Raw genomic sequence first — 57,671 nt, forward strand, 5'->3', positions numbered from 1 at the left:
CCGTCTGTTAACGGCCCGTGGTACCGGTTCGGGATTTCGAGCTCCTGCTCAGAAATTGCGATCCCGGCTGCCAGCAGTTGGGCCGAATTCAGCCCTTTGATGCCCTGTTCGATCGGCGTCAGCACCTCGGCGTCCGAATTGTTCAATAATTTTTTTAGCGCATCTGCGTTCATATACGGCAGCGCCGGTGCGCCGCCGGTCAGCGGATAAAGCATCCAGCGCATATCCAAGGATGAACCGTCTGCAAGCGGCCATTCGTTATTCGGCACGCCTTCGGCTTCGAAATCGACGGTGATGACCTTGCCGTCCTTGATCACATAATCGTAGCCCTCGTGAAACCCTTGTTCGAAACGAGGATCAAAGTATGGATCCTCCGGGCCAAAATTTTTAGCAAGCAGCTTATTATAATAGGCAAACCAGGCTTCAATATGATTAAAGTCTTTGCTGAAAACCGTGTAGATGCCGTACAATGGCTTCTGCGCCTTGCCCTTTAGTCCGTCCGGTCCGGCAGGAAGGGGATACGCCTGCCAATTTGCTTTTGGATCAACCTTCACCGTGTCGCCGAGCGGCCAGGCCCCCATCCAGAACGGACCGAACATGACGCCTGCCATTCCTTTGACCGCTAGCTCGGACGCTTGGCTCGAGTCCTTCATGCCTGCATTTTTGTCCATGTAGCCCTTTGCCATCCAGGACGCCATCGTCTCCAAATATTTCTTGGCATCTGGGTGAACGGCGCCATAGATCAGGCTGCCATTTTTGTCCTCATTCCAGAACATATTGATGTTGGAGGTGCTAAGCATCTGTTTGGAGAAAGCCCCAGCTATTGCGTCAGTCTGCCCCATCCAGTTCCATGGGCCTTCCTTCAGCGGAACTGCCAGGCCGACTTCGTCGTCATTGCCATTCCCGTTAGGGTCTTGCTCGGAAAATGCCTGCAGTACGTTCTCCAACTCGGTGATCGTCGTCGGCGGTTTCAACGAAAGCTTCTCGAGCCAATCCTCACGGATCCACATGACCGTTCCTTCATCCCCCACGTTGAAGCGAGGAAGTCCGTAAATCTTGCCGTCTTTGGTTACCTCCGTCATCGTATAAGCGTACTTCTCCAGCGCTTCCTTTAGCTTAGGATGCGCGAACTTCTCAATGGCATCGTTCAACGGAAGCAGTTTACCCGCTTTAAGCAGATCCTTCAGGATGTCTCCATCTGCACCGAAGGTGTCCGGCAGCTTGCCGTTCACGGCCAGCGCCAGCCGGATTTTTGTATCTATGTCCTCGAACTTGCTGACGATCCAGTCAAATTTCGTGATCATACCCAGGTTTTCTTCCATCCAGCGGGTATGCACATTGTTCGTAAGGCTCTCGCCTGGCTTGAAGGCGTTAGGCCGATTCTCATCCACGATTGCCGTCGTAATTGTAATCGGCGGAGCATATTGAAAGTCCCATATCGGCTTCATTTCATCACTCACGGGACTGGTCTTGGTCGACTCCCCACCGCTATTCAAACAGTCGGCAACGGCAAGCAGCAGACTCCCTATCAGAACTGCCAATAGAAAGCTTCTCCACCTCCTTTGCCTCTTCACCAGCCCGACTCTCCCCGCTCCATTCCTGATCGGTATCTGTCCCTGAATTCCTGCGGTGTCACCTGATAATAGTCACGGAATTTACGAATAAACCAGTTCGTATTCGGGTAACCGATGCTTTCTCCAATATGGTAAATTTTATAATCCGTATGCTTCAGCAGCTCGCAGGCCTTGAGCATGCGCTGCTCGTAAATATATTGGGAAACGGTCGTATCCGTACATTGCTTAAAGAGTTTAGAGAGATGGTTAGGATGTACGAAGACGCGTCTAGCCAACATCGTAAGCGACAAGTCCTTGTCAATTTCCTGCCGGATGTAAGACTGCGTCTTGCGGACGATCGCCTGGCTATGGTCCTCGGATTCCTCCCCCAGCTTATCGCGAAGCGTGCGCAGCGAGTCCAGTGCCCAGCCTTCCAGCTGCGACGCGTGCAGCATCGCTTTCCCCTTTACATAAGCGGACTGTCCGGGAGTGAGCATCTGCGCCAGCGTCCTGCCGCTGCGATTCGCAATATACTGGAATGCATTGGATAGAAAGAAAAAAACGTCGCGCATGAGATCCGGCGAACCCGTGTGCAGCAATGGCGACACGAACGCGCGGATTTTAAGCTCCGCCTCTTCCCACTTCTCAGACTCTAAAAGATGCGTCAGAAGCGGCGTCTCGTAGAGCTTTCGCATGAGGCGCGCTTCCTCCTCGTTGCGCTCAGTCACCTGCCCGGGCGAACGCCCAGCACTGTCCAGGCGCGTTATGACCGCCATGTAACTGGCTTGCAGCCCTTCCGGGAAGAGACAGTCAGCCTCACCCACGGATATTTCACCTTTGAGCAAGTTCTGTACTTCCCGCTTTAACTGGTCTATCCGCTCGTGCACCCAATCCTGATCCGGCGGAGCACCCGATAGATCGTACACGAGGACTAGCAGGGTCCCTTCATCGTCCGCAGCCGACCAGCAATCATACCGCTCCATCAGCAGTTCTTCCAGCATGTTCGTTACCGCGAACCGGATCAGAGACTGCGAGTAAAGATCCTGTCCGTCGAAAGGGGGACCTAACCGAACGAGGCACAGTGAGACGTGACCTGATATCAGCAGCGGGAGGTCGAACAGCTTCAACTTTTCCGCAAGCGCCTCGCCGTTTAGGCTGCCGCTGAGCGCCTTGAGCAGCAAGCCTGCCTTCAGCTCGGCGCTGTTGTCCTGATATATACGGAAGCCCTGTTCGATCGCTCGCTCCTGCTCAAGCTGCTTAACGATTCGGCCCATTGCCTCCAATAGCTGCTCGTCCTTAGCCGGCTTCATCAAGTAATCGAGCGCTTGAAGCTCAATCGCTTTGCGAGCATAATCGAAGTCCGCATAACCTGTGTGCAGCAAGCATTTCAATTGGGGAATGCGCCTCCTGGCCTGCTCGATCAGTTCTAGGCCATTCATGCGCGGCATACGGATATCCGTCATGAGGATGTCGACAGGAAAAGCTTCCATCAGTGCAAGCGCCTCGCTTGCGCTGTAAGCTTTCAAAACCGGGGAGATGCCGAGCTTCGTCCATGGAATCGTATCTGCCAGACTGTCTGCATAGTGTTTCTCGTCATCAACCACAAGCAGGCTATTCATGGCTTTTCCTCCTTATCGTTACGTCTCCAATCTGCATTCTTCATTCTTCAGTCTCCAGACTAAGCTGACGGCTAGCCCGCCCAGCCTGGATGGAATAAATGTAATTTTGGCGTCTGCGCCATAGTTGCCCTGCAGTCGCTGATACACATTCCATAGGCCGCAGCCGGCATATTCACCAGCCGGGACACGAAGCTCCTTGTGCAGCTGGTTGATCTGCTCCATATTCAATCCTTTGCCGTTATCCTCCACTTCCAAGTGCACCCAGCTATCCTTGACGTAGACCCTGATTTCCACCCGGCCCGGGTATTCGACGTTCTCAAGTCCATGCACCAGCGCATTCTCCACGATCGGCTGGATGAGAAGCCGGGGGACGCGGAGCTGTGCAAGCTCCTCCGGCAGCTCGATGCTGTAGGTCAGCGTCTCATTGCGAAGCCTGAGAATTTCCAAGTGAATGCGTACGAACGCAAGCTCTTCGCCCATGCTGACTCCCTGATTGTCCATACGTGTTGTATACCGGTAATAGTCGGCCAAGTGATAGGCCATGTCGATGACTGCCCGATCCTTCCCCATCTTGGTCATGTTAATGATGAAACCCAGGCAGTTGTACAAAAAATGAGGATGAATCTGCGCCTGTAATTGCTTCAGCGTTGCATCGCGAGCAAGGATACGCGATTGCAAGTCATGCTCGATTAGATCTTGGATCTGCGTCGCCATCTCATTGAAGTTTTGCATGAGGAACGCGAATTCATTGTTTGATTTTTTCGGCAGACGGTAGGCGTAATCGCCTCGCTTGATCTGCTGCACCGCGTGCACGAGCCGTAAGATCGGCCTCTGTACGTTCCAGTACAAGGCAGTCGCGGCGGCGATACCGGATAGAAGCAAAATGAAAGATGACGCTCCAAACAGCACCCTCTGCTGCTTAATTGGCCCGATTATTTGGTCGAGCGGAACGGAATCGATGAGCTGCCAGTCAAGAAGGTTAGAATAATGATAGGTGATCAGATAAGGCCTGCCATCGAACGAATGAATCAAGAAACCGGAAGTACGGCTATTGACCCTGTCTCCCAGCTCTGCGACGATTCCATCCATCTTAAGTCCTTCTGCGGACCGGCTGGCGATGATGGCATGTCCCTCTTTGTAAAAAAACGGATTGTTGGAGTGGCCAGCCTTGTAGGTGTCGAGCAGATTCTCGAAGCTCCACTTGTACAGATTAATGCGAACGGCAACATCTAGCTCGTTCGGACGAGCCGGTTTGTAACCCGTAGTGACATAGGTTCGAGTAAAACCGGAGCCTATCCCCAAATCTTCACTGTAGCTCCACCCCAGCGAGAATCGGCCCTCAAACTCTTCAAGATCATATTCATAGGAGGGAGAAGAAGATATGCTATCGCCTTTTTGCGGAAAAAAGATCGTCATATCATTGCGCCAGTTGCCCGACGCGCTGGCCAGCGACAGCTTCTCCTGAATCAGCAGCCGGGTTTTCATGAGGGAATAATCGCTCATGTTGAGGCTGTACCGGTATTCCAGTACATTCGTGTCAACGAGCATGGGGGCGGAGACCAGATCGAATTTCTCTATGCTGGCATCCAGCTGTGCCATGAAAAGCTCCATCTGGTTTAGACTCGCCTTGATGAGCTCCTCCTGTATGACATTGATGCTCTTGTACGTTGAATAATAGTAAAGCGCCACGACAGGCGTCAGCAAAATCAGCAGCAACACAAGCAATTTCTGAAAGATGTTGAATTTGAATCGCATGTCATTTCCATCCTTGCTTCGAAATTGCACTTCACCCGATATATTACAATATATTGAAAGCGTTTACTATATCAATTCTTTGCTTAGAATACCTCAATCATGATAGACGCTATCTTTATAATTACACTCGCTAATTTTAAAGCTGCCGCCCTCCTATGACACCTAAGCAAAAAAAAGCCTGCCAAATGGTTCTGGCAGACCTACTATTAGTATTTCCCAAATCCATCTTCACACGTAATATCCAATTCAAGAATATCGTATAGATCTTGTTTGGAATTTTCTAATTTATTTTGAGCTTCTTCAATTTCCGAAATTTTCCCTTTAATGATGCGTATTTGTTCCTCTTTTGATATTCCTTTTTTCGAAATCATGGATTTTATATCGTGAATCGAAAATCCAACAGCCAAACAATTTTTAACAGTGTTTAGATGATTAACAATTTCTAAAGCGTAATTCCGATAGTTATTCTGTTCTCTCAATATATATTCATCCGTAATAATGCCTATTTTCTCATAGTAACGGATCGTTGATATCGGAAGATCAACCATTTTTGCTACTTCACTAATTTTCAACTTAAACACCCCGTTTTTGCTCTTGCTATAAAGTATACTTCATAGTTTACAATCCTCATAGTGCAGATAAGTTGCAGTACAATTTTGAAAACAATAGATAAAGGAGAGAAATTCACATGAGCAAAATCACCAGCAAATTCCACAAAACAAACGATTTTAATCAAATCGTCTTGGAGCGCCAATCCGTTAAAGTTTACGATCCTGAAGTGAAAATCAGCCGGGAGGAAATGACCGAAATGTTGGCGAAAGCTTCCCGCGCCCCTTCTGCCATTAACATGCAGCCATGGCGTTTCCTTGTCATCGACAGTGCTGAAGGCAAAGAAAAGCTTGCACCGCTGGCCTCCTTCAACCAGACGCAAGCTCTAACCTCCTCGGCTGTCATTGCGGTATTTTACGATGCAAGCAATATTGAATATATGGACGAAATTTTCGGCAAAGCCGTGGAGCTTGGATACATGCCTCAGGATATTATGGATATGCAATTGCAACAAGCGAAGCCTTATTATGCGAGTATGGCTGCATCCGATCTGCGTGACATGAACCTGATTGACTCGGGCCTCATTTCGATGCAGCTGATGCTTGTAGCCCGTGCTCACGGATATGACACCAACCCGATGGCCGGTTATGATAAGGAGCAGATCGCTGAAGCCTTTGGCCTGGACAAGGATCGGTTCCAACCGGTCATGTTGATTTCTATAGGAAAAGCAGCCAAGGAGGGCTATCCCTCCTACCGCCTCCCGGTTGAAACGATTACGACCTGGGCCTAATCAACCGTTACACTTGGAGACTAACCTAACGATGGATGTTGTTATTCATCAATATCATTCGAGAGTAAAGCTCGGTTTCGGGTCACGTCCAAGTGATCCAAAACCGAGCTTTTTTTGTTTTAAGCGATAGATATGTGAAGCAGCGGACATCCGTTGATCAAAACTAAGGAAATGCCACTTTGATAGCGGGGCGCACGCCGTCACGAGCTAAGTTAACACGGCCATAACTGCGTATACTGCTGCGTGGGCCAATAAAATAAGCACGTGAACAACTAACCGGCTGGGTTCTCAGCCACCACCAAGAGCAGCCTAATTCCTCACCCTTCTCGATGATATAGTCAGCTTTGACGGTTTTATCATACACATACAGGTGACAGCCATCTTCCTTTTTTAGTTTGGAAAATTCCGTTCCTATTGTCCGACGTTTCACGCTTAAAGCGACTTCATCATGTTTAGAGGTCAGTTCTTTCACCTCCGAAACACTGAGCAGAAAAACCTTGTCATCCGTGTCAGCGCTCGCCTCTCCGTTGTCCGTGCAATGTGCAGTCTTGATGAACCGCTTCTCGGAATCATTGAATGCAGTGATATAAAATTCATCGTTCAGCCATTTTCGCATATCAGAATCACGCCATGAGATATCGACAAATTCACCATGATACCGCCTGCAGTCCAAAATGTATTCGCTCAACAGGAACAGCTCGCTGCCTGAATTTTGCAGCACCCGCCACCTGATCGGCGTTCTGTCTGCGCCGCCCGCAGTCTGAGGATAAATGCCGAAAGTAATGATTGCGCCGGGCTCTGCGCTTCGAAACGGCGTGCAGGCAAAATTAACATTTTCCAAAAAAATCTCCAACTTTCGTTTTTAATTCAATTGTACAACATTGATGCAATAACTAAGCTGGCTTCCTCAAACCCTTGATTTACCGCACTATCTATTTCAAAAAACTTAACATACGTACTTTAATGTTTTACTTTAAGTAAAGACGGCAGTTCGAGAAAGTCGGCAAGCTATTCATAGCCAAAACCGGCTCACTGCACGAAGTTAGGAGTGGGCTGGCTTTTACACATAAAGAAGACCCGATGATCTAGAAAGGCATCATCGGGTTATCGCTTCCTTATTCCATTAACGTGTCCATTAGCGGAATGGAGTATAGTTGGGCAGCCATTCCTTGCAATTATCAGCACGTAATTGCAGCTCATTATACAGCATCCCGGCATGGTAACCGTCGCATATAGCATGGTGGAATTGCCCGGATAGTGGCAGCAGTATTTTGTCTTCCTGCTGAAAGTATTTCCCCATTGTAAGGATGGGGAGCAAAAAGGTCCCCTCGTTATATATGTTCAAATTAAAGCCTGTGAAGCTAACCCAAGGAATGCTGGAAATAGGGAAAGTATTGGGCGGTTCGTTTGGTTTAGAGGCAAATTGTTTAACCTTTCCGTAATTTTTCATATCATCAAGATAACGACTGTAGAAATCATTAAAATCTTCGCCGTACAAAGTCCACATGCTTGAAAAAGTCTTATCATCATCATGGAAAATGGTAAAGCTAGGAGACAAACGATCCCAATAGCCTAATGTCCCCTCCGAATTAAAGCATGTGCGAAATTCATGATGGCGGTTTACCACAGTAGCTATCATATGGATGAGTGCGGGATAAAGCTTTATTTCCTGACTCTTGAGTTCTTTCAGCAGCCGGGTAATATCCATATTTGCCGTCATGCTAAAGGTGCATCTGACCTTGTTTAAATAATGCTCAAAGTATGGTTTCCTACTCCAGTTATCCATAATAATCGGATTGAAGTTCATTTATAATAACCTCCTAAAATGATTGTTTTTTCGTTTTAGGAGGTTTGATCCACTGCTTTAACCATATCCTCTTCACAATCCCTTTTATTATTTTAATGCGGAGAAAAAAAAGCCGCTCTCTTTGCGACTTTTTTCATTTATGTTATCCGAAATCTTATGTCTATTCACCTAAAATCCCGACCGAGAGGGATTGCCATTATAACAAAGGAGCACCCAAGGAGTAGCCGACGATCATTAGCAGCAGCACCGTGATGTGGTTCAGCGAAAAAATGAACATCGAACGCGCCCACTTTTCCTCCGGCTTCCGACGATATCCGTCGACGCTCAGAATTAACCAGGCCAAGCTCAGGAGCGCATTCGCCACAGCGATGTACGGATTAAAGGACCAGAACATGAAGCTGCTCAGGAACAATGCAACCAGATATACATTCATCTGCACGTACGTTCTCCGAATGCCCTTGACGACCGGCAGCATCGGGATGTTAGCCGCCCGGTATTCCTCCATACGACGAATCCCGATGGCATAAAAATGTGGCATCTGCCAAATCACCATTAACAGGAACAACGCCATTGCACCAGGGTGAAAAATGTCAGGCGAGATTGCGGCCCAACCGATCAGCGGAGGCATTGCACCTGACAAGCTGCCCACCTCCGTATTATAGATGGTTCTGCGCTTCGTCCACATGGTATAAGGCACGACATAGAGGAACAGCCCCAGAAAGCCGCAGTAAGCGGCAAGCGGAGATGAAATATACAATGCGACAAGGCCGCCTGCCGCGATCCAGATCCCCATGATCAGCCCGCTCCCGACGTCAACGATTCCGGATACAGTCGGCCTATTTTTCGTCCGTTCCATAATGGCATCGATATCGCGATCGTATAAATTATTGAAGATGCCGGCCGCTCCGATCACCAAGGCAGATCCGATCAAAGCCAACACGATGTTGCCGATCTTATCGAAGAACGATAAGTTATGAACGTACAGCGCCATGCTAAGCCCTGCGATCATCGCAATGAGATTCGACTTGATAATACCAAACTTTATCGTTTCAAAGAGCACCTTCGTAATGGAGATCGGCATTCGTTCGATACTATTTGTATTGCTTTGCATCAGCATGAGAATAACACTCCCTGTATGTGTTTTCATTTCTATAGGTTATTTCTTTAGGTTACATCTATAGGTTACCATAAAGCTTCATTAAGATGTGTCATTATTCAATCAACCCTCAAGATTCTGTCAAAAACCCTTGTCGCTTTCGTGAACAACCCGTTTGCGGGTCCAAGACGGCACTGTAATCAAGCTTTAGACTGACTCTTGAAATTTATGAACTAATTTCAGTTCACTCCTATAAATTGGATTTATTCACAAATAAAAAATGAGTTGAGGAAGCTAATAAGCATAGAAAAAGAGGATCGTTCAACTGGTTATAGAGGAGGTAAGAGAAAAGGGGGCAGGCTGCAAGCCAATAGAAAAAAATCGAAAAATTTCATTAACTTTACCGCAGAAATGTTGGGATGAAATAGATCAAATAAGGGAAGCCCTATAAATAACTTAGGGCTACCCTTGATGAATCAACAATCATTGTAGTGACCAAATTTTAAGGTCTAATCAATACTTTGAGCGCTTTACGGTTGTCAATGGCTTGATACCCCTCCGGTACGCCATCCAAATCAACCGTTACGTCAAACACGCGTCCTGGTTCGAGGGTTCCGTCCAGAATGTCCGGCAATAATTCTTCCATGTATGCACGTGTTGGTTGATAGAAGAATCCTTAAAACCCAGGAAGCCTTAAAAACAGCCGTTATTGAACTTATGTCTGAGAAAAGTTTTGACGATATTACCATTCAGGATCTTTCGGATCAAGCAAACGTCAGCCGTGGAACGATATATCTTCACTATATGGATAAATACGATTTGCTGGATAAGCTCATCGAGAAGCATATTGACGAGCTCCGGGAAAGATGCGAAGCATCAGCAGATTTGGATTTTGTAACGGGGTCCGTAATATGGACGGAGTATTTTGAAACTAATTACGCATTTTTCTCCACATACTGGCTAGCAAAGGAGCCTCCTTCTTCCGCAGCCGTTTTCTCGAATTTCTTATTGAAGAGTTCCAAGACGAAGTGGATAACAACCATGGCAAGAATGAAGGGTTGAATAAAGAGCTTGTCGTGCAATTCGTGGCATCTTCCTATGTAGGCGTAATCGAATGGTGGTTTATGAACGAGAGACCGGTAACTTATATCGTATTAGCAGAGCAATTAGGGGCTTTATTGGAAAGAATTTGTGAGTAGGAAGCTATACATTCGTCATTAATCAAATCGGTAATAAGACCAGGTTTATTTATACAGCCCACACAAGGCGATTCCTAAAGGGTCAATTTCCCTTACTGTCCATAATGAATTATGATTCTATAAAAAGGGAAGTGACTCCTCTGCCCATGAAATTAACGAGGTCTCAGCAATTAGCTCAAGATCATATAACAAATTACGCAAGAAGCCGCAAAAATGAGGTGGAGCAAACCATTAGGGAAATTCTTCGAATGTCCAACATCGAGCCGAAGACATTTGAAGAGGCTATCACTAAACTAAAATCTCACGCAAATGTCGCGCTACACTTTCACCCAGATAGATTAGACCCGACCATGAAAAGCGTTGCTGAAGCACTACTTGAGCAGGGAATTTATAAAAGCCAGTTTGAGACTTTCCTATCGAATGGAAGTGTATCAGCATTTTCAGGTGGTGAACGTGACGTTTGGGAGAAGAAAATGTTTGGCGGAGCGTACCAAATAAATGGCTCAACCAATAGCGAACGGCCCAAGTATGGGGCACTCAATGTCATGTTACATCCCGATGGACCTGCTCCACGTTTTGGATCATGCTATTTCCTTTTATCCACTGAGGTCTCTCATCGTTGCACTTATACTTATTTGGATTCTCACCAAGACCCCAAGGAAAAAGGGACGTATGAGGAATTTGACCTCATTTTGGCCGCTCTCATGAGGGATGCGTTCTATAGTGATTTTGCCATTGGTGAAAAAAACCTGACGGTTCAAAAGTTAATCGACCATATGCTCGTTAATCTTGAGAAACCATTCCAAAATCCATCAAATAAAGAGCCAAACCGAAATCTTAACCACTATATCGAAGCTCAGGTTCATGGTGACATTTTTCTTAAAGAAGACGTAAAGATGCTTGTTGCCGATCCATCATTTAAGGGCACCCATATAGGACGAATCTTAGAACAGATAGGTTTAAAGTATTCAATTGATCTTTACTGGCACATGGGCTTTACACTTTTGGTTGATGAGGTTCCTATGAATTTTAGAGGTCCTTCGATGCCTTCACTAGCCAAAAGAATTGCGCAAAGTCATTTTATTGATGCAAATATGATTGGCTCTGCAGCTATGGACTTGAAACGAAATCCAAGCAATTGGAGCGATAGAGGAACCTATAATGAAGTTCTGCAACAATTAAAATTACTCTGGCATGTTTTAGTGAGATATGGAAAGCCAATGGAAAAGTGAAGATGGAGCAATTCTGTACCCTTCTCCTTCAGTCACAAGGAGTTTGAATTGTTGGCAAGTTTCTGGAGGATCCTCTAGTTTGGAGTCTTGGCCAACCCAATTTACATTAGACACTTATATAAGTTCATGATATAGTTTTATACATGAAACCTAAAAATAACCTGACTGAGTTGAACGTTAGCGACTTCGCTATGGTGTTCGAAGATTTAACGAGGATTTTCATTCGGATGCCGTCCATTGAAAAACTAAGCTTCACTACCCTTTCCGTCCTGCACACGTTGTCCCTCAAGAGTCCCATGCGGCTTACTGAGCTGACCGTTAATGAGCAAGTTACGCAGTCGGGAATCACACAATTGGTGACCCGACTTGAACGAGACGGGCTCGTCGAGCGCCGGCCAGATCCAAATGATGGCCGAGTCGTTCAAGTGCACATTACCGCGCTGGGGGCAAATGTTATTGATTCTCGTCGTTTGAATCGCATAACGAAGCTCTCGAAATTCAGTGAAGGACTCACTGAGGAGGAAAAACAGGCAATTGCCTCCGCCATTCCCGCATTGAAGCGTCTGGTCGAACTGGGAACCGATTCGTAGTCGCGGTTGCATTTCCGTTGTTCATACCCGAGTGACGGACGAAACAAACGAATACAAGGAGGAACACTTATGACAACAGCTCCTTTCGTGCTTGAACCGAGTCCGATCCACGTATCAGATGATTTACTTGCTGATCTTCAAAATCGTTTAAAGGCCACCAGATGGCCTCTCGATGCCGGTAATGATGACTGGTTTTACGGTGTTAGTCGGAACTACCTTGAGAAACTCGTCGACTACTGGATTAACGAGTTTGACTGGCGCAAATCCGAGAAGGCGATCAACGCCTACGAACACTATAAAGTAAATGTTGACGGAGTTCCTGTGCACTTTATGCGTAAACCTGGCGTGGGGCCTAACCCTATACCCTTGATCCTGTCCCATGGCTGGCCTTGGACGTTCTGGCATTGGTCCAAGGTCATTGATCCACTAGCGGACCCTGGCGCATTCGGGGGCGATCCGGCTGAAGCATTCGACGTAATCGTGCCCTCCCTTCCTGGCTTTGGATTCTCGACGCCACTGCCGAGCCATCCAGACATGAACTTTTGGAAAATTGCCGATCTCTGGCATACGCTCATGACCGATACTCTCGGCTATGCGAAATACGCGGCAGGGGGATGCGATGTAGGTGCTCTCGTGACCGGTCAACTGGGACACAAATATAGTGACGAGCTCTACGCCATACACATCGGGTCTGCTCTAAAACTGAACTTCTTTAACGGAGATCGCGGTTGGGATTTCGCCGGAGGCCGTCCCATTCCCGACAACATCCCTGAGAAAATCAAATCGCAAATTTTGGAGTTTGATCGCCGTTTCGCATCGCATCTCGCCGTACACGTTCTTGATCCCAGCACACTCGCCTACAGTCTGAGCGACTCGCCAGTTGGAATGCTCGCATGGATTTTGGAACGATGGACCAAATGGAGTGACAATAACGGCAATGTCGAGAATGTCTTTACTAAGGACGACATCCTTACACACGCAACCATCTTCTGGGTCAACAACGCCATTGAAACCTCAATGCGCATCTATGCAAACAATAACCGCTATCCATGGACACCCGATCATAGTCGCTCGCCTGTCATTGAGGCACCAACCGGTATTACCTTTGTGGGCTACGAAAATCCGCCGGGTATCACGACCGAAAATCGCGTACCGAATTTTCTCGAAAGCGATCGGGCTCCTTGGTATAAACATGTCAACATCACAGCCCACGAGCATGGTGGACACTTCATCCCCTGGGAAGTTCCGGACAAGTGGGTTGAGGATTTGCGCCGCACCTTCCGAGGACGTCGATAAAGGATTCAACCGAATCGAGCTTTCAATAAAGGTTCGCGGTTCTTTGGTCGTTTAGGATAATTAAACAAAAAGGGAACCTCCTATTAGTCATGCATAATAGGTAGAACCCTTTTTGTTATTTGATTTTATTAAGTTTAGATCTTGATAAATCTTAGTCTAATTCTTTTGTGGCTTCTTAATCATTTCTACGCCGTCAAAGGTAAGGCTTTCAATTTCCGTTTCCTTTTTCAACATATATCTATCAAAAAACGCCTTTGTATAAGAGGTAATAATATTGCGCTGTTCCATGGCATCTCGGGTTCCTCTGGAGGCTTCATTTGTAGTAGTAAACAAGGAATCGGAGAAGTCACCATGAGTCACATTATGAATAATGGCAAAGTAGGTTTCCTGGCTGTTGGATTCAAGAAGAAATGCATTCGTATTATACGCAAGCACGGTGCCGAGCTGCATGAAGGGTTTCTTAAGGTCGCTATCCAGGGCACCTAACATATTACCGTCAAGATTTACAGCGCCGACAAATCGGTCATCGTCACGGCTAACAATTGCCGCTGTCGTTCCTCCAAAAGAATGTCCAAACACACCCATACCGATTTCAAGCTGCAATTTGCCTTTAAACATGGATTCAATGTCACCTGTATTCATTTTGTACAGACTATCTGCGACATATCTAATATCCTCGCTCTGTAAAACGGCATATTTTGCAAACTTCACTGCTTCAGGCGCCGAAGTCAATTTGCGAGCAATCTCAATCGCTTCTTCTTCCTCGAGCTTCTCTGTCACAATTTCAGGGGGAGTTAGGGCGGCCGCTTCCATTCCGTATTTCGTTAATTCGTCCATAAATTCCTCTGTCATACCAACAGTTCGTCCATCCTTGAGTTTGTACACACCACTTTCGGCATGGCCGATTGATACCACAATATAGCCGGAGCTTGCCAGGTCTTGAGAGAACAAAGTGCCTTGCTGCGGGTAAGCGCCTGCGCCATGAACAAAGAATAAAACCGGATATTGCTTTTCCTTTTCAGACAAGGCCAGATCTTCGTAAGACCATGTCTTAAAATTGGAGTCAAAAAGCTGCTCACCACCCGCTGTAGCCCCTAATCTAACCAGAAGCTCATCCCTCAATGAATGAAACTCCGGAAATGCATATTCTGCCGTTGGCTTGCCTTCACTGCTGTCGGACGGATAGAAAAATAACGCCGTCAGTTCCCTTTCTGAATTGTCTGATGCTTTGTACTTGAAGTCCATCTGTGTACGCCCGACCGTATAACTTCCGACCGGTTTTGGAAATTCATCCTGTGCAGAAGTGCCGCTATTTTCCGGTTTCGGAGATTCCTCATGTGCGGAAGTACCGCTATTTTCCGGTTTCGGAAATTCCTCATGTGCGGAAGTGCCGCTATTTTTGCCGCAGGCGGAGAGCATGGTCAGTGCGAGAACAATTGCCAGTGTCGCTGTCAGTATTTTTTTCATAATTTCTCCTCCAATTTAAGTTATTGAATCGTGTTGACTTGTCCTGTGAAGAAGCATTCACCGAAGAGCATTCGACTCACTACTCTTCATATTCAGAGTCTTTTATTAATCCATGAAGGAAAAATTTATCAAAATATTTGCGAACCTTGAGTTGCATATCTTCTTCCTCAATGCCGGCCTCTCTGTAAAATAAAATCAGATTAAACTGTACAGTCGCATATATAAAGGAAATCAGGTCGTCGTCAATGTCGGGCCGGAGCTTGCCGTCGTACCTCAACCGGCGCAAACTGTCCTTGAATATGGCGATGGATTCGTCTTTGAACAGATCCAGGTATAAGTGAAGCAAGACATCCACGGGAAGATTTATTACTGTTTTAACAAACTTGACTTCCAATTCATTCAATGGCTCAGCCGTGTTGTCACGAACCATAAGTTCGTAAACGTACTCTTGACCATCGTTTTTTAAAAAATCCTTTTTTTTCTGCGAAACATTACATAACATTACATAATAAAGATCATCCTTATCCTTAAAATACCTGTAAAATGTTGCCGGATGCAGAGACAATGTTTCAAGAATCAGCTTTATCGTGACGTCTTCGTACTTGTGATCGATAAAAAGTTGCATGGCCTTATTCAGCAGCTCATCCTGCTTCTCTTTATCCAAATTAAGAAATGCCTTTTGGAACATGTGAATCACCTCTCAAATAGTTGTGAATTAATTCATATTATATTGATAAAACATTATTAAGTCAAATCAAGTCTATTTTCACTAATTGAATGCCTACTGAATAAATGCCGATTTTCTACTGGGCAGTGCCCATGGCAGCAAGACCATGAGAATTTGGTAAAGAGCGTACTGAATTTCATCGGTGTCTTTTAGGAAGCTCTTTAACACGTCGGTAGAAAGTTGATTTTGATAGTCCACTCCGATGCAAGGCCGCTGTAGCCGTAAACGCTTTTTCACTTCTTTTGAAGCGGTAGAAATGGGCAAAAAAATACGTCTCAAAAAGCATGCTTCTTGAGACACTTTAGTACATAAAACTTGTTCATTGTATCAATTAAAACTGTCTCTCGAAATCACATTCCCCCAGCCTAGTGTCTCGGATATTTCTTCATACTCTTGTACTTATTTAGAATTTTGTAGTTGCTCCCTTAATTCTTCCTCTAGAAATCCAGTAATCACTCCATTTTCAATCATGAAATAATCAAGAAATTTTTTCTTCTGAAAACTAGCTATGTGTCTTTGAAATCCCAAGCATTGTCTACATTACCTTCTAAATAAAAAAGTCCCGATGACCTAACTAAGCATCATCGGGACTTTTCTAGCGGTTCCACACTACCCCTTAGGAGGATGATATCCCTTAATCGTTTTACCCATAAAACAAAGATGAACAGATTCAAAACATTAAATCACTAGCTCACGTACGTTCACGATTTCCGGTAAGCTCTCAAGCGAGAGTAAAACCTCTTTCGAAGTCTGTTTATCGATGGTCAGCACCAAGATCGCAGAGCCGCCAACGACCTTCCGGCCTACCTGCATCGTTGCAATATTGACATCATTGTCGCCGAGCAAGGTCCCCACTCTGCCGATAATGCCCGGTTTATCGTTATGCGATACCAGCAGCAGATTGCCGGAAGGCGAGACATCTACCGGATATTGATCAATCAGGACTATACGCTCCCCTATCCCGGTCAGGAGCGTTCCTGCCAGCGTCTTTTCCTCCTGCTTTGTTTTTATAGTGACAGTTAAAAGGTTGGTGAAACTGCTCGAGGTATTTGATTTCTGAACTACGATGTTCACATCACGGATTTTGGCTAAGTGCATCGCATTAACAATATTAATGGATTCCAACTGATGCATAAATATACCCTTTACAATGTGACGCGTGAGCGGACTCGTATCTACATCAACCAGATCTCCCGCATAGTTAACCACAATCTCATGCACAGCGCCTAGGGCAATTTGTCCGAGAATCGCACCAATTTTTTCCGCAAGGTTGAAATAAGGCTGTAGCTTGCTCAGCACGTTGGCCGGTATCGTAGGCATGTTGACTGCGTTCTTGAACGGCTGACCTCTTTAGATATGCAGTACTTCCTCAGATACATCAAAAGCTACATTTTCCTGGGCTTCAATTGTAGAAGCGCCAAGATGTGGCGTGACGATAATGCGCGGATTGTTCAAGAAAGGATGATCCGCCTGCGGAGGCTCCACTTCAAATACGTCGAACGCAGCTCCTGCGACGATGCCTTCGTTAACGGCATCGACCAGTGCAAGCTCATCAATAATTCCGCCGCTTTCTTGATTCTCTTCTTTACTGACAGCCATGCTTCGTGCAAATTTTTCATTTGGTATACTTTATCAATCAAGGAATAGTATCATCTTTTCAATTTCATTGGTGTTTCACCACCTTCCCCCTACTCTTGATGCGCTCATACTCTTCGATTAATCGTTCTAAATCTAGCTTTGCCCGCTGCCGATTATGCTTCTTATACCCTTAGCAGATATTCGTATTGTTAGCGTTACAGCGGTTGAAAAAGAAGTACCATCAAACGATGGTTGATCGCCATTTTGGGTACTACTCTGTTTACAAAATCATCTGGATTCTTTAGATGAATCATTAATGAATGCTGTTTAATGAAACGCTTCGACATACAGAAAAGGTGCTTAACATTAACAGCTCAAGTTAACGTTAAGCACCAGTATTTTTGTTACAACAATCTTATTGCTGTTACTATCCCTTACAGGCTGCTTTTGGACTAAGCTTATTTTCTTCGCATCAACACAAAATTTTGAATCATTTCCTCAATCAGCTGATCCGGTGAACGATCGATTAGCCAGTTTTGACCGAACATTTGAAACACTTTAATCGTCGGAAAGTCACTCCAGAAACCGACAAACTCATCCGTCAACTCTACTTTGTCGAACACATGCTGGTTCATCTCCGTAAGATTGTCCAAGAGAATCGATTTCGCGGTCGAATCGCTGAGCCAATCGCTGAGCAAGCTAAATTTATGCAGCGTCATTTCCTCGCTTTTGAACTGGCAGTGTATTCTTTCCCTGATTCGAATGTCTCGGGATGAACTGCCAATAACAAGCTGGAAATAACCTGTTTCAGCGACCCATTTATTATACTTGGTGTTATAATACGCGAAATCCCGTTCTTCCAGGACGAAGTGAATATCCTTGCTTTCCCCTGGCAGCAGTTCCACCTTCGCGAAAGCTTTCAATTCCTTGTCGGGACGTACCCACTTGCAATCCTCATCGTGCACATATAGTTGGACAACTTCTTTGCCTGGTACACTCCCCGTATTCTTCAATCGGAAGGTAACGGACACCTGGTCTCCCTGCTGCACGGCTTTTAAATCCGTGTAAACAAAGCTCGTGTATGACAAGCCATGTCCAAATGGGAATTGCGGTGCAATCTCCTTACTATCATAATACCGATACCCTACGAAAAGACCCTCGCGATAATACAGCTTGCCGTTCTCTCCGCGAATCCGCTTATGGGATGGATTGTCGGAAAGCTTGACAGGGAAGCTCTCTGAAAGCTTGCCCGAGGGATTCACCTTACCAAACAAAATTTCAGCTATCGCTCTGCCTCCACCCTGGCCTGTGAGCCATGCATGGAGAATGCCAGGAACGTGCTGCGCCCAAGGTCGCATCGCAAGCGCTGTACCGCTGCTCGTCACAACGATGCATCTCGGTTGAGCTGCGCATACTTGTTCAATCAACTTCACTTGATGCGGCGGCAGATTGATTCCCTCTAGATCACGCATTTCTGATTCGGCATATTCTGGCTGTCCTACGAACAAAATCGCGATATCGCTACGCGCCGCTAGTTGAACGCTCTCTTGAATCAGCGCATCGTCCACTTGATCATCCTGTGGATATCCGTCAGCATAGGAAAGCGTAATCGATTCCCCCGCAAGCTCACGAATCTCTTCCCACGGCACATCAACCCGAGATGCGGTAACCTTGGCACTCCCTGCACCTTGCATTCTCGGCCGTTTGGCAAAGCTGCCGATCACAGCGATCGATGAGGTCTTCTCCGGAAGGATCGGTAAAATTTGATTATCGTTTTTCAGTAGCACGATACTTTCTGCCGCGGCTTTTCTTGCAAGTTGATGGAAGTCCAATTCTGATTTCTCCACCAGGTCTACAGGATCCATTGTTTTACGAACCAGCTCCAGAATACGGTAAACGACACGGTCTAGGTCAGCCTCGTTCAACTTGTCGCTTGTAACTGCCTCAATAATGGCTTTCGTATTGTAGTGGGCAGGCCCCGGCATTTCGATATCCAATCCAGCCTTCAAACCACGGATTCGGTCATTCACCGCTGTCCAATCAGATAGCACTACACCCTCATAACCCCACTCATCACGGAGAATGTCTTGGAGCAGATGCTCATTTTCACTGGTGTACGAACCGTTCAGCAGATTATACGAGCACATAATCGTCCAAGGATTGGCCTTCTTGATAATTCGTTCAAAGGCACTCAAGTAAATTTCTCGCAGTGTACGCTCGTCCACCTCCGAGCTTGTGACGAGCTTCTCATACTCCTGATTGTTGCCGGCAAAATGCTTCACTGAAGCGCCAACCCCTTGGCTCTGCAGCCCATTCACGAACGCGGCGCCAAGCTCGCCGCTGAGGCAAGGATCCTCCGAATAATATTCGAAATTCCGCCCTCCAAGCGGCGTACGTTTCATATTAATCCCAGGACCTAGCAAGAGCTCTACGCCCATTTGCTTGCCCTCGATGCCCAGCGCAACACCAACCTCGTGCAGCAGGTCGATATTCCATGAGGAACCGATCGCCGAACCCGTTGGATAACAGGTTGCCGGCATATTTTCACCAGTGATTCCCATTTCATCGTCACTATTCGTTTTACGAATACCGTTGGTGCCGTCGTACATATGAAGCGGTGGAATATCCAATCGCTCAACGCCCTTTGTCATCCACATATTTAAACCTGCGCATAGGCCCGCTTTTTCCTCCAGCGTCAATGCTTGCAGTAGTATCTCTGTCTTTTGTTTCATTAGTTGTCAGCTCCTCTTTCCTCATAATCCTCAGCTTGCTGTTAGTGATGTACTTCTTGCTGTTCTTTCTTTAACTCTTGCATATCGTAAATTTTGTAGAACGGGTACCAAACTGCGAACATAATAAGTAGCACAACGGCCAGCAGCAGAAGCCCGTTAAGCCCCGACATCAAATACGTCGAAATCCCAATTGGGGTATACCATAACTGGAACACTTTACTCGGAATTGCCGCCAGCCCCCAATCTAGGGCGAGATAAACGATAATTGGTGTAACGATACCATTAATCCACATCGGAATCATAAGAATCGGATTAAACGCGACCGGCGCGCCGTAAATGACCGGCTCATTAATATTGAACAACGAAGGAACAATCGTCGCTTTGCCAATCGTCTTCAGCTTTGTCGACTTTGCAAAAAGAAACCAGATGACCAGTGGTAGTGTTGCCCCCATGCCTCCTACACCGAGCCAGCCGCTGAAGAACGTTTCGAACGTATTAATGTTAATCGGATCCAGACCTTGCGCGACTAATTTCGCGTTCTCTTCAATCGCTGGAATCCAGATCGAATACAGAATTGGCGTAATGACCCATGGGCTAACTCCGAACGAATAGAGCACGACCCCGATAATATTAAATAAGGTGAATCCGACAAGTGTTTGGCTAATAGTATGCAGGGGTTTAAAGATACTGACGATCAAGCCGAAAATGTCGAAATGCAGCTGATAGATCAATATCCACCCCAAGGTAAGAATCAGCGCAATGGGAACGAGAAAGTCGAACCAATCGACGATGAACTCGGGCAGCTTCGTATCTTTTTTGAACCAGGAAAACTTATTGAACGCATTCATGATGGCAGCAACGGCAATTCCGACAAGCAAAGCTGTAATCATACCCGACGGACCGAACCGTTCCAGCACGAATTGAATGGTACCATCATCGCCAAATGTTGGCTTTAACAGCATCAAGTACAGCGAAAGTCCCGTCGCGCCTGAAATGAGCTTGATTTTGTGGCGTTCTTTTTTCTGCATGACCATATACGGTGTCAAAAAGGCAATGAAAATGCCGAGAAGTCCAAAACTGAACGTTGTGATCGGCGTCAAATCCGGCATACCCGGAATATAATCCTTTAGAATAGACACCAGCGTAATTAAGGAACCGATAAAAATCATTGGAAGCGTAACCATAATTGCTTCCTGAATCGAATCTACCCATACGTTCTTGGTAAAGGCTTCAAGACGCGGGGCAAACCGCTCTGTCATCCACTTCATCAGACGATCCATCATATTAATCCCCTCCAAATGTATATCTCTCCTAAACATCTACAAACTCAGTATATATCGATGTGATAACGCTTTCTTGTCCTTCCTTGCGCAGATCAGGGTTCTTTTTTGTTTAAACGGTATTCCTATCCTAGCTTTGCCTTTAATAAATTAAGGTTATACAGCAAATAACACCCCTGCCTAAGAGCAAGGGTGCTATCGTACACAAAAAAGATCCTTTAGTATTGTTTCGACAAGGTGATCAGTACCACGCCGTGAGGCGGGAGAATGCAGGTATCCTCATAATGCTCTGTATTCTGAAGATGAAATGTCTTCATGGTCGGGCCACATCTGCTGCGCAAATAACTTTCTTCCTCTACGCTCAGGTAAACTGGTGCGCCTAACCGAATCCATTCGTCATACACAGAGCCTTCCTCACGGTTCAGCTGATACTTTGTTACTTTGTAGCTCCCCTGTAACTCCTCCAGCCTAACCTGGAAGGCCTTGTCCCCTTTTTCTTCGAATACTGTATACCGGCTCGTTTCTGTAAGGCCTGACCAATCCCCGCTTGCAAAGAGCTGATCGACGTGCACGTAATTGTACATCAACACCTGTATGCTGCCATCGCTGTTGCCTGTTACGATAAAACCCTCGCCTTCTGCCATTACACAATCGCCGAGCTTCCCCAGCAGTTCAAGCGCATAATAGCTAGGTTTTTTCAGCCCTAACCGATTCATAAGTCCGAATCCGCCGTAAAACAGGGAAGGCAGAACGCGGCTTTCTTCGAATACATCTGTAAAAGACCAATAAGCGATTCCCTCCACCAGTCCTCTGGTGTGCAAGGCATGATGAATAACGAATGGCGCCATAAACATGGAATCGTGGAGGTAGTTTCGATCATAAAGCGAAAAATTCCATTCGGTAATAAACAGCTCAAGCGATGCATTTGCTTCTGTCCCGATCTGATCTATTAAACGATGAATAGTGTCTATATAGAAGGAAGGCGGCATAATCGTAGTGAGCTTCTCCGCCTCTTCCTTCTTATTGGGATACTCGGAATAGACATGAAAAGAGAAAAAGTCCAGCGGTGCTCTTTCCTGTTGACAAAAGGCCATAAAATCCCCCGCCCAGCTATCATTCCAAATCGATCCGTAACCGAGTGCGGGTCCCCCTACTTTAAGCTCCGGAGCAATCGCTTTAATGGTATCGGCCGTTGACTTATAGAAGCTAAAAAACTCTTCCTTCGTTCCGGCCCAACATAAACCTGTGAGGTCAGGCTCGTTCCATACTTCAAAGTACCACGTTGCAACCTCGTCCCGCCCATAGCGATTCAAACAGTGACGCACAAAATTGCCGACTAGGGCATCCCATTTGCTCTGATCAGCCGGAGGAGCAATATTCCCCTTCCACCAAAATATCGTCTCATCCGAGCGCCGAAGCAAAGTCGGCATGAAGCTCAGCTCCACAAATGGCCGTATGCCAGACTCCAGCAAAAAGTCATACAGCTCATCGATATAGGCCCAATTATAAATGGCGTTCCCGTCTTCGGTCTCTTGATACACCATCATTTCGTCATTGAAAATGCCGTGGAAACGAATGTGTGAAAATCTTAAGTTTCGCTGCAGGTCGCGAAACTGCTCCTGCCAGTCCGAACGTAGTCCTTCAAGCGCCCTTCCGGCACCAATGATTTGCTTCCATGGCTTTACGCAAGGTTCTACGTTAACATTTGACCCCACATGAATACGGCTGGGTTCCTGATTCAATCTTTTCAAGGAAGATATATGGGTGTCTCCTTTATCCTCCTCTAGATAGCGGAATAAAGTCTCCATCGCTTGTATGGTGTCGATCACATAGTAATCGCTATTCGGTGACTCTTTGGTAAGAGATGCCAATTGATCACGATTACGCGTTACAACGGTTTTCAGCGATTCCCTGAAAGACGTTGGCGTCATATCGTACTTTTCCTTAAAGTACTTATTAAACAACTTGACGTTAGCGAAGCCGCAGTCTAAGGCAATCTGGGTTATGCTTTTGCTGCTTGCTTCCGTCATCTCGGCCACCGCCTTCTCCAGGCGAACCGACGTCAAATATTTTTGAAATGGCATGCCGATTTTGCCGCTGAAAAAATGAGCGAAATAATGCAAGCTTAAATACTCTTGATCGGCGATCGATTGAAGGGTGAGTTTCTCTCTATAATGACCATCAATATATTTTAAAACCCGGTTAAGTCGGGTATAATCTTGCGGCTTGCCATCGGTCTGCAGCGCTTCGTTCTTGCCGGCGGAAAATTTTCGGGTAAGATACCCTGTCAATTGATGCAACAGACCTAACGAGAAGCTGCGAAAACCTGGCGCAGTTTTGGTCGATTCCCAAACAAGCTGGGCTAAATATCGACGGATTTGGTTATAGTATCCCCGATCTTCCACCGTTTGACGGGAAGAATTGCAGGCAATATAAGTTTCTTCCTCCAATAATGTAGGGCTGAATTGTAGCGTAAGAAGCACATTGTCTTGCTGGGTGCGTTCTACCTTGTGTACGGACATGCTATTTACTACAAAAATATCGTCTTGTTCTAGCTCATACTGTTGCTGATCCACCAGGAGCGTTACCGCTCCTTGCAGGACATAAATGATCTCAACTTCTTTGTGCCAATGGTAAGGAACATGCGCAACACTATTCACAAACAAGTGCATAGGCATGTCATCCTGATGTTTGATAAATTCGTATAGGTATCGCATGGGGTGACCTCCCTTTCCGTACACATAGTATGTACTGAAAGAGAGGAAGATACAATATGAAGTCACTTATACCTTAGTTTGCAACTCACCTAGGTGATAGTACTGCTGAACTCACCACCATTTCTAGTATGATCCAACCGATAGCGTAAGGGATGAACTGGCATTTCAAATAAAGCCAAGAATCTATAAATACAAAAATGGGTTGAGGGTAATGTCCTCAACCCATTTAGTCAACAGCCCTAACCATTTAACAAACTTTTCCTGGTAGTTCTACTACTCGTTACTTTTATCGTACTGTTATATGACACAAGAACTTCCCTCCCATGGTCACTCATCAGACATAATCGAAATCTTGTATCATTCTTGTCGTGCGAAATGACAATGATTATATCTTCAAGGCCGGATTTGCCCGCTGCCAGTGATTTTGTACTTGTGAGAAGTAAGCTCTGGGAGTCCCAAAGGACCACGGGCATGCAACTTCTGAGTGCTGATGCCGATCTCCGCGCCGAAGCCAAACTCGAAACCGTCGGTAAACCTCGTCGAAGCGTTATGATAAACGGCAGATGCGTCGACTTCATTCAAGAAAAGTAAAGCGTTCCGGTCATCTTCGGTTATGATGCATTCGGAATGCTTCGTACTATGTGCACGGATATGAGCGAGTGCTTCCTCAAGTCCGCTGACCACACGTACGTTCAAAATATAGTCATTATACTCCGTGTCCCAGTCTTCGGAAGAAGCGGGATACATATCAGGTACGAGTTCGATTGATCGGCGGTCACCTCGCAGCTCCACGTTCGCTTCGCGGAACGCGGTAGCAAGATCAGGCAGTTCTCGGACTGCAAATTCCTCATGAATAAGAAGAGTCTCAATTGAATTGCATGCGGATGGCCGCTGTACCTTGGCGTTGAGGGCGATGGCTCGAACCATTGATGGTTCGGCACTGTCGTCGATAAAAGTATGACAAATGCCGGTACCTGTTTCAATGACGGGCACGCTGGAGTTCTTAAGGACATTCTGAATCAGGGAAGCACCTCCGCGCGGAATCAGCACATCGATATAGCCTTTCAGCTTTAGCATTTCGTCGATGGATGCACGATCTGAGTTTTCAATCAATTGAATGGTACCGGCAGGGAGTCCAAAGGAGGCAAGTACTTCAACCAAAATCTCCACGATTCTTTTGTTCGTATTGATTGCCGCCGAGCCGCCACGAAGTAAGACTGCATTTCCTGTCTTAAAACAAAGGCCGACAGCGTCGACAGTGACGTTTGGCCGGGCTTCATAAATAATGCCGATGACTCCGAGCGGCACACGCACCTTCTTGATGCGCAGCCCGTTTGGGCGCGAAAATTCCTGCAGCGTCTCGCCGATCGGATCCGGCAACCCGGCGATTAGTCGTAGCCCTTCGGCCATCGCTTCGATCCTCTTCTCATTCAGCGTGAGACGGTCGAGCAGGGATGCGCTAAGTTTTTCGCGGCCTCGCGCCAGATCAGCCGCATTGGCCACGATGATGTTTATCGTATTCCGCAGCAGTGCGTCGGCCATGCGATTAAGCGCCTCATTCTTGCGTTTGGCGGATACATTCGCAAGCAGTGGATTCGCTCCCCGCGCCAGAGTTGCTTTAAGAATCACTTCAGACATAGAGCACCTCCAATTGGGATATTGTTCCTGCAAGTTAATAAGCTCATTCTATCGTTTCAATAGATGAATGAGAAATCTGTGCATACAGGAACGTTCATTCTACTAAAAACAAAAAAATAAAATCATTATCTTTGTAATATTTTCATCGTTAATTTTACTGTTCGATGAAGTTTTTCCTTATAAGTGGAAGTTCTCGCCATGTTGGAATGTTCAGTAAAGAATTGATCATCACCTCTGAAGGTCATTACCATCATTTTCAGCAAATTTCCTGACGGCGGATTTATAAAATTATTATATGTTCAGCCGAAGCAATCTACTCTTTTGTGCAGCTCCCGTATCGTCGCTTCCATTCCCTTTCCCTTTTCTGTCAGCTCATACTCGATACGCAGAGCGTCTCCGGATACACATGGCGAATAAAGATACGCGCCACCAGCACCAAATCATTTCCGCCCTTGGCGAAACGATCCGCCAACCACTGTTCCGTATATTTAACTCTTGGTTTGAGCCAGCATTTTATCAACGGGTTTGCTCATCTGATTTAAAATAAACTGAGGTGCAACACGACTCATGAACTTCAGCGCACTGCTCTGGCCCGGTAGGATTTCAAAGCGATCCTTTTCCAAACCCTTGATTGCGTACCTAACCAGTTTATCGGCCTCCATTGGCTTTACGCCTTTGATCTCGTAACCTTCAAGAGCTTTAATTAAAGGGGTCTGAATAGTTGGAGGCGCCAATTCAAACACTTTAATATTAGTATTTTTTAGCTGCATTCGCAGTGATTGTGTAAATGAGTGAATACCGGCTTTCGTCGCACAATATACCGGGAATACTGGATAAGGAACAAATGCAAGTGCGGATGAGACATTCATAATCGCAGAGGATTTCTTCGCCTTTAAATGCGATAAGAATTGGTTCACCATGCGGATCGAACCGCTGAGGTTAATTTCAATCTCGCTACTAATATCCTCTAAGTCGACCTCTTTGGTATGAAAGTTCAATTTACGCATAACCCCAGCGTTATTGATCAGAAAATTCAGTTCTGGAAATTGACTGGTTACTTTTTCAAAAAGGTCGGAAATGGCCTTCGGATTGCTTACATCACACTGAAATGTGTAAATGAATGGAAGTTTCTTTTTTGCTAGATCCAGCTTGGACTGATCCCGCCCGGTAATAATTACGGTGTTCCCAAGCTGAATGAGCTGAGTAGCAAGCTCGAATCCAATCCCGGATGTTCCACCCGTTATAAGAATTGTGTTGGAATCCATTTTCATAAAAATCAATCCTTTCTCTTTGAATGATTTATATAGTGGCTTTGCATGCTTTATTGTGCAAGCTTATTGCCAAAACTGAGAATCTCATCGAACATGCTTTACTTCGTTCGTTTCCATCCATTCATAATGAAAGCTTCCGTTTGCTTGATCCGCTCGAACGTATGTGCCAGGCGTTGTTCAAAGCGTCGATCGACAACCTTCAACTTAAATCATATCGATCGCCGCCTTCGGTTTTGAATGTTTTTTCATGCGCTCATTGAACCACCAATGATTGCCGTGTTTCTCCAATTATGCATCGGGTTCAACCCCCTACGCACAATAGTGTATACACACTGCCATTAAGCAAAGCATTTCTCAAAGTTCATCAACAATTTGGGATTCCCTTTGATTCGCAGTTTTCTTGTCAGCAATGCCGCAGCCACATTTTTTTCCTTCCCCACGATCTTAAGCCACGTTCTGCTATCCACCGTAATCCGAATATCCGGCTTGCCGTGAAAACCGTCCCGAATCTGGAGCTTATTGTCACGAATGTCGAATGTCGTTTGTCTCCTTTCATCTCCAGTGAATGTAAAATGATAGGTGCTGTTTAAACCTGTTGCCTGCTTCGGCTGGAATGCATGAGGCATCAGGGTGATCAATAGGCGGATCGTGTTCGGCCTGAGTCCATTCCCGACGCGCTTTACCGTTTTATGGGGAAAACGTTTCATGACATACGCTTCCGCATCGGAGCCCGGGGTTACATAGATCGTCTCCTCTTTGGCCTGCAACGGCTTTAATATATCATTCAAGAACCCTTTACGGTCTTTCAAAAACGGCCCAATCACATCATCGCCCGCCGGACAAACCGATAAGCAATAAGCCGCTTTATAGTTAGCCCCGAAACTCAAACTTTGCCACCAGGAAGTCGTTTCGGTTATCGGTACTTCATTCCGATACTCTTTGAAGTTCTTACTGTCCACGATCGTTTCCACAAAGTCGCTAAAACCGCCCATAAACTCACGATAATTGTGCGTAGCGCATGAAGAAAAATTAAATTGTCCATCCGCACCGATTGCGCCCACAGGGCAGGCAGATACGCAAAGCTTGCATTCCAGACACGGGTTGTAGTCAATCGGTCGGTCTTCCTTGTTGACCCGGGCATCGATCATAACGGCGCCAAGCAGAATAAAGTTTCCGAATTTCGGATGAATCACGTTGCGATGGATGCCCATATGGCCTAACCCTGCCGCAACGGCAACAGGCTTAAGAGAAACGACCCAGGTCTTGCCGGGAAACTTATCCATCTCCATCGGGAAACCCATAACTGAATTTAATGCCCGTATCCCTCGCGCTTCCAATGCGGACACGATGTGATGGGCTGTCTCCGCTACCTTATCGCCGGTATGATGAAATTCAATATTGGCAAGGGATCGTGCCGGTGTGCGGATCGGTTCTCGATTCATTTTGGCAACGAAACTGATCATCGTCTTAGCATGCGGAAATGCGGACAGAATGTCATTACGCTGATCATCCAATTCGGAGCGTTCAATGGATATAACCCCGACATCGTCAGCTCCGGCCTTAAGACACAATTCACGTATCCACTCATAATCAAGCGTTTCGTTGTCAAGAGTGGCGGATTGCGCAGAGGACTCGTAGTAACGCACAACTGTGGGATGTTTTTTCATATCGGCCACTTTCATCTATCCTTTCTAATTACGTGTATATACACCTATTTGACGAAAAAAATTAATCTCGCTTGTTCAGCTTAACGACATCAGATAATTGACCAAGCAAAGCTTTGTAAGGGTCCTCACCCATATAGTCTCGAATACGGGTTTGCGCCTGTTCCCATAACGGCAGCGTACGCTTAAGAAGGTCCTGTCCATCGGGTGTCAGAGCAATAAATCGTTTCCTGCGATCCTCCCCTTCCGTGATCGAAACCCACCCCTGTCTCTCAAGCGGCTTGAGATCCCGTGGCAATGTGGTCCTATCCATCAGAAGTATTTCGGAGAGAGATGTAATGGTGACAGACCCGGCCTGTTCAAGTGCCATAAGGACAGACAATTGGGTTGCCCGAAGCCCGACTGGTCTTAAATATTCATCATATACACTGGTAATGAACCGGGACGCTTTTCTTAAATTCAAGCAAGCGCACTCTGACATATAATTGGTCGTCCCTGAAAAATCTGAAGTTGAATTATGTTTTCTCATAAATGCGAGTATATACACATATTGTGTCGATGTCAATCTTGATAATCATCTTAAACCTGGACGGATCATTTTTAAGCAGAGTAGAGAACTGAAATTTCATTGGAGGGCACAAGCCTTCTTATTTCCATTTCATTTTATCTACAATCCCATTATCGAAACAAAAAAACCTACTGCAGGTCCGATTGGTAATATCCAAGTTCCTGTCCTCATTTCCGTACAAGAACTTGGTTCCTAAAAAAAATCCGCTAATTTAGCGATTTTGATCGAAAAAGATTTTCTTTTCATCAACCAATTTGGATGGGGTGACATCATTACCTTTAGAATCTACCACGGATACCGCAAGCATCGTTGTTTGAACTTGCCCTCGAATCATTTTCAAGTAATTTTGCCGAAGCTCCTTCTGTTCTGATCTCTCCTGGTCGGTCAGACCACTATTACTTTGTTTCCTGCTTAATTCATTAATTTTGTCCAGATATGGGATAAGCATGTTCATACGCTCCTCTGTTTTTATTTGTGGAACCAAGCTTGATTAAACTTAGCAAATTTGATCATACATATTTAGCAAGCTAAGTATATATCGAAGAAATAGAGAGTCATACTATATTCCTCTCCATTTGTTGCATTAAATGTCTTAAAATCAACCGATCTTCCTTAGAAATGGATTGAAGCAATTTCTCCTGCTGCTCCCTCCATTTCATCTCAACCGGTTTTTCTAATTCTTTTCCTTTGTCCGTTAGAAAAATACGCATGATTCTTGCATCTTGTACATCACGTTTACGATATATAAATCCGTTCTGCTCCAGTGATTTAACCATGTTCGTTACCGTAGGCGGTTCGCACTTCAAGTGTTCACATAGTTGCATCTGTGTTACCCCATCACCCAACCACAGACGATACAACAAATTATCTTGTCCTACATAGAGATTAAGTTCCCTAAGAGATTCACTATAATTTCGACGCATTTGGAAGGAAATCCTATCCAACGACTGTCGAATATCACAATCTACTGCATCTGTCATGAACTATCCCTTCCTGTCATCCGAATGATATTTAGCAGACTAAATGTATCACGGTGAACTACAGGTGTCAATTTACCTTAGAGCTACCGCCTATTGGGGGGCAGCTCTAAGGTTCAAAAGGACTTTGTTCGAAACTTATTTTTTGGCAAATCCTTGTTTGTTCAAATACTCCATCATTTGAGGCTGAATACTTCTCTGGAGATGATCTTGGATGTGGTCACTCCATCCTTTTACTTTTTTCACGGTGAAAGGGGCTCTCGTCGGACGATTTTCATAATACTTCAACATGGTTTCATCATAGATAGCTAATTTTTCTTGATCAAGAGATTGATACTGATTTTCAAGTAAAACCATGGATTGAGGCAGCCGAGGTTTCAGCTCAGGCTTTTTTTCAGCTGGATGACCGATGCATAGCCCCACTAAAGGAATCACATACTTCGGTAAACCCAATACGTCAGATAGTTCGTTAATATTTGCTCTGATCCCACCAATATATACCCCGCCTAGCCCCATGGATTCGGCAGCAGTCAATGCATTTTGTGCTACCAGTCCGGCGTCGAATGAACCGATTAACAGAAATTCAATATATTCGATATCCACTTCCGGAGCAATTTGATGATTCCGGTTGAAATCTGCACAGAAAATCCAAAACTCAGCCGCTTCTTCAACATAAGGTTGATTGACAGAAAGGTGTCTGACTTTTTTTCGAAGAATCGGATCGGTGATTCGAATAATGGACACGGCCTGCAGGAGACTGAACGATGAAGTTTGATTCGCTGCCTGAAAGATCGCATCGATTTGTTCCTGAGTCAGGGGTTGAGATGTGTAAGAACGAAATGATGTATGGTTATGAAGCAATTCAAGTGTATGATTCATTAAAATTCTCTCCTCTATTCGTTTATTCCATATTCCCGCATTCCATATTCGTAAGGAATGCTCATATTCTCGCGTAGTGTTTTTCCTTCATATTCCTTATGGAACAAACCACGCTCCTGCAAGATGGGTATAACCTGATTTACAAAATCCGCAACACCATCAAAAGATACGTCGGGTACGACTGAGAATCCGTCACATGCTTCAGCCAAAAACCATTCTTCTAAAAAGTCAGCAACCTGTGTGGGTGTGCCTGCAACGACGGGATGATAGTTGATTACCCCGTGAGCGAGAACATCCCGAACGGATAGACCTTGCAACAACAATTTCAAGGCTATTGGAGAACGTGGGTCCCTTGGGTTGGCATATGCATTTTTCAACAAGTCAGCCGGTATTGGCTTATCGATATCAACCAAGTTTACCGATAAGGGTACACCAATCATGGAACCGAGATAACTTACCCTATTGGGGATTTCCTGGGGATTGAAGTTCATAAGCTGTTTCCGACGATTCAGAGCTTCTTCTTCCGTTGAAGCCAGAGAAAACATAAAACCTGCAAACATCTTAATATCATCAGGGTTTCGACCGAAACGGACAGCACTTTGTCGGATTGCTTGTCTGTGTTCACGAGCAGACGCTATATCATAAGGATTGGCGTAGACACCCGAAGCATATTTCCCCGCCAATTCTAGTCCTTCTCTTCCTCCACCTGCCTGGAAAATAACAGGCTGTCCTTGCTCGGAAGGGGGAATGGGCAGAGGACCACGAGATGCATAATATTGACCCTGAAGGTTTATAGGCTGGATTTTGTCCATATCGGCAAATCTCCCTCCTTCTACATCTAACGTCCATGCGTCTGATTCCCAACTCCCCCACAAGGCCTGAACAATTTGTATGCTCTCATGTGCCTTGTCATATCGCTCTTTGCGTTCGGTAACCCGGGCACCGAAATTTGCTGCCGCTAAGGGGTCGGATGTGGTAACCGCATTCCATCCCACACGTCCATGACTGATTACATCCAGTGCTTTGAACTGACGTGCGATGTTGTATGGGTAATTAAATGTCGTAGAGAGAGTAGCAACAAGCCCAATGTGTTTCGTCTCTCTTGCTACAGCCATCAGTGCCAACATAGGATCCATAGGGAACATAGGCGTCTGAGAACCTAAGTTGTTGGATAATACGGGAGTATCGGCAATGAAGATCATTTGAAATTTTCCTTGTTCAGCTAATTTAGCCCGCTCCACATAACTATCCATATTGGTGTAAGCTGCAGGGTCCGTGCCAGGCATCCTCCATGCGCTGAATTCAGCACCATATCCAGAAACCATCTGTAGTGCCAGTTGCATCTTACTTCTTTTTTCCATAACGTTCTTCTCCTTCATTACGGATGGGCCAAGAGTGGAATCACCCTTTTGTAGCGCCATAATAATTAGCCTGCTAAATAAATATTAAATGATTTTATTCTGTTCAGTGACATTGACACCATCATAAATTTATTTGTTACATCTGCAAAGAGGGCAATTTGAATGAACATAGTACAACTTTTTGTACCTTTAGATTAGGAGTGTTTGCAAACGGTAAAAAATCCGCAGCTGCAATGTGCTTGCTTGTTCGCTGCGGATTCGAGTTTTTAAACATTAAAAATATTGGCGTTCACCGGTCTGTGCTGATTTTTCGATAGCATCCAGTAACTGATGAAGTTTCACCGCATCCGCGAAAGTAGGAGCTAAGGATGTTCCCTCTTGAATATCTTGGGCGAACTTACGATAAGCTTGAGCCATATTCAGAACAAACCCTGAGTCATTCTTTAGAGATTGCGGGGCCCAGTAATAGGAATCCGGAATGGTTAGTTCACGAAGCTCGTTATCAGTAGGTCCTGCACCACGTAATTGGTGTGATCCGAATTGAATGGATGCAGGCGCACTCAGCACGATTGTGCCCTTATCTCCAAAAATTTCAAGTGTTAGTCCTGTTTGATGAATTAGCTCAATAACTGCATGATATCCATAGGGAATGTCTCTTCTGCTTGTATTCTACGCTCGTATAGGTCGTACCAGCCTCTGGCCAACTCAATTACTATTCCAATTACTGTCCTTAATCCCCCTCAACTCTTTGGTCAAATCGGTCTGCAAACTGCAGGCGCAGGCACAAATCTCAGAGTTCAAGTTCTTGCCCTTGGCTCGGGACAAGAACTTGTAACGAAAAAGTACGTTTACCATCAAGCTCAAACCGATCAACGACTTCAAGAGAAGTCGTTCTTGCACCAAAGCCCGACATTAAGTGCCTGTGGAGTCTTTTGATAATTATTGCTGATCAGCATATTGACTCTCTCCCAACGATATTTTTTATTTGCTATCAGCTTTAATTGAGGCATAGCTTGGTAACAATGAAACCGACAGTCATAGAAGGATGAAATTAATGGCCTGTTGCTGTTTGGGTCGCCATATCGTTAAGTTGCATTACAAAAGCTCCTTCATTCGGGCCTTGATTATCACGAATCATTTTCGCTTGTTCCACTAGAACCTCTTCAGCATCCGTACCGAGTAATCTTATTGTTTCTTCAATGAATGCTCCAAGTGGCATCGCATGCGGACTGTCACTAAGATCTGTCATGAGTTCCGTTTGAACCCCAGGTGGTATGATTTCTAATACTTTTACTGTTGTATCTTTAAACAAATAACGTTGTGATAAGGTATAGGAATGGAGCGCTGCTTTGGTCGCCGAATACACCGCAGTCGCTGCGTACGGAACAAACCCGACCGCAGAAGTCGTATTAATGATCACAGCTTCTTCTTTAGACTTCAAATGTTCGATTAATGAAGACGTCATTCGAATTGGTCCAAGCAAGTTTGTTGAGACCGTTGAAACCAGAACCTCTTCATTAATCACACCCGCAGCCTCATCGAAAAGCATGATGCCAGCGTTATTAAATAAGACATTCAAATCAGGGAAGTCCCGAATAAGTTGCTTAGCGGTTGCCTCAATACTGGAAAGATCCTGTATGTCCAGTTCAACTGAAGACATTCCGGGATTAGCACTTATTACTTCCTCCAGACGCTCTTTTCTTCTACCTGAGATGATTACTTTGTTTCCAAGGTTGTGTAAAGCTTCTGCCAATGCACGTCCAATTCCTGAACCGCCACCTGTAATGAAGATCGTGTTTCCTGTAAGTTTCATTTAAAATTCCTCCAATATTTGGTTTTTAATTACTTTGAAATTTTATTACATTGTTAGATGAAATCTGTACTTACTATTAACCTTGCACTTTAAAGTTTCTGAATGGACTAACCACCTTCTTAGTATTATACTATTACAACAATAGTTGCTTTAGTAGTTCAATTGTATCCGGAACATCATTGAGGAACAACCAACAATGCGAGCCATTTGTTGGTTTAAAAAAAGGAGCTATATCCATGGGACTTAAAGTAAGAAATATTCGTACAACTCGAACAAGAGAATCCATTTTTGAGTCACTTTTTGAACTGATGGAAGAAAAAGATTTTGATAAAATAACAATACAAAATTTAACGGAACGGGCCCAAATCAATAGAGCAACTTTTTATGCTCATTTCCAAGATAAATATGAATTGTTGAATGAGATTATACGAAAATCAGCGGAAGAACTTATTCAACAACATACTAATGGTGTGTGTACATTTACAAAAGACAATATGATGCAATTAGTATTCGCAGCATTTGAGTATCATCAACAAGTCAAAAAGAAATGTCGCCGGAACTATAACAAAATTATTCCTCTACTCTCTTCAAAATTAGTCATTGCACTAAAGCATTATTTGAATCTTTGTATGCAGGAAATATACTCTGATGAACGTACTTTGTACGTACAAATCTATGCCAACATGATTAATGAAGCAGTTACTCTGCATACTGCTGAACAAACTAAACTAACAGAACAAAGTATAGCTGAGCATATTGTTCAAATGATACAAATTGACTAATCGAAAACATCGAACTAAGCATTAAAAGTATTGACGTTCACCGGTCTGTGCTGATTTTTCAACGGCATCCAGTAACTGATGAAGTTTCACCGCATCCGCGAAAGTAGGAGCTAAGGATGTTCCCTCTTGAATATCTTGGGCGAACTTACGATAAGCTTGAGCCATATTCAGAACAAACCCTGAGTCATTCTTTAGAGATTGCGGGGCCCAGTAATAGGAATCCGGAATGGTTAGTTCACGAAGCTCGTTATCAGTAGGTCCTGCACCGCGTAATTGGTGTGATCCGAATTGAATGGATGCAGGCGCACTCAGCACGATTGTGCCCTTATCTCCAAAAATTTCAAGTGTTAGTCCTGTTTGATGTTTGACTCCTCCTTGAATATGAACACTGGCTGCGGCACCACTCGTTAATTTTCCAGTAATCAGTATTTGATCATTTGTCGTCTTCTTGATGACTTTCTGAATATCCACCAATTCGACTTCAGGAAACTGCTGTGCTGTAAGGGCAGAAAGTTCGGTAAAGTCCCCGAGCATGTAGGTAAATGCATCCAGATTATGTCCACCTACAATTGTTAGCAAGTTCCCTCCAATCTTCCGATCAAACAAGTACGCACTGGACTTGTCACCCACGCCACCCATGCCATCAATGGAGATCTTTAGATTGGCAGACAATACTTTCCCAACATAACCTTCTGCCAATAAATCTTTCACATACTGAATGGCTGGGGCTTGTCTGGCCTGTAATCCAATCGCATTTGGCAATTTTGAGGAAGCTACCCATTCTTGCATTTCCAGTGCTTCATTCGTATTTGATCCCAGTGGCCATTCGCAATAGATCGGTTTTCCAGCAGGCACAATGGCTTTAACCGCATTATAATGTTCCTTGACGTTAATACTGACGACGACCATGTCCACATCAGGATGTTGAGCCAGTTCCTCCATGTTATCAAAGCCGTGATCTGCATGGAAAGCTTCTGCGCTCTTCTTCGCACTCGCCATATTACTTGTCCCCACTGCAGTAAGCTCAAACTCATCCAAATGCTCAATGGCTGGAATATGTGTACCACTCGCCCAACCATTATTAATTGAAGCACCTATGATTCCTGTACGAATTTTTTTATCCAATGAAAACATCTCCCTTATTTTTAAATGTACTAATTCAGCTGTATCCTGTTCTTAATCAGATCAATCACTTATGAAAAAATCTTGATATGTTCTACTGTTCATCTCATTCAACTGTTCTGCGTATTGATTAAGCTTGTCCTGGCTTCTGGATACCAGAGCGATGCGAAAACCATGTTTTCCAAAAGTTTAGGCCAGTGAGAAACCTAGGCCGGGCCCAGCGCCGATTATAGCCATTGTTTTCAAAAAGTAACCTCTCTTCTTTGGGTAATTACACAAATGGAATAGCAACTCCAAATAATCCCTTTGCTCATTCTGATATTAAATCAAAAATATTTAGCCTGTTGCATACATAAAGAAGATGGAGAGCTCATGATAAATTCCTCTCCAATTTCTGAATTAATTTTCGGAGGTTCAAACGCTCTTCTATAGTAACGGCCTGTAGCAATTTTTCCTGTTGTGCTTTCCATTTGATCTTAACAGGAACCTCTAATTCTTTTCCTTTGTCGGTGAGATAAATTCGCATGACTCTTGCATCTTGTTCATCGCGTTTCCGGGTTATAAACCCATTTTGCTCTAATGATTTAACCATATTGGTTACCGTAGGAGGTTCGCATTTTAGATGTTCACTGAGTTGCATTTGTGTGATTCCATCATCTAACCACAAGCGACACAGTAAATTATCTTGACCCGCGTAAAGGTTTAGTTCTCTTAGAGAGTCGCTATAATGTCGACGCATTTGAGAGGAAACTCGGTCTAACGACTGACGAATATCACAATCCACTTGATCTGTCATTCATTCATCCTCACTCTCATTTTATTTAGCGGGCTGGCTATATCGAGGGAGATGGATGTGAAAATTAACGTATGATGACTTCCTTCAAATTTTATTAACATAAATAAAAGTGATAGTATATGAGGCTTTGATTATAGCTGGCCTCATATACTAACTTTAGATTTGCAACCTCTTGAGACTGCCCTAATCTTTTGATGGGTATTTCTTGCGCGCGTTCTGTAATTTGGTCTTTGCTCAGAGCCTTGGATAAAGCTTGAATAGCAATGCATTGATATCTAGTGCCAAGTTCCAATAATCAATGGTTGTATCCTTGTAGGACTTCGTAGCTGCAATTCCAGCATTTTTGACTAAAATTATTACTTCTTATACCTGTTTTCAGGGTATGGCAGTTCTAAATTACCTCGAAGAGTGTTGTCCTCATATTCCTTTCGGAATATGCCCTTATCTTGCAAAATAGGTACAACTAATTGAATAAAATCCTCAAATCCTGCCGGATAGTCTTGTCTAATCAGCAATATATCCATAACGCCTGCTCTATACCAATGTTCTATTTTTTCTGCAACATTCTCAGCGGATCCCATCAATGTAGGTTTTGGCATGCGATAACCTTTAGGCATCCATGATTCCATTTCCCTTAGCTTTTCTAATGCTTCTTTTTCCGTTTTGCCAACTATGGGGCTATGTGAAGGCATAATCAGTAGATCGTTTGGTGAACGTCCTTGATTTTGCACTCTTTTTTTGAGTTCAAAAACGAATCCTTTAAGATAATCAAAATCATCTGGCGCCATGATGACTTCGGCATGCTTTGCAGCTACATTCATGAAGTCCAAGGAGGTGCCGGCTTGAAAGACGACCGGTCTTCCTTGTCGAGATCGACTAACATTTAATGGCCCCTCCACTGAAAAGTAATTCCCGCTGTAATTTATCGGATGCATTTTACTAGGATCAAAAAATATCCCGCTTCCTTTATCACGTATGAAAGCATCGTCCTCGTACGAATCCCATAGGCCTTCAACGATCTCTAAAAACTCTTTTTTCATGGGATAAAGATCTGCTTTACTTAAATGGGACCGACTGTAATTGGCTAATCCTCCTGGATTGGAGGTGATCGCATTCCATCCTGCTCGGCCTTTGCTAATCTTGTCCAGCGAGGCTATCTGCCTGGCAACCGTAAATGGATCAGCATACGAAGTAGCTATTGTTGCGGCCAAGCCAATGGAGTGAGTCACCATACTTAATGCAGACAATATAGATACGCCCTCAAACATGCTTAGATAGTGTGGTATCATGCCAGGTCCAATATGGCTGACGTCAGCTAAAAAAATGAGATCAAACTTACCCTGCTCAAGCTGTATGGCTTTTTGAACGTAATAATCAACATTTTCACTGGCATCTGCAGGAATATCGGGGTGGCGCCAACCCGTGTGATTCCAACCAACGCCATCAATGATACCACCTAATTTAAGTTTTCTTCTTTCCATTGTTGGGTGGTCTCCTTTACGCGAGTTCATTGCTCCCCCTGCGATAAATTTAATTCCTTTGCCAATAATTCATGCCCTTTCTTTCGGCTTTCTTGATTAGGATAAAAGTCTGCAATCATGATTTCATCCACTAAACTTGCTTTCGCAATTTGTTGAAGTTGCTCAGCAACCTGTCCAACGCTTCCAATCACAAAACGTTCTTTATTTCGTTCCCTCGCCAGCTCTTCATGAGGAGTGTATGTGTGATTTTTGGCTTCTTCAGGTGTAGGAAACGTAAGATTTCTCGTCCCTGTACTCATCTGTGCCCACATTAACTCCGCCGGTCCTGCTATATATTTAGCCTCTTCTTCCGTCTCAGCTGTAATAACGATCGTCGTTAACATACTTTGGGGTTCACTTAAATACGACGAAGGTTTAAAACCCGAATGATAAGCTCTTAACATGGGAATAGCTAGTTGTGGGGCCAAATGAGCAGCAAATACAAATCCTAATCCTTTTTCCAAGGCAAAATGCAATCCACCCTCGCTAGATCCCAACATAAACATATCTGGAACCATTGATTTATCACCAGGAGGATTGATGTGACTAAACGGGTGGTTTTCTTTAAAGTTACGTTCAAAAAAGGAAAGCAGGTTATCTAATTGCTCAGGAAAATCATTAACCTCCATTAATTCTCGTGATCTTAACAATGCCAACATCGTTCTGCCATCAGTACCCGAAGCCCTGCCAATCCCGAGGTCAATACGCCCTGGATATAATCCTTCGAGAAGAGTAAAGTTCTCCATCACTTTCAAGGGGCTGTGGTTAGGCAACATGATCCCCCCGGAACCTACTCGAATGCTTTTGGTGTGAGCTGCTGCATGCAGGCTCAGCAAGTCTGGTGAAGTACCCATCAAAGTTGTTGTGTTATGGTGTTCAGTGAACCAATACCTGTTGAATCCCCACTGTTCTGCGAATTGAACCATTTCCGTCATGTCTTGAAGACTTTTCGTAGCCGCAGTTCCTTTATAAATATGAACAAAGTCCAAAATCGAAAGTTTTAGTCTATTGGCTGTATTCACTTATCAATTACTCCTTTCTGTGTTATATTTTAATTAGCTTACTAAATATAAATTCGAAATTTCATTTAGCTTACTAACTGTTTACTTGTGTTTGATGACATAATCATAAAGTCATTAGGTTCATTTGCAAAGAGGGCAATATAGATGAACCTAGTACAACTTTTTGTACCTTTAGAGTGGGAGTGACAATAATGAAGGTTTGTAATGAAGGATTTGAGCAAGAATTTATGGATGAAAATAGAGACATGTATGCGATAGCCTTAACTCAAAATGTCCTTTCAGGACGTTGGAAATATTTTATATTATGGTATCTAAAAGGAGAAACACGCCGTTACACGGATATAAAAAAATTTCTTGGAGATTTATCACAAGGCTCTCTCACAAAGCAGCTTAAAGAGTTGGAGAACGATGGAGTTATAAAACGTGATGTTTATCCAGAAGTTCCTCCGCGAGTAGAGTATTCGTTAACAGACAAGGGAAACAAATTACTACCGATCCTTGAAAAAATGGAGGACTTCGGTAAAGAATACGGTGAAAAACCTTAAGCTCGATAGAGTTCCAAACTAAGGCGTATACGCAAACTTATTTAGGCCATAAACGAATGGAATGCAGCGTCAAAAAAGTCATGAGCATATTCCGGCTCCATCACCATTTTTGTCGCCATCTGGACGACGCTTTCTTGGAGAGCAGGAATGCCTTAGGGGCGCATCTTCCCGTCCGACTTCAGTATTTCCTTTCTCCTTGCTGATAAGGAATGTTACTTCCCTACTTTCAGACTGTTTTGGACTTCGTTTACAAATCCTTCTTCCCCGTAGTCGTCTTTGACGATATAAGTGATGCTTATCCCATCCAAACCACCGCTCCGCCCCTTGCTTTCACTCGCCTACATGCTTGCCAGATGATATCGTCACGGTGCACTTTGTGACTTAGCTCCTACCTCGACCGAACTCTCACCGGCTAGTTGTGCCTAGCTTCGCTAGTCATACTATTTAGAAAAAGGCTGCCGAAAATTTCTCGACAGCCCGTATCCTCTCTAACCTTCGCGTGTTCCTGGTATGCTTGCTCAACTGGTAAGTCTTGCCATTAGTTCAATGGGGAACATCCTGTCGACAGGATGAGCAGATTCCCCCTTCGTTTCAATAGATTGAATTATTAGCTCAGAGGCATTCTTCGCCAGATCGTTAATCGGATGCCGGATCGTGGACAGACTGAGCAACTCGGATACAGTCGGCATATCATCCACACCCAATACCGCAAGCTTCTCCGGTATGGACAGATTCAGATCCTTACAAGCCTTCAACACCCCAATGGCAGTGATATCATTGAGGCAGAACAACGCCTGCGGTAGCTGGCCATTCTTGACCAACTGCATCACAGTTTCGTACCCGAAGCTTTCTGTCATATCTCCTGTAATGACCGTCGTCAGATTCCCTTTCTCCTGAAGAGAGCGGGAAGCACCATTCAACCTATCGTCGAAACCAGGAACCTCACCATGTGGATAGGTCAGAATGATAATTTTCTGATATCCCTGAGACATTAAATGGTCCACTCCCGTTTGGCCGCATTGATAGTCATTCACTCGGACAATATGGGCGCCGTAGGATAGATTATGCCTGCCAATGGTAATTACCGGAACGTTGAGTTCCATAAGTCTGGGCATGAATTTTTCTGTCTCCGAGGTGGCCTTTACGATAATTCCATCGACCATTTGGATATTCATAAATATCTCATCAAAGTCCAGGAGGATCAGCTTGTAGCCCATAGTCTTCAGTTGTTGCTTCAACACCTTGGCAAAATGCAAGAAATACAAATCTTCAAAATAACCATCGTATGTACTGTTTGACAGAACCAGTCCGATGGTATGCATTTTGCCGGTAATCAGGCTTTTGGCAACGGGATTTACCTGATATCCGAGCTTGGTGATCGAGTCGCTTATTTTATCTCGTGTCTCCTGACGCATCCGGTGAAAATTGCCGTTCATGAAATGAGAGACCGTTGCAGGCGATACGCCCGCGTCTTTGGCGACCTGAACTACCGTAACTCTTTTTTTTGCCATTTGATGCACCTCTGCGAATTTACTTGGACAACGCCTGCACCTCCGCAGTTATCGCGGACGCCTGTCCATTACTGCCGGAAATTCTGGGAACGACTGATGCGGTTCAGTCTGATACCAGTAGCTTACCGAACTAATATCGTCACTTCGTTCAAATAAAGCTTGGCCATCATGTCCAATTTGCTGTACGGTCACCCTCAGATCTTCTTCGAACAGTATTGGATCAAGGATATGCCAACGATAGAAGCCCCGCATCGGGCAAGCCGCCCCATCATAAATATGTGACCGTGTATTGTCTCTCGTCTCAAAATAAGGAAAACCCATAAAGGGAGTCGAGTAGGTTTGCTCATGTACCGGGTTTCCGTTATCATACTTTACAAACCCCCATGCACCGCCGAAATAGTCCTCGGCCCCGGTACCGCAAATCGTCGGCCAATCTTGGTCGCCGTCGATATAGAATTTCACTTCTCCTTCACCATACCAGTAACGGGATAGAGAAGTCCAGGACATATAGGTACCGATAAATTTGCCTCTTCCTTTAATTCCATCAATAAGGGTGTAATCCTGCCTCAGCACAGTAGGATTTTCTCTGCGAAATTGGGCGTGAAAATACTCGATATCCTCATCCAATTCATCAACCAGCATATAGTCGAATTGATAGAAAAACGCCTCAATACTCTGCGGATGCTCATTCGTAATCGTTACTTTCGCAGCTTGGCGGAAGGGCATGGCAAAGTAGCTGTTCATACCGCCGACCGGATTAACGACAATCGGCAGTGAATTGACAACCGTACGTGCCCCAAAGCCATTGCAGAAGAAATCGCCCAGCGGTACTTCAACGGATGGATGTTCTTCATTGTCCCAGTACATGCGCAGCACAAGATCACGCAGGACGAACCAGCCCGATTCGGTCTTATCGGTAACGGTCATCCAGATATGCTGAATGATTCCGGGTCCTTCAATATCAACAAGCGTTGCGGTTTCTCCCTGCGCGAGCGAGATGAACGCTTTGCCTTTGCGGGCAACGCCAAGGGGACCTTCCGCTTTACCGCCCTCCCCTTTGAGGCCCTGTGGATTCTCCGCCGTAATCGCTCTGCTCCTACCTTTCATTCTACCAAACAGCTGATTCATGGATTGCATGGTTAATCGTCTCCTTATCCTTTAACTGCGCCATCAGATACACCGGCCATCACATATTTATTCAAGAACAAGTACGTAACAATAATGGGAATAATGCTGATGCTGATTGCTGCAAAAGTCTGGCCCCAGTCTGTAGCCCCAAAGGCACCAATAAATTCCTGCAGCCCAACGGCAATCGTCTTGTATGCCTTATCATTCGTGAACGTATTAGAGAACACGAAATCATTCCAGATGAAAATAAAGTTAATAGATGCCACCGTAATGGTGGTATTAACCGTAAGCGGCGAAACAATTCGGAAAAACACCTGAAAAATGTTGCATCCGTCGATTACTGCAGCCTCTAGGAGTTCACCCGGCACATATCTGTAGAAGCTGGTGAAGATCAGAATAGACAATGGCAAGGCAAAACCAACCTGAGGCAGGATCAGCGCCGCATACGAATTGAGCAAACCATAATCTTTGTACATAATAAACAGAGGAATCAGCGTAACCTGAATCGGAATCATAATGCCTATCGTGAAGAACAACAGCAGCTTCGAATTCAGTCGGTTGATCATTTTGACAAGGGCAAAGCCTGCCGTCGCGCTCAGAAACACAATCAGTGCGAGACAGGTAAACGTCACAATAGCGGTGTTCTTGATATATAGCAGCAGGCTGCTCTCCCGGAATACACTCGCATAGTTTTCGAACGACCAGGACGAAGGCATTGCAAACGGCTGTGTAGTCAACTCGATGCTCGACTTAAAGCTGGATAGCATCAGCCAGACTACCGGATAAATTTGAATCAGCAGAATCGCAATGACCAGAATATACAAAAGAGAATAGGAGAGCTTTTTCTTCTTGGACATGTCAGGCATCTCCTTTTCTTGAATTAAAAATAGCCCGTATGAGCAATACTGCAAGCAGACTTTCGATAACGATGAACACAGCAATCGAACTTCCGTATCCATACTGGATGGTGGAGAACGCTTGTTTATACATATAGGTGGTAACCAACTCTGTTGAAGACCCTGGCACACCGATAATGTAAGGAATATCGAAGCCCCTCAGAGCCCCTGTAGTACACATAATCAAAGATAGGCCTAGCACATGCATGATGCTCGGAAGCTTAATATAACGAATAAGTTGCCAGCCGTTTACACCGTCAATCTTAGCCGCTTCTTCAATTTCTTTGGGAATTGCAATTAGCGCCGCATAAAAGATAACCATATACATCCCGATAAATCGCCATCCCTCAGGGATGGATACAGCGATTAATGCAGTATCGGGATTGGAGAGCCAGGCGGACTGAAGATGGCTCAGGCCCACCCAATCTAGAAACATATTCAATAGACCAAGAGGCTGAAGGGAATAAAAATTTCGGAACATTTGCGCAATAGCTATGGTTACAACAACTGCTGGCAGGTAATACAGTGTTCTGAAGATTCCTGCACCTTTGTTAACATAGGAGAGCAACAGGGCAAAAAACAAGCCGATAAACACTTGCATAAATACCACAATTACCACATATACCAGATTGTTTTGCACAGCATTCCAGAAATACGAATCTTTGAACATTGCAATATAATTATCAAAGCCGATGTAACGCGGCTCCTGAATGCCATTCCATTGCTGAAAACCGTATTTAAGAGACTGGATAATGGGGACAAAGACCGTTCCTAAATAAAATATCAAAGCCGGCAATATAAAAATTAACCATGCTTTTTTGTCTTTAAGCACATTCATATAGGGTCACCCCGCTTCTGTAATCACGTTACTGTTGATAAAGATCTCCGCCCGGCCTATCGTCCAGGCGGAGAATTATCATGGTATAAGAAGAACTAATATTCTTATTTGCTGGCTGTATTCTTGGCAATGGCATCATCAATCTGCTTGGCAAAATCCTCTGGAGTCATAAAGCCCATGGTCAGTTTGGTAATCAGGTCGCTCATCACCGAGTTGGTGTTCGGATCAAGCAGAGTATCCCAAGGCTTGGCAAACTCTGAGCCGTAGTTGTCCATATCCTTTTTAATCCGCAGGAACAGTTCGGAGAATTTGGACTCGTCATCAATGGTGAATTTTAGCGGTGACATTTGTTGTTTGGCCACATAGACATCACTGTAATTTTTCAGCACATAGCTCAGGAATTCCTTAGGCAGTCCATCGAATGTTTTCGCGGAAGCTCCAAGTCCGATGCCGCTGTTGCCGAAAAATTCATTGTTCGGTGTGACCGCATTGCTGGTGGTTGGCAGATAGAAATAATCCACATTGCCCTTGAGTCCTTCCGGCAGGCTGTCTTCCACAAAGGATGGTATTTCCCAAGTTCCCATGTTGTACATGGCAGCCTGGCCGTTCAGAAACAGATTTCTGGCTGTCGTATAATCGGTGGTAGCGAATCCATCCTGAAAGTATTTTCCGATTTGAGAAGCAAAGTTCGCCGCCTGCATGCCTGTCGCATCGGACATTTTGGCTTTGCCTTGACTCAAATCCCGGATGAACTGATTGCCTGTGGTCCGGAACGGGTACATAGCCGCATAACGCAATACTGGCCATACATCAACGCCGTCAACAGCGATAGGTGTAATTCCCTTGTCTTTAAGCGCATCGCTGACCGCAAGCAGATCGTCGAGGGTTTTGGGCACTTCAAGGTTGTTGTCAGCAAATATTTTTTTGTTATACCATGTCATTTCCATATGGTATTCCATCGGCAGAAGATACAGGCTTCCATCCGGCAACTCCTGATATTTTAGCGCAGGCTTATAGAACTGGTCGTACACTCCCTCCTCCTTTAGGAATTTCTCCATGTCCACCAGGTAGCCTGCGTTTACAAGTTCCTGAGCGAAAGGATCGGCATCACTATCAATGAAGTCCGGCATATTTCCTGAAGCAACCAGCGTTCTCAGTTTGGTCAGGTAAGAAGGTCTGTCCGCTGTTACCTGAATATCCAGCTTAAAGCCCGGATGATCGGCGGCGAATCGGTCAGCAAGCTCACGAACCGTCTGAACAATAGCCCCATTCTCCGGTCTGGCCGAGAGCCAGGTCAGCGTTTGCTCCTTAGGTGAATTCGAGGAACCAGCATTATCTGAGCTATTGTTGTCTGCGGAGCTACCGCAGCCTGCCAGAACAGTTGCTGCCAAGGAGAAAACTGCAAGACCAGTGATAACCTTTGACAATTTTTTTGTCATATTAAAACCCCTCCAATAAATTAATCCCTATAATTGCCGTGAAGCCTTTTTGCCAGTTAAAGCTCAACATTTGTCTTCATGGTGATGTCCTGAACCTTTACAGCTCCTTCATTTACGAAAAAACCAAAATGACCGTCCTTGAAGTTATAGATTCTCGTTGTCATGGCGACTTCATCATTTACATACAGGCATAGGATATCTTCTTCGAGAATCAACTGAAAATGAATCTGGCTGTGACTCGCAAAATCAAATGGACGCTCCAGCTCAATCATTTGCGGCTTGTCCCCGGCAATTTGCCATTGAAAGAATCCCGGTTCTGTTCTTGGCCACATATCAAAGGCAATCCGGTTATGAAAAGGATCAAATTTGATGAAGTAACCATTGTCCAGCGCCTTGTCCGTGCGAACTGCGATGCCAAAGTCCTTCACACGCTGCCAATCCGTAAAGGAAGCCTCAAGCATGACCTGAGAAGGCAAAGAGTTAAGCACGCTATAAGCTAGCCCATCCGGAGAAGAAAGCTGCAGCCAGTTATCCTGCTGAATGCAATTTTTCTCCTCTTGCAACAGAATTCGCTCTTCCTTGTTAAAATGTCCATAGATGGAAGACGGCATTCTCACAAGAAGTTCTCCGTGTTCGTTCTGGTGCAGCTCATGGGCAACCAGAGTGCCCGCCCACTCCCAATCCCCAAAATCATTCGAGCCCTTCTTCGATGGAACCCAGCCAAAGGCGTACCGCTTCAAGCCGTCGGAAGCTGTTTTGGCTGCATAAAATCCTCTGCCATCAAAGGTGTCCAGCGTCGGTGATGTGTATAAGCCATCGATTGTTTTGCTCTTTTTATAATGGGTGACGAACTTCTCACTGAAGGTGGAGTAGATCAGGTAGTGCCATTCCCCCATCTTGAAATAATCGGGACATTCCATCGTAATGTATTTATCCGGGCTGTAGAAGGGTTCACCATATTTCCAGTTCACAAGGTCATCAGAAGTCAGAAGTGCGATGCACCCTCCTCTTTTCTCGGAAGAGTTCATTTCCCTGGTGGTGACCAGCATCCAATATTCCTGCTTCTCTTCGTTGAAGAATACAAAGGGATCACGCCAATCAAATTGCTCATAAATCACTTCATCCCCGTACAGTTTAAAACCGCTATCCTTCGTCCAATGAATGCCGTCGGTACCCGTAGCCCGCAGCACAACTTGTAAGGGCTTACCATCCTTGCAAAACGCAGGGTTGGGATTATGTCCCGTGTAGAAAAGATGGTACATACCTTCCTTGTCCTTGATCACAGAGCCGGTATACGCATTCCGGTCTAGAGCGGTTTCATCTCCGTTCGGCAGAACCTCTCCATAATCCTTAAAGTCAAGTCCATTTCTGGTGGCCAGCAAATTCCATGAGGTATGGTTGCCATAGTCTCCCCCCTCTCTCTCGTCGTGAAGATAGTAGAGCTTGTACTCCCCATTGTCATAAAACGGAATCACATCACCAACCCAGCCATTCGCAGGCCTGTAGAACACTTTCCTCATTCTCATCATCTCCATTAGTAAAACGTTTTACAAACATATAGTAACACAATTTTTAGTCTTGTCAACGGTTTCATTTGTTTGTATATTAGTATTAATGATGCGGAAAACATTTTTGTAATTATATTATAGTAAAACGTTTACCAAAAATAAAAATTGGAAAGTCCATCCTTTCCTAGACAAAGGAGACGTAACATGATTATTGGGGCAATTGAAGCAGGCGGAACAAAATTCATCTGCGGAGTAGGCAATGAGGAAGGTGAAATTCTGGACCGGATCAGCTTTAAGACGGAGACTCCGGATAAGACATTGCAACAGGCGGTTGATTATTTTAAAGATAGAGGGGTTCAGGCTATTGGTATCGGGTCATTCGGGCCGATTAATATGGATCTATCCAGCCCCTTGTACGGGCATGTGACCACTACACCCAAGCCGGGCTGGGGAGGTTTTGACTTCGTGGGGGTTATGAAACAGCATTTTCCAGTGCCGATTGGGTTCGATACGGATGTGAATGCTGCCGCCCTTGGTGAAGTCCAATGGGGCGCGGCCCAGGGGTTGGACAACTGCGTCTACTATACAATCGGGACAGGTGTTGGAGTGGGCGTATATGCAGAAGGCAGGCTGATCCACGGACTTGTTCATCCCGAAGGCGGTCATGTCCTGACTCGGCGGCATCCAGAGGATCGCTTCGAAGGCCTATGTCCATATCATGGCGACTGCCTGGAAGGATTGGCCTCTGGATCGGCAATCGAGAAGCGTTGGGGCGTCAAAGGTACTATGTTGCCAGCGGAGCATCAGGCATGGAAAATGGAAGCTTATTATTTGGGCCAAGCCATCGCAGGCGTGATTCTTCTGATGTCTCCGAAGCGTGTGATCCTGGGCGGAGGCGTCATGCACCAGAAACAATTGTTTCCACTGATCCGAAGCGAAGTTCGTCAGGCGCTGAACGGCTATGTTGCTGCGCCTGAAATTCTGGAGCCAATGGATACTTATATAGTACCTCCTGGTCTAGGTGACAATGCTGGCTTAAGCGGCGCTCTGGCGCTAGGGATCAAGGCTATAAAGGGATGGGCTTAAGAGGTAAATTATATGAGTGCAGGTGTACAAAACCGGAGGCTGCCCGTTATTAGATACGGACAGCCTCTCGCTTGAATCAGAAAGCCTATTCGAATCAGCTTTCCTCCTTGGCATTTATTTTATCATTCTGGGGAGTTTCAATCTTAACCCGGTTAAATTCCGCTGTGCCCTGGCTGACGAACATGGCCAGCTTTCCGTGTTGAATGTCGTACATTCTAGCACTCATTGCTACTTCTCCGCCAACATAAATTTCGCAAATCGTGCCATCAATAAATACCTTTAGCTCATATTCATGTTCCGGCAGCAGCTTGAACGGACGTTCCAGCTCAACCTCGTAGGGGAAGGTTTTGCCCCCTTCTTCAGATTGCATAATTGGCCCGCGGAAGGTAATTCGGCTACGTTGGGGCTCAAGCGTGATGTAATAGGCAAAATCCAGACTTTCGCCTGCCCGAACCATGAACCCGAGACCCTGGGTCGACTCCGAGAAACGAACTGCTGCAGAAATCTTGCACAAATCGGGGAGTTCCTCCTTTGTGATACAACCGGCAAAGTTATAAGGAGATACGCAGAGTAGTGCATCGTCCGTGATTGACCAATCTCCAGTGATTCCCTCAAAATTCACGGTTAACTGTTTGGTAAAGGCTGAGTCAACCGTTTCGGGTACGTTGACGCCAAGCGTTCCATCCGGACGCTGAATAATTTCGTGCACAATCATATTCCCCCCCCAATCCCAAGTGTCATAATCTTTGCCTGAAGCTTTTGGCGGGTTCCAGCCGAACAGATCGTCATTTTTTGTTGGATTCCAGCCGAACAAATAGCGTTTCTGACCATCGGACGCCGACTTGGCCGCATAATAAGCGCGTCCATCAAAAGCCTCTTCTTCTGGAGTTATCCAAGGGCCATTTAAAGATTGACTCATCCGATAAAAGGTCCCGAAACGCCCCGTATAAGAAGAATAGATCAAATACCACCAATCTCCGATACGGAACAAGTCCGGGCACTCATGCGCGCCTACATGCAGGTTCGGAGCATACAACGGCTCGCGGTACTCCCAATGCTTGAGATCTTTGGAAGAGAGTAGACCCGTACAGCCTTTTCGGTTTGTCGGTCCTTTGGCCAGAGCAGCAATTAACATCCAGTATTGACCTTCTTCTTCATTCCAGAAAACAAAGGGATCACGCCAGTCTGCCAGCTCATAAATCTCGCCATCCGGACCAAAAGTATCTTCAGGAATGGGCTCCCATGTTTTTAAATCCTTGCTGACGGCATGACAAGCAAACTGCTTTCCTTCAGGAAAGATACAGTAGAACATATGATAGACATCGTCAACTTTTAGAATATGGCCGGTCCCGCCTTCAATCTTGCAAGCACCATCTTCTCTGTAATGCACGAAATCTTTCGTTCCAAGCAAATGCCAGCCATGATCAAGGCCTTCCTTGTGGTTATCTCTCCACCCATGCAGATAGAATAGCTTAAACTCTCCATCTTCATAATAGGGAATAACGTCTCCTACCCAAGCATTATCTGGACGATAAAAAAATTCCTTCATATTATAACCCTCCTCTAAGTGGCTAAGCGTTCATTCAACGAAACCGGCATATAAGCATCTCTTGTATCCCGCTCCTGATACCAATATACGGTTGCGGCATATAAACACTGGTTATTAATGCCCCACTGATTTCCTTTAGCAGTTATTGATTGACTTTTTCAAGCAACAGTGATGTGACTTGTGCACTTTCTGCACGGCTTACTTTTTCATGCGGCATAAATAATTGGTTCCCGCGGCCGCTGATTAATCCAAGCTCCTGTAGGGCAGCAACAGAATTTGCAGCCCAATTGCTGATTGTACCGGCATCCTTAAAATTACTTAAGCGATTAACGGCGTTGCTCTGTTTTGTATGGAATAGATATGCTTTGTAAAGCATAGCCGCCATTTCTTCACGGCTTATGCTTTGCTCCGGTGCAAAGGTGTTTATGCTTCTTCCGGTGACAATTCCCGCTTCATATGTTGCAGCTATTGAAGCAGCGTACCATTTCGTTGGTTCCACATCCTTGAATATGACTGAGTGAGCCGGTGTTATTCCGAGTGCACGAGCGATCAAGGAAGCAAACTCAGCCCGTGTCACGTTTTGTTTTGGTGCAAATGCCGTATCGCTTACACCAAAGACAAATTGTTTGGCAGCCATCTTTTGAATCACCTCATGGGCCCAATACGATGCATCAACATCTTCAAATGACTTGTCATAGATAAGGACGCCAAATTTACTGAAATGATTCACTTTTGAAGTCCATTTATCCCTTGAATAGCTTCCGCCCCTATACTCCAGGTTCCCTTCATCGGCGATGGAATAAATGCCTGTCAGGTGCTGGAGCGAATTCGCCTTCGCACTCATCCTGATTGTGACGAATGTAGAGAATTTATTAAGCGTAAGCGCGGTACCGTCGGCCTTCACGATAGATAATTTAAATTCATAAATCTCCCCGGTTGCAGAGATGTCTGCGTGGTTTTTCTGTCCTGCCCGAGCAAGTAGTTCCTTGCTCTGCTCGGAAGACAAAGGTTCCATTTCAAAAGAGATTTTTGCATGTGCAAGCTCGCTGTCCGTGACCAACGCCTGTAATTCCTTTAATACGGCTGCGGGGATTTCGATTTCCACATTTGTGTTTGTAACCTTTAAAGCATTTTTCCCGTCATTTGCCGGTATGGTGGTTGGAAACAGCACCTGCCGCTCCCCCTTTGCTATCTCAAATGACAAGTTGCTCTGATTCTCCGGTTTGTTTACCGAAATTATAGGCTGACTTGGAGGAGGGGTTGGATTAACCGGATTCTCCACCTTAACCGGTACATTGAAATCATCGACATTAATATGTCCGAAACCGCCTGTGGATTGGTCAACTACCTTGATGTAAAGCTCCTGGCCGATATATTGCGACGCATCCCAAGTCTTACGTTGGTACTCCTCATAATTTGTAGCAGTCTCTTTAAACAGTTCTTTGCCGTCCGAGACTCGAACCAACGCAACATACAGCTTATCAATATCATTCCCGCCGCTGACCAGGAAGTTGATCTTGCCGTTCCCGCCAAGGAAGAAATTCTGCGATTTCAGCGTTCCCGTTAAGCTGTCACCCCCAGCTTCCTCGTTGAAGCCCCACAAATGATAGCCGCCCGGAATTTTATGCGACGGATTGAAGTAGATCGTGTCCCAGAAAAACTGAGCATCGGTCACATGGACATCCTGGAAAGCGTCTCCTTCTGAAATCCAGCCTGTTAAGTCCCCTGTAGCAAAATCATGGTTAGGTAGCTCCGTAGTATCGGTGTACACGGAATTGTCCCAGTTATCAGGTACATCGACCGGAACTGCTTGTTCACCCGTCAAAGCATTCATATTCCATACTTCCATCGACTTGACCGTAATATCTTTGTCGGCCCATACCTGTAAGCCCAAGGAATCGTATCTTCCTACATAGACGCGTGTGGTCAATTTTTTCTTGTAATTGGCAAAAGCTTCGATAACGGAGCGATCCAAGAAGATATGCAACTTCAGGTTCTCTCCGTTCAGATCCACATATCCGCCTTGGATGCCATCCACACGAACATCTGGATCAATGCTGCTCTTGGTCCGGTCTACATTGAAGGTCCCGTTCATCTTGTCATAGTAAATCATTGTTTCTTCTTGGCCATTATCGGATCGCCGTACCTTAAGACCGAATTTTTGAGCTTCGCCCGGATCAATTTCCATCACGATCTCCAGCATGTCCCCTTTGACATTTTGGATCAATTGATTGGCAGCCTGCAAATTTTTATCTGCAAAATCAACCAATTTAGCATCTCGTAGCCCCTGTAATTCTTGAATCGGCTCTATTCGCAATTTATCTTGCTCATCCAAGCTTAGTGAAACCGGCAGTGCCAAATTATGGGCCCATCCAGCTTGATATTCAGCCTGCGGTGTTCTTACATTCTGCACCATGGAATAAATAACCGTTCTTCCGTCTGGGGTAACCATACCGCTCTCTGCGGTTAAATAACCGTCACCCACATCCATTTTGGAAGGCGCCTCCTGATCGGGTATAAATTTAAAGTTATCCCGGTCCCAGGTGCCAATCCAGTAAAACACTTCAACATCTCTTTGCACATCGTTTGCCGGAGGAACATGCTCCGGCTTTTCATGAGGATTGACTATGAAGATATGCTTTTGCTTGCCCGTGCTATCCTTTCCTAACGGTAGTAGTACCGGCAGTTCCCACACCGTCCCAAGCTCCGGATATAGGCTTCTGTCACTGACGTATAAAGGCCCCTTATACTCCCAGTTGTACATATCGTCGGATACATACACCAAAGCTGTGCCGCTGCTGAAGTCTTGAAGACCGGATGTTACTAACTGATACCACTTATCCGTCTCTTGGTCATACCATACAAACGGGTCCCTGAATTCATTGTGAATACCGTTTCCATTTTGTTCTGTAACCGGTTCAGGATATTTATCCCATTTTTCTAAATTAGTGTCCGATAAATCAGCCGGAGTTGCTATCCCTGTTCTTTGGTTCGGAGACAGCGAGTCATTACCAGCGGTGTAAAACAGAACAGGATTGCCGTCGCGGTCATATGCTGCACTGCCTGACCATGCACCATCCGGGTCAAGGGTACCCGCTTCAGGCGCAAGAGCAGGTCTCACATTTTCCCAATGCACCATATCGTCGCTCACCCAATGTCCCCAGTGGATTTGATGCCAGTATGGACCTTGCGGGTTATGCTGATAAAACAAATGATATTTGCCGTTATAATAAATCGGTGCATGCGCTTCATTCATCCAGTTTTGTGGAGGCATCGCATGGTACTGCGGACGGTGCTGATCACCGTCGAACACACTGGGGTCCTCATCAATATCCCCATTGGGAATTTCCGGAACCGTGCCGCCGTGAAGCGTCTTTACACTCTCATATTCAGCAAGGATCTCTTGATCTGTGAGTGCTTTATTCTGCAGTTTCACTTCATCGATGAGTCCACTGAACATATTGTACGAGAACAGGCCTGCCAGCTCTACGGGTTTATTATTTTTCCCGATAATCAGGCTTTCCGCAGAAGGTGTTATCGGAACGTTGACAGGAGTTGCTTGGGATGCTACTTCCTGACCGTTTAAATATAATTTAATGACTCCCTCCCTTTTATCGAACGTAGCCGCCACGTAATTCCACATGTATTTCTCAAGTGGATGATCATTAACCCATACCTGAATCCACTGTCCACCAATACCGACCTGCATCGACCAACTGCCGTGCCGGTACATCCCAAGGGCAAAACCTTCAACCTTATCTTGATCGGACTGATTTACAATTGCAGACAGCTTGTTGCCGTCTCCCCATTCATAGCTGCGTGGAGCAACCCAGGCTTCAATCGTTAACGCATCGCCTACTGGAATGGTATCCTTAGCATTGACCTCAATATCATTCGAGTAGCCGTCAAACAGCAATGCGCCGCCTTTTACTCCGCGCGGAGTCCATCTGGGATCTTTGGAGTCCATATATCTGGCGTTGTTAAATACATAGTTCACATCATGCTCTAGACCGCTTACTTCCTCAAGCGCCTTTTTCCCTGCGCCTTCATCAAGATTCATGTAAAAAATAGTGCCCGTATTATTGGCTTGAAAAGCATCCACGGAAATACGGGCTTGACTGGATTGATCGACAACCTTGATATAAAACTTCTTATTGTAGTGTTTCTGCATTTTCCAGGAAATCTTCTCATTCGCACTGACATCCCCGGTCTTCTCAAGTAGCGCATTAGTGCTGGCATCATATAGCGCGACGTAAGCATCTTCTGGATTGTCGATGCCTAAAACGGTGAAGGTAATCGTTCCGGTTCCCTGAAGCATGAAGGTACTGGAGATTATAGAGCCGACTTCTTCCAAGATGGACTTGGCAAAAAAGCTGCCTTCTTTGCCAGCCCCGGCTTCATCAGTCACTTGAAAAGCATCACCATCAATCGTCCAGCCCTCGAAGTTTCCGTTTTCAAAACTGCGGTTTGCGATTTCGGTCGGGATAATGTTATCCACCATGATTCCATCTTCTGGTACGAGTTCATTGAAGGTGTTGAAGGCATCCGCAAAGATCACTCCCCAATCCGAAGCTGCATGATCAACGACTTCAAGATACAGTTTTTTTCCGATATGCTTGGAGAGATCGGCTTTATATTGCTCCATATTCGCAAGTCTCAAGCCCTGTGCCGGTTCTGGGAAACCCGACTCGTTAAACTCTGTATTTCCGTACCTGGCAATCAATTCGCCAGTGTCCGCTTCGATGACGCTCACATATACTTGATCCATATGCTTGCCGCCGCCTAGTCTGAAAGTAATCCATCCAGTTCCCCCCAATTCAAAGGTACTGGAACGAAGCACGCCAGTTGCAGCTTCGGGATACTTCCAGCCATTTAAATGATAAGCGCCTTCCTGGTTGTACGGGATTTGTTCATCCCACCAGGTAGTTTCATCGGAAACGCTGTTTGGCCCGAATGCTTCGCCTTCTACAACGGTCCATCCGGTCAAATCCCCAGTTTCAAAGCTTGGATTGTCTATCCGGTAGCGCGTGAAATCTGGCTTGATATCCTTGGCAATGATGCCCTCGGCAGGCTCGGATTCATGATACATAAAGAATGCATCTGCAAAAATCAATCCCCAGTCTGAGGTTGCATTATCTACAATCTCTACGTACAGCTTCTTGCCTAAATAATCGGATAGATTTGCCTTATACTGCTCCATATTGGCAAGCCGCATACCCTGAGCGGGATTCGGAAAGCCTACGTCAGCGAATACGCTATTGCCATACCTGGCAATCACTTGGCCCGTATCTGCTTCCACGATATTTACATATGCCTTGTCAGGATTTTTTGCACCGCCAAGCTTAAAGCTGATCCAACCGCTGCCTCCCAGCTCGAAAGTGCTAGAACGGAGCACACCTGTCTCAGCCTCATTATATTTCCAGCCGTTTAAATGATAATTCCCCTCTTGGTTATAAGGAATTTGTTCCGACCACCAAGTACCCTCTTCCGATACGCTGTTCTGACCGAAGGCTTGACCTCTAATAACTGTCCAGCCTGACATGTCCCCAGTTTCAAACCCTGGGTTCTGAATTTGATAGACCGTATCCGTGACAGATGTTCTCAAACTACTACTTGGACTCTGATTGACCGCATCTGTAACAGACGATCCCATATCCACCATTGGAGCAGAAGTATCTGTTTCTGCTGCGGCTGAGGCCGTAATCCCCGGAGTCACTAGCTGAAGAAACAAAACCCCTATAATCAAATTGGAGATCCATGATTTGCTTCTTTGTTTGTCTATCACGAATAAGCCTCCTATGTTATTAATTTGTAAAATAAAACGCTTCCAACAAGGTTTTTTTGCTTGAGTATTGCCCGCATTTATAGGGTAAGGAGCGCCAAGGCGCTCACATTACCATATAGAATGCATATTCCATATTTCCATCGATTTTACCAGCGGTTCGCCATCTCCCCAGAGTTCAAGACCCAAGGCATCCTTACGGCTCGGATATACCCGGGTCGTCAGACTTTTCAAGCCGTTGGCGTAAGTTTCAACCATAGAGCGGTCCAGATAAATATGCAGCTTAAGATTCTCCCCTGACAGCTCCAGCTTACCTCCTTGTACTCCTTTACAGTTCTCACCGGAATGCAGTGTCGTTTTGGTCCGGTCAGCGAAGAGCATGGATTCATTTATGTCATAATACAGCAGCGTTTCTTCCTCTCCATCCGGCGATCGCCGGATTTTGATTCCAAGTTGTTTGGCACTACCAGGCTCCAGCTCTAGTTGAATCTCAAGCATGTCTCCTTGAACATCCTTGAGAAGGCTATTTGCTTCACTTAATGACTTGTCCCTGAACGATAGCCTCTTCTTGTCGCGCAGCGATTGTAGCTCCTCAATCGGCTCGATACCCAAGCGCCCATCCTCTCTCAAATACACACTTATCGGCAGGCCGCCGTTATGGGCCCAGCCCGATTGATACTCCAATTCAGATGTACGGTCACCTTGAGCAATAGTAAAAATAATTTTTCTGCCCGTCACAGGATCAACCATTCCACTTGGACCTGTAAAATGGAAATCGCCGACATCAATTAATTGAGGTTCCTCTTGATCGGGTTTGAACGATAGATTGTCTTTGTCCAGCTGTCCGATCCAGTAGAAGACCTCTACATCTGCCCCTGCTCCAACAGGGCTGACCAGCAGAAGATGCTTGTAATCTCCCTGCTTGTCAGTTCCAAGAGGGAGAAGGACAGGCAATTCCCATATAGGACCAAGATAAGGGAATTTACGAATATCTGCTTGATAGAAAGATCCTTTGTATGTCCAATTCAACATATCTTCTGATACAAATGCCAGCGCTGCTCCGCCCTCCCCTTCAATTCCGGAACCCGAACCCACCAGGGCATACCAGCCGTCCTCATCCTTCCATACAAACGGGTCACGGAAATCTCCGAATACCCCCATTCCATTTTTTTGTACAATAAGCGGCTCGGGATGTTTGACCCATCGGACCAAATCAATATCTTTGTCTTCGGAGTAGGTGCTTCTAGCAAGCGCGACGCTTTGATTTGGTGAGGCACTATCATTACCTGCTGTAAAAAACAAGACAGGAAGGCTATCAGCATCATAAGTCGCGCTCCCAGACCATATTCCGTCCGGTGCAAGCTGATCCTTCTCAGGCGCTAGAGCAATAGGTAGATCACGCCAATGCACCATATCCTCACTCACCCAATGTCCCCAATGAATATGATGAAAGTAGGGCCCTTGAGGATTATGTTGATAGAACAAGTGGTATTGCCCCTCAAAGTAGATCGGTGCGTGAGGTTCGTTCATCCAATGAGCCGGCGGGCTAACATGATACTGTGGTCTGTGCCGATCTGTTAGCAAAAGGGTACGATCCAGCTTGATATCATCATATTGTAATTGTGGATGGACGCCTCCATGTTCTAAATCCAGCACTTCTTGATAAGAAGTGGCCACCTCTTCCGCACTCAGTACCCGGCTATAGATTTTAAGTTCATCAATGATGCCGCTAAACATATGAAGGCTGAATACTCTTGCCAGCTTGCTACTATGATTATTTTTAGCGATGAATAAATCTGTGCCTACTGCCTCAGTTATACGCGAATCGCGAGGTAAAGCTTCCGAAGCGATTTCTCTGCCATTCAAATACAGCTTGATTTCACCCTCGTGCCCATTGAACACAGCGCTCACGTAGGACCATTCATTCTTTGGCAATTCGTAGCCATCCGGCGACCAGATTTCCTTCCACTCTCCTCCTTCCAGCCCTAC

General features: G+C 45.3%; 43 protein-coding genes and 2 pseudogenes (2 of these 45 running past the window's edge). 8 read left to right on the top strand and 37 right to left on the bottom strand.

What is annotated here, in order from left to right; translation table 11 throughout:
* The 4 genes from AC6B99_RS05980 to AC6B99_RS05995 all read right to left on the bottom strand — a co-directional run.
* On the bottom strand, positions 1-1,541 hold the 5' portion of the coding sequence (locus tag AC6B99_RS05980; protein ID WP_056033314.1) for a type 2 periplasmic-binding domain-containing protein. The gene continues 175 nt to the left of window position 1, outside the view; only the first 1,541 of its 1,716 coding nucleotides appear in the window; the start codon lies at positions 1,539-1,541; its stop codon lies off the left edge, out of view.
* 29 nt (positions 1,542-1,570) lie between these two features.
* On the bottom strand, positions 1,571-3,172 hold the full coding sequence (locus tag AC6B99_RS05985) for a response regulator transcription factor (protein WP_056033311.1): 1,602 nt from the start codon (positions 3,170-3,172) through the stop codon (positions 1,571-1,573).
* 18 nt (positions 3,173-3,190) lie between these two features.
* Positions 3,191-4,927, bottom strand: a complete 1,737-nt coding sequence (locus tag AC6B99_RS05990) for a cache domain-containing sensor histidine kinase (protein ID WP_056033309.1) — start codon at positions 4,925-4,927, stop codon at positions 3,191-3,193.
* Positions 4,928-5,133: 206 nt separating this feature from the next.
* A complete protein-coding gene (locus tag AC6B99_RS05995; RefSeq protein WP_056033506.1) occupies positions 5,134-5,499 on the bottom strand; it encodes a helix-turn-helix domain-containing protein in 366 nt (121 codons plus the stop codon).
* Between the two features lie 116 nt (positions 5,500-5,615).
* Here AC6B99_RS05995 and AC6B99_RS06000 point away from each other — a divergent pair, with 116 nt between their 5' ends.
* Entirely contained in the window at positions 5,616-6,266 is a 651-nt protein-coding gene (locus AC6B99_RS06000; RefSeq protein WP_056033306.1) for a nitroreductase family protein, read from the top strand.
* A gap of 163 nt (positions 6,267-6,429) precedes the next feature.
* On the opposite strand, the gene AC6B99_RS06005 is transcribed toward AC6B99_RS06000, so the two are convergent.
* The 4 genes from AC6B99_RS06005 to AC6B99_RS06020 all read right to left on the bottom strand — a co-directional run bounded on the left by AC6B99_RS06005 (position 6,430) and on the right by AC6B99_RS06020 (position 9,803).
* Positions 6,430-7,107: a DUF6273 domain-containing protein gene (locus tag AC6B99_RS06005; protein ID WP_496662992.1), complete on the bottom strand. Its 678-nt coding sequence runs from the start codon at positions 7,105-7,107 to the stop codon at positions 6,430-6,432.
* 294 nt (positions 7,108-7,401) lie between these two features.
* Positions 7,402-8,073: a type A chloramphenicol O-acetyltransferase gene (catA, locus tag AC6B99_RS06010; RefSeq protein ID WP_056033301.1), complete on the bottom strand. Its 672-nt coding sequence runs from the start codon at positions 8,071-8,073 to the stop codon at positions 7,402-7,404.
* Between the two features lie 196 nt (positions 8,074-8,269).
* Positions 8,270-9,190, bottom strand: coding sequence for a heme o synthase (cyoE, locus tag AC6B99_RS06015; RefSeq protein ID WP_494882229.1), 921 nt, complete (start codon positions 9,188-9,190; stop codon positions 8,270-8,272).
* A 481-nt stretch (positions 9,191-9,671) separates the two neighbouring features.
* Positions 9,672-9,803: a hypothetical protein gene (locus AC6B99_RS06020; protein WP_496662993.1), complete on the bottom strand. Its 132-nt coding sequence runs from the start codon at positions 9,801-9,803 to the stop codon at positions 9,672-9,674.
* A gap of 14 nt (positions 9,804-9,817) precedes the next feature.
* Here AC6B99_RS06020 and AC6B99_RS06025 point away from each other — a divergent pair.
* The 4 genes and pseudogenes from AC6B99_RS06025 (at position 9,818) to AC6B99_RS06040 (ending at position 13,486) form a co-directional block, all read left to right on the top strand.
* Positions 9,818-10,368: pseudogene (locus tag AC6B99_RS06025) on the top strand (TetR/AcrR family transcriptional regulator).
* Positions 10,369-10,514: 146 nt separating this feature from the next.
* The gene (locus AC6B99_RS06030; protein ID WP_496662994.1) at positions 10,515-11,600 is read left to right on the top strand and encodes a DUF3626 domain-containing protein; all 1,086 of its coding nucleotides are present in this window, start codon (positions 10,515-10,517) and stop codon (positions 11,598-11,600) included.
* A 227-nt stretch (positions 11,601-11,827) separates the two neighbouring features.
* The gene (locus AC6B99_RS06035) at positions 11,828-12,190 is read left to right on the top strand and encodes a MarR family winged helix-turn-helix transcriptional regulator (RefSeq protein WP_496663013.1); all 363 of its coding nucleotides are present in this window, start codon (positions 11,828-11,830) and stop codon (positions 12,188-12,190) included.
* A 69-nt stretch (positions 12,191-12,259) separates the two neighbouring features.
* Positions 12,260-13,486 carry an epoxide hydrolase family protein gene (locus tag AC6B99_RS06040; protein ID WP_056033289.1) on the top strand — a complete coding sequence of 409 codons (1,227 nt, stop codon included), beginning with the start codon at positions 12,260-12,262 and terminating at the stop codon, positions 13,484-13,486.
* 156 nt (positions 13,487-13,642) lie between these two features.
* Here AC6B99_RS06040 and AC6B99_RS06045 read toward each other — a convergent pair whose 3' ends face one another.
* The 16 genes and pseudogenes from AC6B99_RS06045 to AC6B99_RS06120 form a co-directional block, all read right to left on the bottom strand.
* Positions 13,643-14,953: an alpha/beta hydrolase gene (locus AC6B99_RS06045; RefSeq protein ID WP_496662995.1), complete on the bottom strand. Its 1,311-nt coding sequence runs from the start codon at positions 14,951-14,953 to the stop codon at positions 13,643-13,645.
* Between the two features lie 79 nt (positions 14,954-15,032).
* Positions 15,033-15,641: a TetR family transcriptional regulator gene (locus AC6B99_RS06050; protein WP_494862760.1), complete on the bottom strand. Its 609-nt coding sequence runs from the start codon at positions 15,639-15,641 to the stop codon at positions 15,033-15,035.
* A gap of 717 nt (positions 15,642-16,358) precedes the next feature.
* A pseudogene (locus AC6B99_RS06055) lies at positions 16,359-17,258 on the bottom strand (NAD(P)-dependent oxidoreductase); the annotation flags it as partial.
* Between the two features lie 458 nt (positions 17,259-17,716).
* Positions 17,717-19,990 carry a beta-glucosidase family protein gene (locus AC6B99_RS06060; RefSeq protein ID WP_496662996.1) on the bottom strand — a complete coding sequence of 758 codons (2,274 nt, stop codon included), beginning with the start codon at positions 19,988-19,990 and terminating at the stop codon, positions 17,717-17,719.
* A 41-nt stretch (positions 19,991-20,031) separates the two neighbouring features.
* A complete protein-coding gene (locus AC6B99_RS06065) occupies positions 20,032-21,270 on the bottom strand; it encodes a PTS transporter subunit EIIC (protein ID WP_494862903.1) in 1,239 nt (412 codons plus the stop codon).
* Between the two features lie 218 nt (positions 21,271-21,488).
* Complete coding sequence (locus tag AC6B99_RS06070; RefSeq protein WP_496662997.1) at positions 21,489-23,987, bottom strand: GH39 family glycosyl hydrolase; 2,499 nt, start codon at positions 23,985-23,987, stop codon at positions 21,489-21,491.
* Positions 23,988-24,380: 393 nt separating this feature from the next.
* Complete coding sequence (locus AC6B99_RS06075; protein ID WP_496662998.1) at positions 24,381-25,625, bottom strand: glutamate-5-semialdehyde dehydrogenase; 1,245 nt, start codon at positions 25,623-25,625, stop codon at positions 24,381-24,383.
* 488 nt (positions 25,626-26,113) lie between these two features.
* Positions 26,114-26,896, bottom strand: a complete 783-nt coding sequence (locus AC6B99_RS06080; RefSeq protein WP_494882153.1) for an SDR family NAD(P)-dependent oxidoreductase — start codon at positions 26,894-26,896, stop codon at positions 26,114-26,116.
* Between the two features lie 338 nt (positions 26,897-27,234).
* Positions 27,235-28,578, bottom strand: a complete 1,344-nt coding sequence (locus AC6B99_RS06085; RefSeq protein ID WP_494862770.1) for an SCP2 sterol-binding domain-containing protein — start codon at positions 28,576-28,578, stop codon at positions 27,235-27,237.
* A 46-nt stretch (positions 28,579-28,624) separates the two neighbouring features.
* A complete protein-coding gene (locus AC6B99_RS06090) occupies positions 28,625-29,023 on the bottom strand; it encodes a MarR family transcriptional regulator (RefSeq protein WP_494862772.1) in 399 nt (132 codons plus the stop codon).
* Between the two features lie 316 nt (positions 29,024-29,339).
* Entirely contained in the window at positions 29,340-29,576 is a 237-nt protein-coding gene (locus AC6B99_RS06095; RefSeq protein WP_496662999.1) for a DUF896 domain-containing protein, read from the bottom strand.
* Positions 29,577-29,682: 106 nt separating this feature from the next.
* A complete protein-coding gene (locus AC6B99_RS06100; RefSeq protein ID WP_056033256.1) occupies positions 29,683-30,108 on the bottom strand; it encodes a MarR family winged helix-turn-helix transcriptional regulator in 426 nt (141 codons plus the stop codon).
* A 135-nt stretch (positions 30,109-30,243) separates the two neighbouring features.
* A complete protein-coding gene (gene nfsA / locus AC6B99_RS06105; protein ID WP_056033253.1) occupies positions 30,244-30,984 on the bottom strand; it encodes an oxygen-insensitive NADPH nitroreductase in 741 nt (246 codons plus the stop codon).
* Positions 30,985-30,998: 14 nt separating this feature from the next.
* Entirely contained in the window at positions 30,999-32,345 is a 1,347-nt protein-coding gene (locus tag AC6B99_RS06110; RefSeq protein WP_081418721.1) for an NtaA/DmoA family FMN-dependent monooxygenase, read from the bottom strand.
* A 273-nt stretch (positions 32,346-32,618) separates the two neighbouring features.
* Positions 32,619-32,996: a Gfo/Idh/MocA family oxidoreductase gene (locus tag AC6B99_RS06115; protein WP_494862905.1), complete on the bottom strand. Its 378-nt coding sequence runs from the start codon at positions 32,994-32,996 to the stop codon at positions 32,619-32,621.
* A gap of 400 nt (positions 32,997-33,396) precedes the next feature.
* Positions 33,397-34,158, bottom strand: coding sequence for an SDR family oxidoreductase (locus AC6B99_RS06120; protein ID WP_496663000.1), 762 nt, complete (start codon positions 34,156-34,158; stop codon positions 33,397-33,399).
* A 236-nt stretch (positions 34,159-34,394) separates the two neighbouring features.
* Here AC6B99_RS06120 and AC6B99_RS06125 point away from each other — a divergent pair, with 236 nt between their 5' ends.
* A complete protein-coding gene (locus tag AC6B99_RS06125) occupies positions 34,395-34,940 on the top strand; it encodes a TetR/AcrR family transcriptional regulator (protein WP_056033243.1) in 546 nt (181 codons plus the stop codon).
* 21 nt (positions 34,941-34,961) lie between these two features.
* Here the strand turns inward: AC6B99_RS06125 and AC6B99_RS06130 are convergent, their stop codons facing one another.
* The 4 genes from AC6B99_RS06130 to AC6B99_RS06145 all read right to left on the bottom strand — a co-directional run bounded on the left by AC6B99_RS06130 (position 34,962) and on the right by AC6B99_RS06145 (position 39,400).
* Positions 34,962-36,065 carry a Gfo/Idh/MocA family protein gene (locus tag AC6B99_RS06130; protein ID WP_496663001.1) on the bottom strand — a complete coding sequence of 368 codons (1,104 nt, stop codon included), beginning with the start codon at positions 36,063-36,065 and terminating at the stop codon, positions 34,962-34,964.
* Positions 36,066-36,432: 367 nt separating this feature from the next.
* Complete coding sequence (locus tag AC6B99_RS06135) at positions 36,433-36,858, bottom strand: MarR family winged helix-turn-helix transcriptional regulator (RefSeq protein WP_056033237.1); 426 nt, start codon at positions 36,856-36,858, stop codon at positions 36,433-36,435.
* Positions 36,859-37,214: 356 nt separating this feature from the next.
* Positions 37,215-38,339, bottom strand: a complete 1,125-nt coding sequence (locus tag AC6B99_RS06140) for an NtaA/DmoA family FMN-dependent monooxygenase (RefSeq protein ID WP_496663002.1) — start codon at positions 38,337-38,339, stop codon at positions 37,215-37,217.
* 26 nt (positions 38,340-38,365) lie between these two features.
* Positions 38,366-39,400 carry an LLM class flavin-dependent oxidoreductase gene (locus AC6B99_RS06145; RefSeq protein WP_046232312.1) on the bottom strand — a complete coding sequence of 345 codons (1,035 nt, stop codon included), beginning with the start codon at positions 39,398-39,400 and terminating at the stop codon, positions 38,366-38,368.
* 191 nt (positions 39,401-39,591) lie between these two features.
* Between AC6B99_RS06145 and AC6B99_RS06150 the strand changes: the two genes are divergently transcribed.
* On the top strand, positions 39,592-39,945 hold the full coding sequence (locus AC6B99_RS06150; protein ID WP_081418719.1) for a winged helix-turn-helix transcriptional regulator: 354 nt from the start codon (positions 39,592-39,594) through the stop codon (positions 39,943-39,945).
* A 518-nt stretch (positions 39,946-40,463) separates the two neighbouring features.
* Here AC6B99_RS06150 and AC6B99_RS06155 read toward each other — a convergent pair.
* The 6 genes from AC6B99_RS06155 to AC6B99_RS06180 all read right to left on the bottom strand — a co-directional run bounded on the left by AC6B99_RS06155 (position 40,464) and on the right by AC6B99_RS06180 (position 47,277).
* A complete protein-coding gene (locus AC6B99_RS06155) occupies positions 40,464-41,456 on the bottom strand; it encodes a LacI family DNA-binding transcriptional regulator (RefSeq protein ID WP_056033230.1) in 993 nt (330 codons plus the stop codon).
* 48 nt (positions 41,457-41,504) lie between these two features.
* Positions 41,505-42,593 carry a glycoside hydrolase family 172 protein gene (locus tag AC6B99_RS06160; RefSeq protein ID WP_056033227.1) on the bottom strand — a complete coding sequence of 363 codons (1,089 nt, stop codon included), beginning with the start codon at positions 42,591-42,593 and terminating at the stop codon, positions 41,505-41,507.
* Positions 42,594-42,607: 14 nt separating this feature from the next.
* Positions 42,608-43,441 (bottom strand): ABC transporter permease subunit, encoded by an 834-nt coding sequence (locus AC6B99_RS06165; protein ID WP_494862800.1) that lies wholly within the window; start codon positions 43,439-43,441, stop codon positions 42,608-42,610.
* 1 nt (position 43,442) lies between these two features.
* Entirely contained in the window at positions 43,443-44,318 is an 876-nt protein-coding gene (locus AC6B99_RS06170) for an ABC transporter permease subunit (RefSeq protein WP_494862802.1), read from the bottom strand.
* A 104-nt stretch (positions 44,319-44,422) separates the two neighbouring features.
* The gene (locus AC6B99_RS06175; protein WP_496663003.1) at positions 44,423-45,757 is read right to left on the bottom strand and encodes an ABC transporter substrate-binding protein; all 1,335 of its coding nucleotides are present in this window, start codon (positions 45,755-45,757) and stop codon (positions 44,423-44,425) included.
* 56 nt (positions 45,758-45,813) lie between these two features.
* Positions 45,814-47,277, bottom strand: coding sequence for a glycoside hydrolase family 32 protein (locus AC6B99_RS06180; RefSeq protein WP_046232306.1), 1,464 nt, complete (start codon positions 47,275-47,277; stop codon positions 45,814-45,816).
* Positions 47,278-47,469: 192 nt separating this feature from the next.
* Here AC6B99_RS06180 and AC6B99_RS06185 point away from each other — a divergent pair, with 192 nt between their 5' ends.
* Positions 47,470-48,351, top strand: coding sequence for an ROK family protein (locus tag AC6B99_RS06185; RefSeq protein ID WP_494862807.1), 882 nt, complete (start codon positions 47,470-47,472; stop codon positions 48,349-48,351).
* Positions 48,352-48,445: 94 nt separating this feature from the next.
* On the opposite strand, the gene AC6B99_RS06190 is transcribed toward AC6B99_RS06185, so the two are convergent.
* The 3 genes from AC6B99_RS06190 to AC6B99_RS06200 form a co-directional block, all read right to left on the bottom strand.
* A complete protein-coding gene (locus tag AC6B99_RS06190) occupies positions 48,446-49,900 on the bottom strand; it encodes a GH32 C-terminal domain-containing protein (RefSeq protein ID WP_496663004.1) in 1,455 nt (484 codons plus the stop codon).
* Between the two features lie 142 nt (positions 49,901-50,042).
* A complete protein-coding gene (locus AC6B99_RS06195; RefSeq protein ID WP_496663005.1) occupies positions 50,043-55,685 on the bottom strand; it encodes an S-layer homology domain-containing protein in 5,643 nt (1,880 codons plus the stop codon).
* 108 nt (positions 55,686-55,793) lie between these two features.
* Positions 55,794-57,671: the 3' portion of a GH32 C-terminal domain-containing protein gene (locus tag AC6B99_RS06200; protein WP_496663006.1), read on the bottom strand. 408 nt of this gene lie beyond the right edge of the window; the window shows 1,878 of its 2,286 coding nt (coding positions 409-2,286); its start codon lies off the right edge, out of view — the gene reads right to left on this strand; the stop codon is at positions 55,794-55,796.

It is taken from the genome of Paenibacillus liaoningensis, assembly GCF_059609455.1.

What these genes read in the sequence shown, in the direction of transcription:
- AC6B99_RS06075 (WP_496662998.1), bottom strand. Translation starts at nt 25,625, where the DNA reads ATGTCTGAAGTGATTCTTAAAGCAACTCTGGCGCGGGGAGCGAATCCA.
- AC6B99_RS06170 (WP_494862802.1), bottom strand. Translation starts at nt 44,318, where the DNA reads ATGAATGTGCTTAAAGACAAAAAAGCATGGTTAATTTTTATATTGCCG.
- AC6B99_RS06080 (WP_494882153.1), bottom strand. Translation starts at nt 26,896, where the DNA reads ATGAAAATGGATTCCAACACAATTCTTATAACGGGTGGAACATCCGGG.
- AC6B99_RS06165 (WP_494862800.1), bottom strand. Translation starts at nt 43,441, where the DNA reads ATGTCCAAGAAGAAAAAGCTCTCCTATTCTCTTTTGTATATTCTGGTC.
- AC6B99_RS06125 (WP_056033243.1), top strand. Translation starts at nt 34,395, where the DNA reads ATGGGACTTAAAGTAAGAAATATTCGTACAACTCGAACAAGAGAATCC.
- AC6B99_RS06000 (WP_056033306.1), top strand. Translation starts at nt 5,616, where the DNA reads ATGAGCAAAATCACCAGCAAATTCCACAAAACAAACGATTTTAATCAA.
- AC6B99_RS06180 (WP_046232306.1), bottom strand. Translation starts at nt 47,277, where the DNA reads ATGAGGAAAGTGTTCTACAGGCCTGCGAATGGCTGGGTTGGTGATGTG.
- AC6B99_RS06150 (WP_081418719.1), top strand. Translation starts at nt 39,592, where the DNA reads ATGAAGGTTTGTAATGAAGGATTTGAGCAAGAATTTATGGATGAAAAT.
- AC6B99_RS06160 (WP_056033227.1), bottom strand. Translation starts at nt 42,593, where the DNA reads ATGCAATCCATGAATCAGCTGTTTGGTAGAATGAAAGGTAGGAGCAGA.
- AC6B99_RS06185 (WP_494862807.1), top strand. Translation starts at nt 47,470, where the DNA reads ATGATTATTGGGGCAATTGAAGCAGGCGGAACAAAATTCATCTGCGGA.
- AC6B99_RS06060 (WP_496662996.1), bottom strand. Translation starts at nt 19,990, where the DNA reads ATGAAACAAAAGACAGAGATACTACTGCAAGCATTGACGCTGGAGGAA.
- AC6B99_RS06085 (WP_494862770.1), bottom strand. Translation starts at nt 28,578, where the DNA reads ATGAAAGTGGCCGATATGAAAAAACATCCCACAGTTGTGCGTTACTAC.
- AC6B99_RS06040 (WP_056033289.1), top strand. Translation starts at nt 12,260, where the DNA reads ATGACAACAGCTCCTTTCGTGCTTGAACCGAGTCCGATCCACGTATCA.
- AC6B99_RS06030 (WP_496662994.1), top strand. Translation starts at nt 10,515, where the DNA reads ATGAAATTAACGAGGTCTCAGCAATTAGCTCAAGATCATATAACAAAT.
- cyoE (WP_494882229.1), bottom strand. Translation starts at nt 9,190, where the DNA reads ATGCTGATGCAAAGCAATACAAATAGTATCGAACGAATGCCGATCTCC.
- AC6B99_RS06155 (WP_056033230.1), bottom strand. Translation starts at nt 41,456, where the DNA reads ATGGCAAAAAAAAGAGTTACGGTAGTTCAGGTCGCCAAAGACGCGGGC.
- AC6B99_RS06095 (WP_496662999.1), bottom strand. Translation starts at nt 29,576, where the DNA reads ATGCTTATCCCATATCTGGACAAAATTAATGAATTAAGCAGGAAACAA.
- AC6B99_RS06065 (WP_494862903.1), bottom strand. Translation starts at nt 21,270, where the DNA reads ATGGATCGTCTGATGAAGTGGATGACAGAGCGGTTTGCCCCGCGTCTT.
- AC6B99_RS06140 (WP_496663002.1), bottom strand. Translation starts at nt 38,339, where the DNA reads ATGGAAAGAAGAAAACTTAAATTAGGTGGTATCATTGATGGCGTTGGT.
- AC6B99_RS06110 (WP_081418721.1), bottom strand. Translation starts at nt 32,345, where the DNA reads ATGGAAAAAAGAAGTAAGATGCAACTGGCACTACAGATGGTTTCTGGA.
- AC6B99_RS06135 (WP_056033237.1), bottom strand. Translation starts at nt 36,858, where the DNA reads ATGACAGATCAAGTGGATTGTGATATTCGTCAGTCGTTAGACCGAGTT.
- AC6B99_RS05990 (WP_056033309.1), bottom strand. Translation starts at nt 4,927, where the DNA reads ATGCGATTCAAATTCAACATCTTTCAGAAATTGCTTGTGTTGCTGCTG.
- AC6B99_RS05985 (WP_056033311.1), bottom strand. Translation starts at nt 3,172, where the DNA reads ATGAATAGCCTGCTTGTGGTTGATGACGAGAAACACTATGCAGACAGT.
- AC6B99_RS06190 (WP_496663004.1), bottom strand. Translation starts at nt 49,900, where the DNA reads ATGAAGGAATTTTTTTATCGTCCAGATAATGCTTGGGTAGGAGACGTT.
- AC6B99_RS06070 (WP_496662997.1), bottom strand. Translation starts at nt 23,987, where the DNA reads ATGCGATACCTATACGAATTTATCAAACATCAGGATGACATGCCTATG.
- AC6B99_RS06175 (WP_496663003.1), bottom strand. Translation starts at nt 45,757, where the DNA reads ATGACAAAAAAATTGTCAAAGGTTATCACTGGTCTTGCAGTTTTCTCC.
- nfsA (WP_056033253.1), bottom strand. Translation starts at nt 30,984, where the DNA reads ATGAATCATACACTTGAATTGCTTCATAACCATACATCATTTCGTTCT.
- AC6B99_RS06045 (WP_496662995.1), bottom strand. Translation starts at nt 14,953, where the DNA reads ATGAAAAAAATACTGACAGCGACACTGGCAATTGTTCTCGCACTGACC.
- AC6B99_RS06120 (WP_496663000.1), bottom strand. Translation starts at nt 34,158, where the DNA reads ATGAAACTTACAGGAAACACGATCTTCATTACAGGTGGCGGTTCAGGA.
- AC6B99_RS06050 (WP_494862760.1), bottom strand. Translation starts at nt 15,641, where the DNA reads ATGTTCCAAAAGGCATTTCTTAATTTGGATAAAGAGAAGCAGGATGAG.
- AC6B99_RS06035 (WP_496663013.1), top strand. Translation starts at nt 11,828, where the DNA reads ATGCCGTCCATTGAAAAACTAAGCTTCACTACCCTTTCCGTCCTGCAC.
- catA (WP_056033301.1), bottom strand. Translation starts at nt 8,073, where the DNA reads ATGAACTTCAATCCGATTATTATGGATAACTGGAGTAGGAAACCATAC.
- AC6B99_RS06100 (WP_056033256.1), bottom strand. Translation starts at nt 30,108, where the DNA reads ATGACAGATGCAGTAGATTGTGATATTCGACAGTCGTTGGATAGGATT.